Raw genomic sequence first — 57,671 nt, 5'->3', positions numbered from 1 at the left:
GAGAAACCCGTTCGGTTCGCACGACAGTACCGGTCGAACACCATCGCGACGGCGCGCACGAGGAACCACCCCTGCGGCGTCACCTCGATGTCGTGATCGCTCAGCCGCACGAGGCCCTGGGCCGCCAACGGACCGAGTGCGGCGAACTCGGCCGCGAAGTAGCGCCGGAAATCGACCCGGTGCGCGTCGCCCATGGCGTCGAAGTTCACGCGGCCCTGGCACATCAGCGCCATGATCACCGCGCGCCGCAGCAGATCGTCGCGCGTCAGCGCCAGTCCCCGCACCACCGGCAGACGCTTCTGATCGAGGTGGTCGCAATACTCCTCGATGGTCTTCGCGTTCTGGCTGTAGGTCGTGCCGATGCGGCCGATGGCGGAGACGCCCAGCGCCACGAGATCGCCGTCCGGCTGGGTGCTGTAACCCTGAAAGTCGCGATGCAGCCGCCCCTGCCTCTTGGCCACGGCAAGCGGATCGCCGGGCAGTGCGAAATGGTCCATGCCGATGTAGACGTAACCGGCCTCGGTCAGCTCGGCAATGGCACGCGCGAGCATCCGCACGCGGTCGGCGGCGTCGGGCAGCTCTTCGGTGGCGATGCGCCGCTGCGCCTTGAAGCGCTCGGGCAGGTGCGCATAGGCATAGAGCGCGATGCGGTCGGGGCGCAGTTCGCGGATCTGGGCCAGCGTGCGGTCGAAGGATGCGCCGTTCTGACGCGGCAGCCCGTAGATCAGGTCGACGTTGATCGAGCCGAAGCCGAGGTCGCGCGCCGCCGCCATCAGCTCGAACACCTGCCGTGCCGGCTGGATGCGGTGCACGGCCTTCTGCACGTCGGGATCGAAATCCTGCACGCCGAAGCTCAGGCGGTTGAAGCCCAGCGCGGCCAGGTGTGCGAGGCGCCCGGCATCGACGGTGCGGGGATCGATCTCGATGGATATCTCTGCGCCGGGAACGAAGGCGAACGAACGCTGCAGCAAGGCCATGAGCTCGCCCAGTTCGTCGTCGTCCAGGAAAGTGGGCGTTCCACCGCCCAGGTGCAATTGGCCGACGGTCGTGCCATGGCCGAGCTCGGCGGCCTGCAGCCCGACCTCGCGCGCCAGGTACGCCATGTACCGGCCGGCCCGGTCGCGATGCCGCGTCACGACCTTGTTGCAGGCACAGTAGTAGCACAGCGATTCGCAGAACGGAATGTGCACGTAGAGCGAAATCGGCGCGGCCCCGATGCCTTCGTCGCGCCTCATGCGCAGCGCCTGCACGTAGTCGTCAACGCCGAAGGCTTCTACGAAGCGATCGGCCGTGGGATAGGAGGTGTAGCGCGGCCCCGGGACGTCGAACTGCCGCAGCAGGTCGGTCGGCAGGGTGGCCGGGGTGTTGCCGAGGACGGGCGAGGAACAGGTCATGGGCGGTCGCCGGGGTTGCGGGCGGGAGGCATCGACAGCAGCGCGGTGAAGGCGCCCGCAGCCGCCGCCATCACCCAGAAGACGAAGAACGCCACCGTGTAGACGCCCTGGCGCGACATCTGCAGCGAATCGCCGCCCCAGTGCAGGCTGGCGGGGTCGACGAAGGCGAACACCACGATCTCCGTGCCGCAGGCCAGCAGGAACGCCGGCCACAGGACACCGATGAGCTGGCGCGTCCAGGTCATGGCGCGGCCTTGCGGCGCGGCGCCGGCACGTCGTCCGCCGGCGTGGCGGCGTGGTTTCTTCCCGCGAGTGCGGGCAACAGCTTCTTGTCGGCCAGGGTCTTGTTGATCTCGATGCCCTCGCGGTAGTAGTCCTCGGACACCAGCGCATCCGGACTGCGCCAGGCGAGCCAGAAGGTCGCGAAGCTCGCGACCACCACGACCGCCGGCCCGCCGATCACCATCCACAGCAGGGGATGTCGCCACCAGGCATCCACCGATCGTTCGTTCATCGCTGTTGTTGCATTCATCTCGACCTTTCAGCGCGGCACCAGGAAGGCCGCTTTTTCCGAAACCTGCGCCCCGCTGCCCTCTTCGCGGATGCCGAAGTGCACCGTGTGCGAGCCGGCGGGGATGACGCCGTAGGGCACCTGCAGCCGCACCGCGACCCAGCGCGACTGGGCCGCATCGACCGTCACGAGCCCGTCCGGCGAAATGCTCAGTCCATCCAGTCCCTGCGCATCGATGCGGTAGCGCTGCGGCTGCTCGGTGGCGTTCATGATCTGGAGCCGGTAGACGTTCTCCAGGCGCCCGCCCTCGGCGATGCGTGCCAGCGACGCGCGGTCGCGCACCACATCGACCTTGAACGGCGTGCGCGTGACCAGGCTTGCCAGCAGTCCCACCATCAGCGCGGCCAGGACCGCCGTGTAGACCAGCACGCGCGGCCGCAGCACGCGCAGCAGCAGCTGGCGGCGCGACCAGCCGGCCTCCATGCCGTTCTGCGTGTCGTAGCGGATCAGCCGCGGCGGATAGGCCATCTTCTGCATGACGGTGTCGCAGGCATCCACGCACAGGCCGCAGCCGATGCATTCGTACTGCAGGCCCTGGCGGATGTCGATGCCGGTCGGGCACACCTGCACGCACAGGCCGCAGTCGATGCAGTCGCCCAGGGCCAGTGTGCGCGGGTCGGGCCCCTTGCGGCGCGGCGCGCGCGGCTCGCCGCGCTGCGGGTCGTAGGTCACGATCAGCGTGTCGCGGTCGAACATGGCGCTCTGGAACCGCGCGTAGGGGCACATGTACTTGCAGACCTGCTCGCGCATGAAGCCGGCGTTGCCGTACGTGGCGAAGCCGTAGAAGAAGACCCAGAACACCTCCCACGAACCCATCTGCGTCTGCAGGAAGGCCATGCCCAGTTCGCGGATCGGCGTGAAGTAGCCCACGAAGGTGAAGCCGGTCCACAGCGCGATGCCGATCCAGACGATGTGCTTGAACCACTTCTTCACCAGCTTCTCGAGCGACATCGGCTCGGCGTCGAGCCGCATGCGCGCGGTGCGGTTGCCCTCGATCCTGTGCTCCACCCACATGAAGATCTCGGTGTAGACGGTCTGCGGGCAGGCATAGCCGCACCACAGCCGCCCGGCCACCGCGGTGAAGAGGAAGAGCGCCAGCGCGCTGACGACCAGCAGGCCCGAGAGATAGATCAGGTCCTGCGGGTACAGCACCAGGCCGAAGATGTAGAAGCGGCGCGCGGACAGGTCGAACAGCACCATCTGCCGGCCGCCCCACTCCACCCACGGCATGCCGTAGAACACCAGCTGGGTGAGAAAGACCATGGCCCAGCGCCAGCGGGCGAACATGCCGCGCACGGTGCGGGGGTAGATCTTCTTCGTGGCCTCGTAAAGGCCGACCTCCTCGCTGCCTGCGCTGACGATGGGAATGATCTTCCGGGTCATGGTGTTCCGATGTCAGGGCGCGGCCGCGGGCGTGTTGGAGAACCCCCACACGTACGACGCAAGCATCCTGATCTGCGCCTCGGTGAGGCGGCCCTCCTGCCCCGGCATCTCGCTGTGCTTGCCCGTGTTGATCATCTGGACGATGGCGGCCTCGCCATAGCCGTGGAGCCAGATCCTGTCGCTGAGATTCGGCGCGCCCATCGCCTGGTTGCCCACGCCGCCGATGCCATGGCAGGCCGTGCAGGTGGTGAACTTCGACTTTCCGAGGCCGGCGCGCACCGAATCGTGCGGCTCGCCCGAGAGGCTCAGCACGTAGTTGGCGACGTTCTTCACGTCGTCCGGCGTGCCGACGGCTGCCGCAATCGGCGGCATCACGCCAATGCGGCCCTTCGTGATGGTCTCGATGATCTTGTCGGGTGTGCYGCCGTGCAGCCAGTCCTTGTCGGTCAGATTGGGAAAGCCCTTGCTGCCGCGCGCATCGGACCCATGGCACTGCGCGCAGTTGTTCATGAAAAGCCGCTCGCCGATCGCCTTGGCCTGCGGGTCTCTCGCGATCTCCTCGACGGGCATGGCGACGTACTTCGCATACACGGGTGCGAGCTGCTGCGTGGCCTTGGCGACATCCGACTCGTACTCGCCCCGCGAGCTCCAGTCGGACTGGCCGCGGAAACTGCCCAGCCCGGGAAAAACGGCCAGGTAGCCCAGCGAGAAGACGATGGTCAGCACGAAGAGGCCGACCCACCACAGCGGCAGCGGGTTGTTGGCTTCGCGCAGATCCTCGTCCCAGACGTGGCCGGTGGTGTTGTCGGCGGTCGATGCCACGCGCTTGCGGGCCGTCAGCCATAGCAGCAGCATGCACGCGAGGATGCTCAGCAGCGAGACGATCGCCACGTAGTTCGACCAGAAATGGTGAATGAAATCGCTCATCGTCGTTCTCCCTTCAGTCCTGTTCGAACGGCAGGCGGGCCGCTTCCTGGAAGTCCTTCGCATTGCGGCGCGAACAGGCCCAGGCGACGATGCCGATGAAGACGATGAAGCAGGCGACGGTTGCGGCGACGCGCAGGGTGGTGATGTCGATCATGTGTGCGTCCTTCCTACTTGAGCGCCAGGCCCAGCGATTGCAGATAGGCCACCGTGGCCTCCATCTCGGTCTTGCCGCTCACCGCTTCGGCGGCCCCGGCGATCTCGGGGTCGCTGTAGGGCACGCCGACCCTGCGCAGTGCGCGCATGTGGGCCGGCAGCGCCTGCGCATCGACCAGGGTCTTCTCCAGCCACGAATAGGCCGGCATGTTCGACTCGGGCACCAGGTCGCGCGGGTTGTTCAGGTGGATGCGATGCCATTCGTCGCTGTACTTGCCGCCCACGCGGTGCAGGTCGGGCCCGGTGCGCTTGCTGCCCCACTGGAACGGGTGGTCGTAGACGAACTCGCCGGCCACCGAGTAGTGGCCGTAGCGCAGCGTCTCGGAGCGGAAGGGCCGGATCATCTGCGAGTGGCAGTTGTAGCAACCCTCGCGCAGGTAGACGTCGCGGCCCGCGAGCTGCAGCGGCGTGAGCGGCTTGACGCCCTGCACCGCCTCGGTGGTCGACTTCTGGAAGAACAGCGGCACGATCTCGACGAGGCCGCCGATGGCCACGACGACGAGGATCAGCACGATCATCAGCAGGTTGTTGGTCTCGACCTTCTCGTGGGTGAAGCCGGTGGACTGGTTCGGGTTCGGATTCATCGTGCGTCCTCAGGCGTGGGCCATGACAGGGAGTGGGATCTCGGCGCGCACCGAGCGGCCCGAGATGACGGTCATCCAGACGTTCCAGGCCATCACCAGCATCCCGGACAGGTAGAGCAGCCCGCCGATCAGGCGCACCACATAGAACGGGAAGGTGGCCTTCACGCTCTCCACGAAGGTGTAGGTGAGCGTGCCGTCGGGATTGATCGCGCGCCACATCAGGCCCTGCATCACGCCGGCGATCCACATGGCGGCGATGTACAGCACGATGCCGATGGTCGCAATCCAGAAGTGCGCCTCGATCGCCTTCACGCTGTACATCTCCTTGCGTCCGTACATGCGCGGGATCAGGTAGTACAGCGAGCCCATGGTGATGAAGCCCACCCACCCCAGTGCACCGGCATGCACGTGGCCGACGGTCCAGTCGGTGTAGTGGCTCAGGGCGTTGACGGTCTTGATGGACATCATCGGCCCTTCGAAGGTCGCCATGCCGTAGAACGACAGCGCGACGATCAGGAAGCGCAGGATCGGGTCGGTGCGCAGCTTGTGCCAGGCGCCCGAGAGCGTCATCACGCCGTTGATCATGCCGCCCCAGCTCGGCGCCAGCAGGATCAGCGAGAACACCATGCCCAGCGACTGCGTCCAGTCCGGCAGCGCCGTGTAGTGCAGGTGGTGCGGGCCGGCCCACATGTAGGTGAAGATCAGCGCCCAGAAGTGGACGATGGAAAGCCGGTACGAATACACCGGCCGGCCGGCCTGCTTGGGGATGTAGTAGTACATCATTCCCAGGAAGCCCGCGGTGAGGAAGAAGCCGACGGCGTTGTGGCCGTACCACCACTGCACCATCGCATCCTGCACGCCGGCATAGGCCGAGTAGCTCTTCATCCAGCCGGCCGGGATCTCGGCGCTGTTGACGATGTGCAGCAGCGCCACGGCGATGATGAAGGCGCCGAAGAACCAGTTCGCCACGTAGATGTGGCGCACACGGCGCATGCCGATGGTGCCGAAGAACACGATGGCGTAGGCCACCCAGACCGCCGCGATCAGGATGTCGATGGGCCATTCGAGTTCTGCGTATTCCTTGCCGCTGGTGTAGCCCAGCGGCAGGCTGATGGCCGCCGCCACGATCACGGCCTGCCAACCCCAGAAGACGAAGGATGCAAGCTTCGGCGCGAACAGCCGGACCTGGCAGGTGCGCTGCGCCACGTGGAAGCTCGTGGCCATCAGCGCGCAACCGCCGAACGCGAAGATCACCGCGTTGGTGTGCAGCGGCCGCAGCCGCCCGTAGCTGAGCCACGGAATGCCGAGGTTCAGTTCGGGCCATGCCAGCTGGGAGGCGATGATCACGCCCACCAGCATGCCGACCACGCCCCAGACCACGGACATGAGTGCGAACTGCCGCACGACGGTGTCGTCGTAGATGGCGGCGGGTGGGTTCGTTGCTTGCATCGTCGTGCCCTTGAATGAGTTGCGGGCAGTTTCCCTTCGGCCCTCCCCCGAGGGCTTGATGCAAATCAATCGCTGCGCAGGATGCGGTCGCCTTCGGTCTCGATGTCGTCGAACTGGCCACGCTCGATGGCCCACCAGAGCCCGCCGAGGATCGCGAGAACCAGCACCACGGACAACGGAATGAGCAGGAAGAGGATGTCCATCAGCGGCCTGCCTTGCCGGCGGCTGCGAGTCGCGCTGCATTGAGGACCACCACGAGAGAGCTCGTGGCCATGCCGAGGCCGGCAAGCCACGCCGGCAGCCAGCCCGCGATGGCGAGCGGCACGCACAGCGCGTTGTAGCCCGCGGCCCAGAAGAGGTTCTGGCGCACCACCCGCAGTGTCTTGCGTGCTTGCGCGATGGCCTCTGGAATGGTGGACAGCCTGTCGCCCAGCACGACGAAATCGGCACGCGCCTGCGACAGCGGAACGGCGCGGCCGAAGGCGAACGAGGCATTGGCGCGCGCCAGCGAGGGCCCGTCGTTGAGGCCGTCGCCCACCATCGCGATCCGTCTTCCTTCGGCCTGCAGCCGCCAGAGTACGTCGAGCTTGTCCTCCGGCGTGCAGCCGCCCTGCGCGAAGGCGATGCCGGCACGCGCACCGATCTCTTTCGCCGCGTTGTCCCGGTCGCCCGACAACAGCCGCACCGTCAGCCCCTGCGTCCGCAGCGCCGCCACCGCGGCAATCGCATCCGCGCGAAGTTCCTCGGCCAGCACGAAGCTGGCGACCCATCCCTGGTCATCGGCCAGATGGACCTGCGCCGCCTCCACCTGCAGCGGCGCCACGCCGCAGAAGGCCGATGACCCGAGGCGCATCCGGCGCCCTGCCCCTTTCCCTGCCCCTTCACCATCGCGATGGCGGCGCATCAGGCCTTCGAGGCCGAGCCCTGCGGTCTCGCCGGACTGCGCCACAGTCCAGTCGGGCGGCGAGCGGAACTGCGCATTCCATGCATTCACCAGCGCCTGCGCGACGGGGTGCAGCGATTGCGCCGCGAGCGCTGCCGCCATCTCCAGTGCATCGCCGGGCCGGAGGCCTTGCCGGCAGTAGACGCGCTCGAGGCGGGGAACGCCTCCGGTCAGTGTGCCGGTCTTGTCGAACACGACCGTGTCGACCGATGCCAGCGCCTCCAGCGCCTGCAGGTTGGATGTCAGCACACCGCCGCGCGCCAGGGCGCCGGCGCTGGCGAGCATGGCGGCCGGCGTCGCGAGCGAGAGCGCGCACGGACAGGTCACGATCAGCACCGCAACCGCCACCATCAACGCCCTGCCCGGATCCACCGGCCACCAGAATGCCGCTGCCGCCGCGCCCGATGCGAGCACCGCAACAAGGAACGGCCGCGCCACGCGGTCCGCCAGCAGCGCCAGGCGCGGCTTGCTCGAGGCGGCGCTTTCCATCAGCCGGACGATCTGGCCGAAGCGCGTGCCCTCGCCCACCGATTCGATGCGCACCCGGACCACGGCCGAGAGGTTGTGGCTGCCGGCCAGCACGCGGTCGCCGCAGGGGCGCGGCACGGGGCGGGACTCGCCGGTCAACAGCGCTTCATCGGCGCTGGTGTCGCCCTCGATCACCACGCCATCGGCCGGAAAGGCTTCGCCGGGACGCACCCGGACCACGTCACCGGCGGCGAGCCGCCGCACGGCCACCCGGCTCCAGCTGCCGTCGGGGGCGAGACGCTCGATGCTATCGGGCAGCCGGTGCATCAGGGCCTCGAGCGATCCCGCGGTGCGGTCGCGCAGGCGCGCCTCCAGCCAGCGGCCGGTCAGCAGGAAGAAGACGAACATCGTCAGCGAATCGAAGTAGACCTCGCGGCCCAGCGGTCCGCTGCCGTCGAAGGTTGCGGCGCTGCTGACGACGAAGGTCGTGAGCACGCCAAAGGCCACGGGCAGGTCCATGCCGACCCGGCCTGCGCGCAGGTCGCGCCAGGCGCTGCGGAAGAACGGACCGCAGGAGAACAGCACCACCGGCAGCGTGAGCACCCAGGAGGCCCAGCGCAGCAGTTGCGCCGCATCGGCCGTCATGTCGCCGGGCCTGGCGATGTAGGCCGGGTAGGCATACATCATCACCTGCATCATGCAGAAGCCGGAGACCAGCCAGCGCCAGAGCGCCATGCGCAAGTCGCGCGAACGCTGCGCGCTCGCGGGCTGGCTGCCGGCAGGAATCAACGGGTATCCGGCGGCCGCCGAAGCCTCGAACCAGCGCGAAGGCCGGGTGACCGCGGCCGACCACGCCACGCGTGCACGCCCGCTTGCAGCACTGACCTGTGCTTCGAGCACGCCGGGCACCTGCAGCAACGCGGCTTCGACCGTGAAGGCGCAGGCGGCGCAATGCATGCCCTCCACCGCGGCCTGCGACTCCCACCGGCCCGTGGCCGCATCGCCCTCCACGACATGGCCGAACGCCTGCCATTCGGCGGGATCGTCGAGCACCGACCAGGTCTCGCTGGAGGGCGGCACGCGCGATGAATGCGAAGAGAACGAGGCGAGAGCGGCTTGCATCGGGCGAGGCTAAAGGCGCTCTCCGCGCCGCTCCTTGATCTGCATCAACACCCGGGGCGACCGCCCACCTAAGCTCGCGGCACACATCTCCGGAGACCTCCCATGTTCAAACGCATCCTCGTCGCGACCGACGGTTCCACGCTCTCGAAGAAAGCCGTCGCGAGCGCGATCGCGCTTGCCGCGCAGAACGACGCCGATCTGGTGGCGCTCAATGTGATTCCGCGCTACCCCAGAAGCTACTTCGAGGGCTCCATGACTTTCTCCGCCGAGGACATCGGCCGCATCGAGAAGCAATGGGCCGACAAGGCGCAGGCGATGCTCGACACCGTGAGCGCGCGCGCCAAGCAAAGTGGCGTGCGGATCAGGACGGCGACGGCCAACTCCGACCTGGTGGCGGAATCGATCATCGCTGCGGCGAAGAAGCACAGGAGCGACCTGATCGTGATGGCGTCGCACGGCCGCAAGGGCATCAAGCGCCTGCTGCTGGGCAGCGAGACGCAGCATGTGCTGGCGCACTCGGCATTGCCCGTGCTCGTGCTTCGGTAGGCGCCGCCGCTTTGCACATCCCTTCCTCTGCGACGGAGCAGCGTCCGAAGGGGTGCGAAAGACCGTCCCTTCTGACACACTACACGCGCAGCGAAGCGCGTGACCCGTGCAGCCGGCGACGAATTTCTCATGAGTCATTTGGCATTAACTTCTCGGTCGCGACGCTCGCACCATGCCAATGAATTCATCAGGTCTCAGGAACATTCGCATCAGCTTGAACACGCGCCTCAGTGCCGGCGTCGCGGCAGTGGTACTGGCAGCGACGTTCGCCATCGCCACGCTCGCGCTGCAGCTCGTGAAAACCAGCATGCAGGCCTCGATTGCCAACGACGAGCTGGCGCGAGTCTCAGCCCTGGCGAATGCGGTCGACCAGAAGTTCGTCAGCCGGCGAATCCTGCTGAAAACGTTCGGAGACAGCGTGGAGTCGCAGGGATTCGCAGACGCTGCGCCGCTGCAGGCCTTCCTCGAAAAACACAAGTCCCTCTGGGAAGCCTTCGACAACGTCGCGTTCATCGGTCTCGACGGCGATCTGGTGGCCAACCTCAACGGGGCGCGCCAGATCGGAAAGGTCAACCTCAAGGATCGCGCGTACTTCCGGGATACGGTCACCTTCAAGACGGGCTTGATCTCGCAGCCCTACCGCAACCGGCTGAACGGCCTGGCGCAGGTCGCCATCACGGAGCCGGTGCTGGACAACGCCGGCAACGTCAAGTTCGTGATCTCGGGCTCCATCAACCTGAAGGAGCGGAACATTCTGGGCGAACTCGCTGACGTCAGGTTCGGACAAACGGGCTACCTGTTCATCACCACCACCGACGGCATCGTGGTGGACCATCCGCGCGAGGAACTCGTCCTCAAGCAGGCCAACCAGGAGCTCGTCGGCGACTCCGAGATCGATCGCGCGATCTCCGGCCTCGAAGGCACCACCGAAGGGGTCAGTCCCGACGGCGTCGCCGGCCTCTATGCCTTCAAGCGCATTCGGCAGACGAACTGGATCATGGGGTCCATGTATCCGCGGAACGAGGCTTTCGCGCGGGTCGAGGCCATCGAACGCGCAGCCTGGGCGGGGGCCCTGGTGCTCGCGTTGCTGGCGGGCGCCATGGCATTGGGGGTGGTGCGGCGGCAACTGAAGCCGCTCACGGTATTGCACCGTCACATGCTGGATGCACAGGCCTCGCCCGCCGAAGTAGCCGCTCCACGCACCTATGCGCCCGACGAGATCGGCGATCTTTCGCGAACTTTCGACCTCCTGATGCTGCAGAGGCAAGCGAGCGAGAAATTCCTGCGCGACATCACGGACAACCTCCCCGCCATGGTGTCGCATGCGGACGCGCAGGGCCGCTACACCTTCGTGAATGCCCGGCTGTGCGAAGCGCTGGGACGCAATGCATCCGAACTTGTCGGACACCCTGTGCGGAACATGACCGGCATCGGCAAGGACCCGGCCCTGGACGCCAACTTGCAACGCGTGCTGGCCGGCGAGGCGGTCAGCTTCGAGAGACACGGCGCCTCGGACCGCGGCGGCGAAGACCGCTATTTCCAGACCGACCTGATCCCCGATCGCGACCAGGCGGGGCAGGTCCGCGGCTACTACGCGATGACCTCCGACGTGACGGAGCGCAAGCGCATCGAGGTCAGCCTTGCGCACAGCGAAGCACAGATCCGCACCATCACGGACAACATCCCTGCCCTGGTCTCGCACGTGGATGCATCGCTGCACTACACCTTCGTCAATGCCCAGGTCAGCGCACTGCACGGCGACAACGCGATGGTCGGCAAATGGATGCCGGGGATTCGCGGCGCCTCGGATTTCGCGGTGGTCGAGCCTCACATCCGGCGCGCCCTCGCCGGCGAGACCGTGGTCATCGAGAAGACCGGCGATCCGGCGCGGGGCATCGGCGACCGGACCTACAAGGCCCACTACATCCCCGACAAGGACGCGAGCGGCGCAGTGCAAGGCGTCTTTGCGATGACCTTCGACGTCACGGACGATGTCAGGGTGCGCAAGGCGCTGACCGAGCAGGAGAAGCGGCTGCGCGACGTGACCGACAGCATTCCGGCCCTGGTGGGATATTTCGACCGCGAGGAAAATTGTCTCTACGGGAACAGCAGGGCGCGGCAAATGGCCGGGCTGGGCGACGGTCCGCTCGACGGCGTGACGTTGCGATCTGCCGTGGGCGAGGCGGTCTATGCGCAACACGAGCCGCACCTGCCAGTGGTATTCGCCGGAAGGCCGGTGCGCTTCCCCGTCCAGGCGCCGATCTATGGCCGGACCGGGTACTTCCAGGCGCACCTGATCCCCGACAAGGACCTGGAAGGCCGGGTCCTGGGGTTCTACCTCATGACCTTCAACATCACCGCGTTGAAGGAGGCAGAGCGCAAGCTGACCGAGCTGGCGCGGCTCGACACGCTCACGGGCTTGCCGAACCGCCTGGCCTTCAACGAGTTTCTGCCGGCGGCCATCGCGCGTGCACAGCGCGCGGGAAGTGCGATCGCGCTGATGTTCCTGGACATCGACCGCTTCAAGGCCATCAACGACACGCTCGGCCATGCGTGTGGCGACGGCGTGCTGACGGAATACGCAAGACGCCTGCTCGCCAGCGTGCGAAACACCGATACCGCAGCACGGCTCGCGGGGGATGAATTCGTCGTCGTGCTCGAGAACTTGCGTACTCAGGAAGCAGTGGCCACCGTGGCACAGAAGATCGTCGGGCAGATCAGTGCTCCGGCGTTTCAGGTGGACGGACGAACGCTGGAAGTCACGACCAGCATCGGTATCGCGTTTCTTCGGGCGACCGATATTTCCGTTTCGGCCGAGGAACTGCTGGCACGAGCAGACGCTGCGCTCTACGATGCAAAGTCGGCAGGCCGCAACAGATTTGCATTTGCACTTTAGTGTTAGCAGAACCTGGGCGCGCAGGGCCAAGGCAGTCCACACAGAGGAGATCGATCCCATGTCATCTATCGAAGTCGTCGTGCCCGAGCAACTGGTGAGAGCGCTCGACGCGCAGAGCCGCATGCCGATTGCGCGGATCGGCGAGGCTTTGGTGTCGCTGGGCATGATCGACGAGGCGAAGTTGCGTGCCGGGCTGGCACAGCAGAAGACGGAACCCCAGGTGCCGTTGGGCGAGACCCTGGTGCGCATGGGCGCCGTCAGCCGGGGCCAGCTCCAGACCGCACTGGTGCGAAAGATGGGCTACCCCCTGGTGAACCTGCACGTGTTCCCGGTGACGGCCGAAGCCCTGGCCAAGATCAGCCACGCCGTTGCGCGGCGCCTGCAGGTCATGCCGCTGATGCTGCACGAAGGGCGGCTCATCGTTGCGCTCGAGGACTTGTCCAACCAGCATGCTGCCATCGATGAAGTGGAGTTCATTGCCCAGATGAAAGTCATCCCGGTCCTCGGGCAATGCCTCGACCTGGACAGCATGCTGCAGAGGGCTTATGAAAAAGTCGGGGCGCAGGCCACCGGTTTCACCCTCGGCATCGATCCGGCGCGGCCCATCGAGTTCGACATGGCCGGCACCAGCGAACTGCTGCAGACCCTCGAGAAGGAAGGCCCCGCCGCCCCGAGCATCGAGGCACCGATCGAGCAATCGGACAACTCCCTGGTGCGGATGATCAACAGCATGATTCTGGAAGCGCACCGCGAGGGCGCATCAGACATCCACATCGAGAGCTATCCAGGGCAGGAGAAAACCCGCATCCGGTTTCGCCGCGACGGCCGGCTCTACACCTACCTGGAGCTCCCCCCCAGCTACCGCAATGCGATCGTCGCGCGCGTGAAGATCATGTGCGACCTGGACATCAGCGAAAAGCGCAAGCCGCAGGACGGCAAGATCAACTTCGCCAAGTTCTCGCCGCAGCACCGCATCGAATTGCGCGTTGCGACGATCCCGACCAACAGCGGCCTCGAAGACGTGGTGATGCGCATCCTGGCCTCGGCCAAGCCGATCCCCATGAGCGAACTGGGCCTGTCGGAGCGCAACCTCGCGCAACTGACACAGGCCGTCGAGCGCCCCTACGGCATGGTCCTGTGCGTCGGGCCCACGGGCTCGGGCAAGACCACGACGCTGCACTCGGCACTCATGCACATCAACACGCCGGAGCGCAAGATTTGGACCGCCGAGGACCCGATCGAGATCACGCAGGCCGGCTTGCGGCAGGTGCAGGTCAATCCCCGCATCGACTGGACCTTCGCCAAGGCGCTGCGCGCCTTCGTGCGCGCGGACCCGGATGTGATCATGGTCGGCGAAATCCGGGATGAGGAAACTGCGAAAACCGCGATCGAGGCATCGCTGACCGGCCACCTCGTGCTGTCGACCCTGCACACCAACAGCGCCCCGGAAACCGTGACTCGCCTCCTGGACATGGGCATGGACCCGTTCAATTTTGCGGACTCGCTGCTGGCGGTGCTGGCGCAACGGCTGGTGCGCCGGCTCTGTACCCATTGCGTCGGCAGCAGCCCCGCAAGCCCGGAGAAGGTCGAGGAACTGCTGGCCGACTACATGCATGCCTTCGGCTCGGGAGAGGCCTCGAAGGAGCAACAACGCGAGGCCGTGCGCGCGGACTGGCTGCGCCGCTACAGCCGCGACGGAGAACTGCAGGTCTACAGGAGCGCAGGCTGCAAGCACTGCGACGACACTGGCTTCAAGGGACGCGTCGGCATCCATGAACTCATGGTGATATCGAAGAACCTGCGCCGGCTGGTGCAGAGCGGCGCTCGCGCGGAGGAACTGCAGGAAGCCGCGCTGCACGAAGGCATGCGCACCCTGCGCCAGGACGGTATCGAGAAGGTGCTCGCCGGCAAGACGACCATCGAGGAAGTCCGCGCAACCAGCAATGTGTGAATGCGCCTAAGGCCGTGCGGTCGCGGCGGGCCACGCCACGGCCGGCAGGCTTGCGATGCCCGGCTTCGCAAACAGATAGCCCTGGAAGAAATTCACGCCCAAGGCGTGAAGCGCGTCGACCTCTTCCGAGGCTTCGACGCCTTCCGCAACCACCCGGATCCGAAGTTCGCTGCATGTCGCGACGAACCCCTTCACGATTGCGAGCCGAACCGGGTCGATGTGAATGTTCCTGACCAGGCTCATGTCGATCTTCACCACATCGGGCTGGAAGGCGGCGAGCAGCGCAAAGCTCGCATAGGCGGCGCCGAAGTCGTCGATGGCGGAAGCGAAGCCTTCACGCTTGAAGGCCCGGAAGACGGCGGCAAGACCCGGCAGATCGTTGACGCGTTCCCCCTCGGTGATTTCGAAGATCAACTGGTCCACCGGGAAGTTGCAGCGCTTTGCGGCGTCCATGGCCGTGCGAAAGCATTCGGTCTTCCCTGCGACGTCATTGGGCATGACGTTGAGGCTGAGCTTGGATTTCATGCCCAGGGTCGAAGCGATTTCGATCGCCTTCACGCGGCAGGCTTCATGGAACGCAAAGCGCTCCGACGCGTCCACGCGCGCCAGTATTTCGGAAGCGCTTTCGCCCGAAATACCGCGAACCAGCGCTTCGTGCGCATAAATCTCCCGGCGATCCAGATCGACGATCGGTTGGAAAGCCATGGTGAACCCCGAGTCGAAGCCACGAAGGCCGGCGACGTTCTGTGTTTCGGTTTTCACTGGCATCGACCTCTCGGGCAGGGGATCAGGGCTTCGAACTTCACGTCGGCACCGTTAAATGTAAGCGCTGGACGCAAAAGGGGACACATCCCTTGTGTGAGATCCAAGGTCTCGTGGAAGACCACATCGCGGGACAACGCAGGCTCGTTACATTTTGGAGCAACGGCCAGCAGCATCCTGCTAATGTAACTCGTTAGCACTCATTTTTCTTGACCCACCCCTCTTCCCTTCTGGACTACCCCTCGCAGGTGTGGCTTGGGCGCATCAAGGTGTTGGATGGCAAGGTCTCGTCCAGCAGCTTGCGCGCCGTTTCGATGCCCGCCACCGGCAGCAGCCCGGGGTCGAGCAGGCCGACCTGCACCAGCACGCTGGCCTGGTCCCAGTAGATGTGCTCGTGGTAGAGCTTGTCGCCGCGGAACTTGACCACCGCGAGCAGCGGCACCTCGACGCGCTTGCCGGTGGGGGCGACGCCCGGGAGCATCCACGGAATCTCCGTGGTGTGCGTGAAGCTGAAGAGCAACTCGTCCACCACCTGCGTGGCGCCGATGGTGCGCGAGATCGACGTGAGGGCGGTGTCGGGCGGATTGCTGTCGACGAAGTGGTTGCTGTAGAAGGCGTGCAGGTCCTTGTAGCCGACGCCCCCGGTCATCGTCGGGATGTGGTTGACGTAGGGCTCGGCCACCATGGTGCTCATCGTGTCGTCGACATTGCGGGTGCCGAACTCGTACTCGCAGTGCTTGTCCCAGAGCGCCGAGAGGTCGTAGTGCGGGCCGATGGCCCCCTTCAATGTCGCGATGCTGCGTTCGTGGGCCATCAGCGCCGAGGGCTTGTGGAAATGCTCCCCACCGGTGCGGGCGAAGGCGTGGTCCATGCCGGGATAGACGTACAGCGAGACGCCGGGGCGTCCCTTGAGCGTCTGCACGATGCGGTCGCGCGCCTCGGGCGGGCAGAACTTGTCGAGTTCGGCAATGTGCAGCGTGAGCGGGCACCGGATCCGGTCGGCCTCGCCGAGGGCGGCGTCGATGCCCACGCCGTAGTAGCCCACCACCGCATCGGCATCGGTGCGGCAGGCCGCCAGGTAGGCCAGCTTGCCGCCCAGGCAGAAGCCCAGCACGCCGACCTTGCCATCGGTCACTTCGGTGCGGCCGCGCAGCGCGTCGATGGCGCTCTGCATGTCTTCCATGCCCTTGGCCTCGTCGAAGCCCCCGTAGAGGGCGAAGGCGCGCTGCCAGTCGGCCTCGCTGTAGCCGAGTTCGATGCCGGGCTCCTGGCGCCAGAACAGGTCGGGCACGAGCACCACGTAGCCTTCCTCGGCGTAGTAGTCGGCCACCTCGCGCATGGTGTGGTTGATGCCGAAGATTTCCTGCGCGATCACGAGGCCCGGGCCGCTGCCCGAACGGGGCAACGCGAGGTAGCCCCGGAAAGTGCCGCTGCCGTCCGCAGCCTGAATGGCGATGTGCTGTGTGGAAGACGGTGTGTTCTCTGGCATGTGGTTTTCTCCGGATCGATGAAGGGGTGGACCGGCGGCGCGGTCACGGCGCGCACTCCGGGTGCCGTGTCGTCACCTGGTAGTAGCCCGAATGAAAGACCAGCGGCTCGCCGTCGAAGCGGTCGTAGCGCTCGACCTCGCCGATGAAGATGAGGTGATCGCCGCCATCGTACTGCTTCACGTTGCGGCAGACGAACCTGGCGATGACCCCATTCAGCAGCGGCACGCCGGCCGTTCCCTCGCAGCAGTCCACGCCGCCGAACTTGTCGGGTTGCGGCGTCGAGAACTGGCGCGACAGGTGGTGCTGGTGCGCCGCCAGCACATTGATCGCAAAATGGCTGGCGCCGGTGAAATCCGCCACGCTCGGCGCCTGCCGCGCAAGGCTCCACAGCACCAGCGGCGGGTCCAGCGACACCGACGAGAACGAGTTGGCCGTCATGCCCACGCGCCGGCCGTCGATGGCGCGTGTGGTGATGACCGTCACGCCGGTGGTGAACTGCCCGAGCGCCTTGCGGAAATCGCGGCGATCGAAGCGGTCGACTGCCGCTTCGCGCGCCTTGGCCTCCAGAAAGCGGTCTGCTTCGACCGCATCGAACCACCAGGGCGCGAAGACGCGCGGGTCGTCGAAGCCGTTGACGATGGTGCTTGCGACAGCGGGCATGGACGTGGCGCTTTGCAGGAGCTTGTGCAGATGCGGCTTCGGCGAGGCCAGCAGGCTGTGCGTCCAGTCGGTCGCCCAGCGGGCATAGCCTTCCCAGTAGCGGTCGAAGGTCTGCTGCATCCAGCCCGCGTCGAAAGCTGCGTCGCCGCGCTCGAGGATGCGCTTCAGGTAGATGTCGGCGCACTTCGCCGCGTTGTTGGAACCTTGCCCCGTGACGGGGTCGTTGAGCACCACGGCGTCGGCCATGCCCAGCACCTGGTGCCCGGAAGGCAGGGTCGCCACGGGCCTGCGAACCACCGGCGTGAAACGGCCGGCCAGGATGCCGTTGTCGTCGGTGAGCGCGATGTCCGTGCAGCGCTCGGCTTCCCACGGCAGGAAGCTGTCGAGGATCCACTTGCTGCGTGCGAGGTGTTCCTGCGGCGTCTTCACGTCGGCCCAGCAGTCCATCGGGCCGCCCGGCACGCCTTCGAACACCATGATCTCGCACGGCCCCGTGGTGGTCAGCGCAGGGAAGACGAAGTACTCCCCCACCCCGGGAATCAGGTTGAAGCACACCGCCGGGAACGGCTCGCGCGGCTTCATGCCCTTCACGTAGGTCAGCGCGAGCACCCTCGGCGGCCGATCGAGCGGCGAGCGCTGCGCATCGCGATCGAACAGCTGCGCGATATCGCCCTTGCCGCCGGCGACGATGACGAGGTCGTGCGTTGCCGCGCAGGCCTCGAGATCGTCGAGCCCTGCGTCCTTGACGACGAGCCGGCCGCCGCGCTGCGCGAAGGCGTTCATCCAGGCAGGGATCTTGAGCCGTTGATCGACCGAGCGCGCCGCGCCCTCGAGCCTGGCGCTCCATTCGATGGCTTTGCCGCCTTCGGGGCCGCGCACCGTCATGCCGATGCCTTCGACCTGAGGGCACGTGTGCGACCACCAGTCCAGCGCCAGTTCGCGCTCGGCCTGCAGTGCGGCCTCGAACATGCACTGGCTCGACATCACCGGTCCCTCGGCGATCTCCTGCGCCGTGCGGTTGGAGAAAACCGTCACGGCGAACCCGGCACGCTGCAGGCCCAAGGCCAGCTGCATGCCGGACTGTCCTGCGCCGACGATGGCCACGCGTCTGGTCATGCGGTGCCTCGTGCTACGCCGCGGCGGCGCAGGTGTCGATGTAGCGGTCCGCTTCGACCGCGTCCGCGAACCACGGGAAGAAGGTCCGGGGATCGTCGAAGCCGTTGGCGATCGCGCTGGCCAGCGGCGGCACGGCGCCGGCGCTGCCGAGCAGCTTCAGCACATGCGGTGGCGGCGGTGCGAGCAGCATGTTGGTCCAGCGCGTGACCCACTGCGAATAGCCGAACCAGTAGCGGTCGAAGGTCTGCTGCATCCATGCCGCATCGGCGGCGCCCTCGCCTCGCGCGAGGATGCTCTTCAGGTACGTGTCGGCACATTTCGCCGCGTTGTTCGATCCCTGCCCGGTGATCGGGTCGTTGAGCACCACCACGTCGGCCATGCCCAGCACCTTGCGCCCGGAGGGCAAGGTCGCCACGGGTTTGCGCACGGTCGGCGCAAAGCGGCCGGCCAGGATGCCGTTGTCGTCGGTCAGCTCGGCATCCCTGCTGCGCTCGGCCTCCCAGGGCGTGAAGGTGTCGATGATCCACTTGCTGCGCGCGAGGTGCTCCTGGGGTGTCTTCACGTCGGCCCAGCAGTCCATCGGGCCGCCCGGCACGCCTTCGAACACCATGATCTCGCATGGCCCCGTGGTGGTCAGCGCAGGGAAGACGAAGTACTCCCCCACCCCGGGAATCAGGTTGAAGCACACCGCCGAGAACGGCTCGCGCGGCTTCATGCCCTTCACATAGGTCAGCGCCAATGCGCGCTGCGGCTTGTCGAAGCTCGACTTGTGGGCATCGCGCTCGAACAGCTTCGAGATCTCGCCCTTGCCGCTCGCCACCAGCGTGAGGTCGTGGCTGCGGGCGCAGGTCTCCAGCTCGTCGATGCCCACGTCCTTGAAGACGAGTTCGCCGCCCTTCTTCTGGAACGCGTCCATCCAGGCCGGGATCTTCACCCGCTGGTCGACCGACTGCGCGCTCGCGTTCAGCCGCGCCGCCCAGTCGATGGCCTTGGCGCCTTTCTGCTCGGGATGCGGCACGGCCAACCCGATGCCATCCACCGTGGGACAGTCGCGCGCCCAGTGGTCCAGCCCCAGGCCGCGCTCGATCTGCAACGAGGTGTGGAACATGCACTGGCTCGACATCACCTTGCCGTGCCGGATGTCCTCGCCCGTGCGGTTGCTGAACATCGTCACCTCGTAGCCCGCGTCGAGCAGCCCAAGTCCCAGTTGCAGGCCGGACTGGCCCGCACCGACGATCGCGATTCGCTTCATTTCATGCTCCTTGATGCTCCGCGAGGAGCTAGTCCATCAACCTGGGAATGGCGGGCACGGCCTGCTCGGGGCCCATGGCGGCATAGCCGCCGTCCACCGCGTAGTCGGCGCCGGTCACGAAGCTCGCGTGGTCGGAGCACAGGAACAGGACCACCTGTGCCACCTCGTCCGGATCGCCGACACGCCCGAGCAGATGGAACGGCGCGGCCACGCGATCGGTCTTGGCGCGGTCGCCGCCGCTGAGCCGGTTCATCACGGCCGACCACGTCCAGCCCGGCGACACGCTGTTCACGCGGATGCGGTCGTGTGCGAGATCCATCGCCATGCTGCGCGTGAGCTGTGCCATCGCGGCCTTGCTCACCGGATAGAGCCAGCGCCCGGTCTGTGCCACGCGCGACGAGATGCTCGTGAAATTGACCACCGCCCCGCCACCGGCGGCAACCATGTGCGGATGCACGGCCTGCAGCATCGCCACCGCGCTCGCGACGTTCACATCGAACGACGCGAGCCAGTCGGCGCGCGGCGACTTGAAGCCGTCGTCGATGTAGGAGCACGCGAGGTTCACCAGAAAGTGCACGCCTCCGTGCAGCTGCACCGCCTGAGCGACGCAGGCCTTGACCTGCGCGTCGTCGGTGATGTCGGTGTGCACGAAGCGCGTGCCGTCGCCGAGCGCGTCGGCCAGCGCCTTTCCCCTCGCGTCGTCGATATCGGCAACGACGATCTTCACGCCGGCCGCGTGCAGTGCGCGCACCACGCCGGCGCCCAGCAATGTGGCGCCGCCGGTGACGATCGCGCTCTTGCCTTCGAGTCCCTTGAACATGATCCTGGCTCCTCGGTGAATCCACCAGGCCGGGCTGGCCTGTGGGGTCGAACGATAGGAGACGGCAGGCCGCGGGCGAATCCCGAAAGCGCAGCGCCTGTCCCCGGCGCGCAGTTTTTGTYGAGGGGCGATCCGAATTGCGGGTGGGGATGGTTTTTGCTAGGGTGACTTGGCCCCATGGAAACCGCCCCGACCTCCCGGCTGCCGCTGCAGCGCTATCGATTGTTCGAGAGCCACGACATGGACGAGGCGCGGGAGAGCGTGGCGCGCGTGTTCTGCCCGCATGGCCTGACCATGCTGCGCCCGCGCACCGAACTCGATGCCTGCCACCACAGCGCACGGCTGCACCGCGACGTGAGCCTCAACTATGTGCAGTACGGCCCTGGCGTCCAGATCGATCCCGGCTACCTGGGGGATTTCTTCCTGCTGCAGATTCCATTGCGCGGCGGCGCCGAGATCCGTTGCGGCGCCCAGCACATCGATGCCGGCCCGCGCCTGGCCTCGCTGCCTTCACCCACCGAACCGCTCTCGATGCGCTGGGCCGACGACAGCCCGCACCTCATCGTGCGGGTCGCCCGCGCGGCGCTGCTCTCCCGGCTCGAGTCGCTGCTGCAGGCCCCGGTCAGGCAACCCCTTGTATTCGATCTCGGCGTGCCGCTCGACAACCCCGCGCTCGCGCCCATGGTGCACTTCATCGACTACCTGCAGCGCACGCTCGATGCCGGCAATGCGCTCCAGGACAGCGGCCGGCTGGCGGAGCACGCCGAGGAATACCTGATGTCGACCCTGCTGATGTCGGTCGTGCACAACCACTCGCGCGCGCTGACCGGCGACACGCAGCGCGACCTGCTGCCGCGCGTGGTCCGCAGGGCGCAGGCGTTCATGGAAGCCCACGCCGAGCAGCCCCTGTCGCTGGCCGACGTGTGCAGGGAGGTCGGATGCAGCGCGCGCACGTTGCAAGTGGCATTTCGCCAGCATGCAGGCAGAGGGCCGATGGAGTTCCTGCGCGAACTCCGGCTCGACAAGGTCAGGGCCGAACTGGTGGCGCCGGACCGCGCCGGCGTGCGAGAGGCGGCGCAGAAGTACGGGTTCCTTCACCTGGGCCACTTCGCGAACCAGTACCGTGCGCGCTTTGGCGAACGGCCCTCGGAGACGCGTTCACCGCAAAGGCGTTGACGGCTTACCGGGTCGCTGCCGGTAGCGCATTGAGCGGAATCCGCAAGTACGCGATGCCGTTGTCGTCCGCCGGGGGCAGCCGTCCGGCACGCACATTGACCTGAATCGACGGCAGGATGAGCGTCGGTACGTCGAGCGTGGCATCGCGTGCGTTGCGCATGGCAACGAAAGCCTCCTCGCCGATGCCGTCGCGCACATGGATGTTCTGTGCGCGCTGCGCGCCCACGGTGGTCTGCCAGGCCGCGGCGCGCGAGGCCGGCGGATAGTCGTGGCAGACGTAGATGACGGTGTCCGGTGGAAGTGCCAGCAGCTTGCGCACGGAGCGGTACAGCGCGTGCGCGTCGCCGCCCGGGAAATCGGCGCGAGCGCTGCCGACGTCGGGCATGAACAGCGTGTCGCCCACGAACACCGCGCCGTCCACCAGGTAGGCCATGTCCGCCGGCGTGTGGCCGGGCACTCTCAGGGCGGTCGCCCTCGACTCTCCGATCATGAAGGTCTCTGCGTCCTCGAACAGATGGTCGAACTGGCTGCCGTCGGGCAGGAAGCCGCGCTCCAGGTTGTAGAGCTTCTTGAAGGTGGCCTGCACCTCGCGGATATGCGCGCCAATGGYGATGCGGCCACCCAGCTGCTCCTGCAGGTAGTGCGCGCTCGAGAGATGGTCGGCATGCGCGTGCGTCTCGAGAATCCAGTCGACCTGCAGCTGCTGCGTGCGCACGCAGCCGATGATCCGGTCGGCGGATCGCGTTCCCGTGCGTCCCGACCTGAAATCGAAATCGAGCACCGGATCGACGATCGCTGCGCGCCGCGTCGCATGGTCCCAGACCACGTACGACACGGTCCCGGTTGTCGGGTCGAAGAAGGCGTGCGTGGTGGTCTGTGCAGGCATCGGATGCCCTCCTGGCTTCTTTCAATCTATTGATAAATAATATATAAATTAGTATATTGATGTCAATCCCTTGGTCCTTGTCGCTCATGCCACCCAAAAAACCTGCGGTCATCGACCCCCAACGCCTGCGCGAAGGCGCCGCGCGCGCCGTGAGCGCGCTGAAGGTTCTCGCGAACGAAGAGCGGATGCTGCTGATGTGCCAGCTCTCGCAGCAGGAGCTGTGCGTGAGCGAACTCGAGGCCCAGCTCGAGATCCGTCAGCCCACGCTGTCCCAGCAACTCGGCGTGCTGCGCAACGAGGGCGTGGTGAGCACTCGGCGCGAGGGCAAGAACATCTACTACAGCGTGGCCGACCCCGCGCTGCTCGACATCCTGGCGGTGCTCTACCGCCTCTACTGCCCCAAGGAACCGTCATGATCTCCATCGACTGGCAGGCCTTCACACCCTGGTCGTCGCTGGCCGGTGGCGTGCTGATCGGCCTCGCGTCAGGCATGTTCGTGCTGCTCAACGGGCGCATCGCCGGCATCAGTGGCGTGCTCGGCGGTCTCCTGCGGCCGTCGTCCGGCGACGTGGCCTGGCGGCTGGCGTTCGTGGGCGGATTGGTTGCAGCGCCGATCGCCTGGCTCGTGCTCGGCCCTCGGCCGGTGCTGCAGATCGATGCAGGCTGGCCCGCATTGGTGGTGGCGGGCCTGCTCGTGGGCCTGGGCACGCGCTACGGTGCGGGGTGCACGAGCGGGCACGGCGTGTGCGGCCTGTCGCGCTTCTCGCCGCGTTCGCTGGCCGCCACCGTGGCGTTCATGGCGGCGGGATTCGCCACCGTGTTCGTGGTCCGGCACCTTGCGGGCGCCTGAAGGAGAAAAGCCATGCCCGCTTTCACGTCCTTTCTTTCCGGCCTGCTGTTCGGCCTCGGCCTCATCGTTTCCGGCATGGCCAACCCGGCCAAGATCCTCGGCTTCCTCGATCTCTCCGGGCGCTGGGACCCTTCGCTGGCACTGGTGATGGCAGGTGCCATTGCGGTGGGCGTCGGCGCCTTCTTCGTGGCCGGGCGGCGCACGCGTTCGCTGCTGGGTGCGCAGATGCAACTCCCCACGGCACGCCGCATCGACGCGCGGCTGGTCGGGGGCAGTCTCGTGTTCGGCGTCGGCTGGGGCATTGCCGGCTTCTGCCCGGGCCCCGGCCTCGTCGCCCTCGGCATGGGCGAACCCAAGGCCGCTGCATTCGTCGTGGCCATGCTCGTCGGGATGCTGGGGTTCGAATGGATCGAGCGCCGCCGGCAGACCGCCAGACCGCGATATCGCGGAGAGCCCAGGGGCTCCGCGTGAATCGGTGAACCTGGCTTACGCAGACACGGGTACAGGCACAAGCACTGACCCCGTTGCCGTGCAAACGCGGTTGCGGCCTCCCGTCTTGGCCGCATACAACGCCTTGTCGGCGGCCTGGATCAGTTCCTTCGGCTGCCCCTTGCCGGGCACGGGACTGAGCGCGTCCACGCCGGCACTCAATGTCACGAAGCCGTCCTCGGTGCCAGCGTGCACGATCTTCAGCGCCTGAACCGCGCTGCGGATTCGCTCCGCCAGGACGGCGGCGCCTGCCACATCGGTGTTCGGCAGCAGCACCGCCAGTTCCTCCCCGCCATACCTGGCCGCAAAGTCTCCCGGACGCCGGGACGCGAAACTGGCGACCGTGCGGCCGATCGATTGCAGGCACTCGTCGCCGGCCGCGTGGCCGTAGATATCGTTGTACTGCTTGAAGCAATCGACATCGATCATGATGAGCGCCAGGGTGCTTGCTTCGCGCGTGGCCCGGCTGAACTCGGTATCGAGCGTCGCGTCGAACTGCCGGCGGTTTGCGAGCCCGGTGAGGCCGTCCTCCATGGCCAGCGTATTGAGGGTCTTGTTCAGCGTCTCCAGCGCATCGCGCGCCCGCCGCAGTTCGGCCTCGGTCTTGGTCCGCAGTTCGATCTGCCTGACCAGGCGCCATCCCACGAAACCGACGAGCGACGTCAGGAGGAGAACGCCCCCGGTATGCCAGAGCGTTTCGTACCACCAGGCGGCCAGGATTTCGTCCTTGGACAAGGCCGCGGCAACGAGCACGGGATAGTTGGCGAGACGCCGGAAGCTGTTCAGGCGCGTCACACCGTCCTGCGACGACTTGATGTAGGCCATGCCGACCGAGCCCTGGGCAACGTAGGCGCGGAAGAGTCCGGTTTCCAGCATGTTCCTGCCCACCACCCCAGGGCTGTACGGCCGGCGCGTCACCATGGTCCCATTTTCGAGCACCAGCGCAACGGCACCGGCCTCGCCGATGTCGAGGCTGTCGTAGAACTTCATGAAGAAGTCGATCTCGATCGTCGCGAGCACCACCCCGGCGAAGCTGCCGTCCACATGGTTGATGCGCCGCGAGACGGGAACGAGCAGCTCACCGGTGGTCCGGCTCTTCACCGGAATGCCGATGTGCGGCCCGCGCTCCTCGTGTGCGCGATGAAAGACGAAGTACTCTCTGTCCGCATTGTTCAGGTTTTGCGGCGGTACCTGCCGGGAGTTGGCGACCCAGTTTCCGTTCTCGTCGTAGATGTGCATCCCGTCGAGTTGCGGAAGCTCGGCAACCCGCATGGCGAGCACCTTGCGAAGCCGCTCGACAGCCGCCGGACCGGTGCCGTCATGCTCGACGCGTTCGACTATGCCGACCACCGCCGTATCGGCCTTCTTGATCGCGTCGTCCGCCTGCTGCGCCATGGCACGCGCGAGGTTCGATGCCGCAACATTCATTTGCTCCAGGTGAATCTCGCGCGCACGCCAGCTGTTCCAGCAGTCGATGGCCACGAGAGTGAAGCAGACGACGGCCACGAAGGCCATCGTGCGGAAGGTGATGGATGGTCGACGAAACACGCGCACTTTCGGAGCAATGAGGTCGTCTGAAGGACTTCCTCACTTTGACACATCTCCGAACAGATTGGCCGCTGTTTCATGGGGCCGGCTGCCCCGGGTACACCCGTAGGCACAAAGTACTCCCGCCCTCTTGCCAATCCGGAATCATGGCCGTTTTCTCGCTGCGACAGCGAGCGCGGCCCTCGCGTCCCCGGGCCCTACGCACTGCCCCACCCGCCCCCAAGCGCCTTGTACAGATTGACCGTGTTGACGGCGGCCTTGAGCTGCAGTTCGATCAGCTGCTGTTGCTCCGTATAGAGTTCGCGCTGCGCGTCCTGGCTGGAGAAGTAGTCTTCCATGCCGCTGCGAAAGCGCGTGCGTGAAATGCTGGCCACCTTCTCGAGAGCCTGCACGCGCGCCTGCTGCGCCTCGAGCTGCGGGAGCAGGTGGTCGCCGGCAATCAGGGCGTTGGCCGCCTCGCGGAAAGCCACTTGCGCCGCATATTCGTAGGAGGCCATCGCCGCCGCAAGCCGCTCTTCGTTGCCCGTGATGTTGGCCGACCGGCGCCCCCAGTCGAACAGGGGCAGCGACACGCCCAGCACGCCGGCCCAGCTGCTGTTGCTGCCGCTCAGCAGCGTCGACAGCTCCCTGCTGATGCCGCCCGTCAGGGCCGTCAGGGAAATGGTCGGCAGCATGGCGGCCTTGGCCGCGCCCACGCCCGAATTGGCGGCTTCGACGCGCGCATAGGCCGCCAGCAGATCGGGGCGGCGCTGCAGCAGGCTGGACGGCATGCCTGCCGCCACCTGTGCGGTGGAGCGTTCGGGCCAGGGTCGGGCGGCGCCCGTCTCCGGCGGCACGGGTTGGCCCACCAGCACGTTCAGCCATTGCAGGTCCTGGGCGACCCGCATGCGGAATTCTTCCTGCCGCACGCGGGCGTTCTGCAACAGCGACTGCGCGCGGTAGACGTCGAGCTGCGCGGCACCGCCGGCCGTCTTGGCGCGGCCGATCATGTCGGCGTTGGAGGTCAGCCCGGCCTCGTTGGCATTGGCCAGGCCCAGCAGGGCCCGGTCTGCGCGCAGCGTGAGGTACGCGTTCGACAGCTCGCCCACCAGGTTCATGCGCGCTGCCGCGTAGTCCTTGTCGCCGGCCTCGGCCAGGGAGCCGCTTTGTTGCGTGCTGCTCTGCTGGCGGCCGAAGAAGTCCAGCTCGTACGACATCACGCCGGCCTGGATGTCGAAGCTGTTGGAAACGCGCCCGTCGGACGGCAGATTGCCGACCGGACTGAGCGAGCCTTGCGGCGTGGTTTGCGCCCTCTGGGCATGGCCCGACAGCCCCAGCGCCGGGAACAGCGAGGCGCGGCTCCCGGCATACGTAGCCCTCGCCTCGCGCGCCCGCGCGGCGTAGGCGCGCAGGTCGCGGTTCTGGGCCAGCGCGGTGGCAATCAGTCCGCGCAGTTCGTCGTCCTGCACGAAGCCGCGCCAGTCCACGGGCTCCGCGGCGGGCACCGTCGCGCCGGCCGGCCATTGCGAAGGCATCGACAGGTCGGGCTGCTTGAGCGGCGGCGTGAGATTGCATCCACTCACCACCAGCAGAACGCACGCCGCCAGCACCAGCAGGAACAGCCGCAGACACAGGCGCACGAACCCCGCCTGGGGCGAGCGGAATCCAGCGCTCGCGAGCAGCGCCGACGCGGCCCGCCATGGCCGCACCTGAACGGCCACATGGCTCGGCGGCACATTGAACACGTGGCCCACCAGACGCTCGCGCTGGGCCTCGGTGCCGGCAAACCGCAGCTCGGCACCGGTCGGCCCCCGCCCGGCAAGATGGGCCGGCAGCCAGCCGACCGGGTCGACGTAGACCTCCAGCGGCTGTCCGACGCGCAGGCGTTTGAACATCGCGCCGCCTTCCAGCAGCGCGCCGTCCGCCGCGATGTTGACGAAGCGCGATTCGCTCTCCCCTGCCGCGGTGCGGACCCTGGTGCGCGCGCGCCAGGGGAAGCGCTCTTCCTGCTCCGGCCGAGGCAGATCGATGCATGCGATGAGCGCGCCCAGGCAGAGGACCAGCGCAATGCCGGTCCACACGAGGTTGAGTTCGTCGCCGGGCGTGAGCGCCGCACCGCTCATCGCGGCCGTTGCGCCACCGCCCTGCAGCGCGACCAGCAGCCCGCCGAACACGGCGACCAGCTTCCAGTGCACGACGGTTTTCGAACGATCGAGTCCCTTGGCCGTCACCTTGAAAGGACGACCGAAGGGCCGCAGCATCGCGCTGGCCAGCGTGCCGGTGACGGCCATCGCCGCCACGAGCTGGCTCACCTCGCTGAACACCGGCAGGCAGCGCCGCTGGCTGATCCAGTAGCTGTAGGCCCAGAACATCACGAGCGGCGGCAGCCCGTAGGCGGCGAAGGCCTGCGGCGTGGCATGAAAGACCGAGACGCCGGCATACCAGTACAGCACGGGTGCCAGCATGATCAGTGCCATGAAGGGCTTGCCCAGCCAGTGCAGCAGCCCGTGCAGAAAATGCAGCCGGGCCGAAAGGGTGTAGCCGCTGCCGCGCAACGGCCCGTTGGGCAGCAGCGCGAGCTGCACCGTGCCCAGGCACCAGCGGCTGCGCTGGTTGATGTAGTCGACGATGCTTTCGGCCGACAACCCGTTCGACAGCCGCTCGCCCAGCCAGCGTGTGACGTGGCCGTGCCGCAGCAACAGGTAGGTGGTGTGGATGTCTTCGCACACGCTGCCGACGGGGAACCCGCCCGCGGCGGTGATCAGGTCCCGCCGCACGATGAAGGAGGTGCCCACGCAGAAGGCCGCGTCCACCGCATCCTTCGCCGGCTGCAGCACGTCGAAGAACACGCGCTGCTCGTCGACCCAGCTGTCGGTGGCGCGCAGGTTGTGCTGGATGGGGTCGGCGTTGTAATAGAACTGCGGCGTCTGCACCAGCCCGACGCGGCGGTCCTCGAACAGGCCGAGCATGCGGTAGACGATCTGGCGCTGCGGCGCAAAGTCCGCGTCGAGCACGAGAATGAAGGGCGCATTGGTCACGCCCGCCGACAGGCGCAGGCCGTTGTTCAGGTTGCCGGCCTTCGCGTGGCTGTTGTCGGGCCGCCGCGCGTAGTGCACGCCCCGGCGCTCGCAATAGTCGCGCAGCCAGTCGCGCCGGGTGTCGTCGAGCACCCAGATCTGCAGCCGGGGATAGTCGATGGCCTGGGCCGCGATGATGGTCTTTTCCAGCACGGCCAGTTCTTCGTTGTACGTGCAGATGAACACGTCCACGGCCGGCACCTGCGCGCCGCGGCTGCGCAGCGCGGCCTCGCCGCGGTCGGCCAGATGCCGGTTGTCTCGGCGGCGTACCAGCATGTGGATCGACATCAGCGTGTAGACGACGGCGGTCAGCTCGAAGAAGAGGAACACCCAGGCAAACAGGGTTCCGAAGCCCAGGTCCGAGGGCGGCATGGTGGCAACCACGCGCCAGACTGCGTAGCGCAGCAACAGCAATGCCGTCAGCGCGCCGAACAGCATGCGGTGGGTGATGCGATCGACCCTGGCCCAGGTCATCAGGAGGAGCGCGAGCCCTGCAACGAGTGCGTTGAGCTGGAACTCCGGCGTGGCGATCAGGCTGGACATGATGGTGTGGCTCCTGTTGCGGCGGTCTTGCCGGTGAAGGGGTTGAACCCCGTGGCGGCCAATGCGATCCAGGCGGTAGCGCCCAGGTGCGGCCAGCGGTAGTAGTAGAAATCGGCGTCGGGCGAGTCCGGGCCGATGGACAGCCCGGTGGAGATGCGGGAACTGGGGGTTGCGTAATACAGGCCGTTGTCGGCGCGTTGCGACGCCAGCAATTGCCACAGGGCCTCGGGCGCCGCGCCCTTGCGCGCCACCAGGGTCGCGGCAGCCTGCGCGCTGCCCTCGGTCCAGATGCCGTCGGGATTGCGCGAGAAGCCATAGCCCTCGCCGAAGCGGTGGTGCTTCTCCACCCAATCCAGCCCGCGCGTCCAGGCGCAGGAGCCATCGGGTGCCGCCAGCAATGGCCACAACTGCGCATCCAGGCCGGAACCCTCGGTGGCGATGGTCGCGCCGTCCTCCTTGGTGCCGATGTTGAAGCGCTGCTCCGACGGATTCCACATGCGGCCCACGAAGTCGAGCGCGGTGCGCGCCTGCTGGCGCTCCGGTCCGCTCTGTCCGCCGCCGGCACGTGCCGCCCAGGCGGCCGCCACGGCGATGTCGATGTTGTGTTCGGTGGACTTCCAGGTCTGGGCGCGCTGCGCGTTGTCCCAGCCGTAGCGGCCGCCGTTGTAGCCGTCCGGTGCATTCCTGGCACGCGTGTTCTGCTCGGTCCAGGCCAGCAGTTTCCGCGCGGTCGCCAGATAGGCCGGCGAGGGCTCGGCCTGGAACAGGTTCAGCAGGAGCAACGCGGCCCAGGCCACGTTGCCGGTGGCGGTGCTGACCTGGTAGGCGTCAGCGATCCATTGCTTCCGGCCCGCGTCCCAGCGGCCGGGCAGCGCGGGCTTTTCCTCGGTCACCGGCCCGGCGCGGTAGGCGTTGCGCACGCGCCCGTCGGCCACGTTCTGGTCGTGCTCGACGGCGCGCACCACGGCATCGCCGATGCGCCTGGCGGCGGCCTGGTCGCCACAGGCGAGCAGTGCGATGCCGGCCAGCGCGTTGTCGTAGGTGAAGGCGGCACCCGCCAGCGCAGGCTCGAAGGGCGGCTCGCCCTTGCCGCCATCCGCCGGCCTGTAGCTGTTGAGGAACAACGGCCCGGAAGCAACGCCCGCCTGGTCGTGGGCGACCGCGCGCCGCAGCCCGTCGCAGCTTTGCCGCGCGAGCGCCTGCTGCGTGGCGCCAGCCTGTGGCGCCGAGGCCACCGCCGCCGACCAGGCCAGCATCATCGATGCGACGGTGCCGTGCACCCACGCCCGGGAAAGTGAATGGCTGTGCATCCGCACTCAGGACCTGAGGCTGGCCGAGACCACCTTGCCCGGCACGCACAGGCTCTGCCTGCGGGATTCGGCCTCTTGCGACCCGCCGTCCTCGATGCGCGCCACGGCATAGATGGAGCCCTGCTCGGCATAGGGAAAGGGCACGCTGTAGGTGCTCTGCAGTGCGTCGGAAGCCACGGGCAGCAACTGCTCGACGCGCGCAGGCATCGCGGCGGTGTTCTCCCCGATCGTCACATCGAGCACGGAGCCGATGCCCAGCCGCTTCGCCACCCGCGCGGGAAACACCGCGACGACGCCGATCCGGCTGCAATCGGTGACGCGCACCAGCGAGGCGCCCGCCGTGACGTACGCCCCCTCGGGCATCAGCACGGTATGGACCAGGCCCGGCTGGGTCGCCTTGATCTCGTACGCGGCGAGCTTGTCGACGCGGCGACGCTCCTCGTCTTCGAGCTGCGTGATCTGCTTGAGCTGCTTGACGATGGCGGTGCCGTCCTGCTGGGCGCGATCGATGCTGTTGCGCAGCGCTTCGCGCCGGCTCGTGAGCGTCTGGAACAGGTTGCTGCCCCCGGTGCCCACGAAGGCGCCCTGCCCCGCGCTCGCCACGGTCTGCGCCTGCCCCGCGAAGGCCTGCTCGGCCACCGCCGCGTTGGCGCGCGCGGTGCTCAGCTGGGCCTCGGCCGCGTTCATCACCTGCTCGCTGATCGCGCCTTCTTTCAGCAGGGCCTCGTTGGTGCGGACCTTGTTCTCCTGCTCGGCCACGACGCTGTGCGCAACGTCGCGCTGGCGCTGGGCGATCTCCCATGAATCCCAGGTCTGCGCCAGGGAGGCCCGACGGTGGACCTGGGCATCTTGCCCGACGGCTTTCATCTCCTGGTTGTCGGCCTTGAACTGATTGCCCAACTGCGACAGCTGGCTTTGCAATGCGAGACGCTGCGTCGTCAGCGTGGTGAGGATTTCCTGGCTGACGGTGGGATTGCGCACCGTGGCCACCACAGAGCCCGGGGTCACCGTGTCACGCGAATGCACCGCCATCTGCGTCACCACGCCGCTGATCGGCGAGGTGATCAGCCCGACCGGCGCCTGCAGCACGGCCCGTGTCGCCTGCGAGGACAGCAGTGGCTGGATCAGCGTCGAGACCATGAGCCACAGCACGAAGGCCAGCAGCGCATAGGCTGCCAGCTTGGGAACGAAGGAGCCCTTCTGCCGACATCGGCCGTGCCGGGCCGGAGTGCGGCGGCCTATGGCGCTGGCAACGCGCATCTGGCCACGAAAAAGCAAAAACGAGTTCCGTTTGGACACACGCATAACCACCTCTTGGAATGTCGGCGGCGTGTACCGGCAACCGGCACACCGCCCATTGATGAAAAAGACGAAAGAGACTTGACCGAAGTCCCGCCGCCCATGGGCCTGGATTGCCTCGTCTTCATGCTGCAGTGCAATAAAGTACGTCCAAAACTGAATCCTTTCTGCTTCCGTGAGAAACAAGATGTGCAAACTTCACATCTAGCCGCCCCCTGCAGATCGGGGCGGACTCCTACATTGGTTCTAGAGCGCAGGGGATTGACAACGCGAGGCGCTGCCGGCAAGCCAAAGCAGCGCCTGATCCCGGTTGCCGGGGAGATTCGCGGGCGCGATCTTTCGAGCGCCCTGGCCCGCGCCGGCATCGCAGGCCGGCCTCGGAACCTGCGCCATCGGCGTCACGGCCAACAGCCGGTAACGATATGGTCGGCCGTCCAGGCCCCGACTTGGTGCAGCCATGCCAAAACTATCTCAACAGCGCGTGCGGGCCAGGCCCCGGGACCGGAGCCCGGTCAGCCGCGATCTACGCGTCCAGGTCGAAACAGCAGCCTGCGTAGTAGGCCTTGTCGCCGCCGTCGACGAACGGCACCTCGATCGGCTTGCCGTCGTTGCGCCAGACGTCGCGCCGCCTGTAGCCGGCCTGCTTCAGTTCGGCCAGCAGCACGTCGTGATGCTGGATGCGGTACGGGCAGACCGCAAAGCCGATGCTGTTGAGCGTGTAGAGCGTGCGATCCGGATGGACCGCCGTCGTGTTCAGCACGATGCGCTTCGGCTTCACCGCGAGCGTGGAGATGATTTCGACGATGCGGACCGGCAGGTACTGCAGGCTGCCCGAGGCATAGAGCACGTCGTAGCCGCTCGCGGCGCCGTAGTCGGTGGTGAAGCCCAGCTGCGCGGTTGCTTCGCGCTGCACGGCCAGTTCCTGCCCCGTCTTGACCACGCCGGGCACATCGCAGACGGTCCAGCGCAGGCCGCCCGGATAGTCCAGCAGCCGGCGAAAGGCGTAGTACTTGATCCCGACATGGCCCCCCAGGTCGAACACGCTCGCCATGCCCTCCGCGAGCGAGCGCCCCAGCCAGAACAGGGCCGGGTAGTCGTAGGAGTGGATCTGCGGGCTGTAGAACGTCCTGGCCTGCTCCGCGTTGTCGTAGCCGACGGCCTTGGAGGAAGGCGCGCCGGCCTGGGCCGCCGCGAAGCTCTCGAAGGACCCCATGAAGAGGTTTTCTTTCTGATTGTTCAGAAACTTGCGCCGGTAGGCGCTTGCACGGGGCAGAAATGTCGGCAGGGTTGAAAGCATTTCTTTCTCCAGAGTCCTGCCCCCATTCTGCATATAGATAGAAAGTATTCAATAGGCGAAGACGCACCCCCTGCGGCGTGCGTCCGGACGCGTGTGCGCCGAGTGCGCACGTGGGCAGTGCCGCCCTGGCGAAGCCACCCTCGAAGCGCCCGTCCTCATGACGCAGAAGCCGGCTTATTTCGCTTTGGAGAAATGAGCGATATCAGCCCTCGGGCGCCCGGATCATTTCGAGAAATCAATTTGGGATGGCTGCAGCCGATCCTTGTTACTGCACTGTCTAACAAGATGCATCCAGCACCAGAGAATATCGAATAATTAAAAAACAAAACACCAAACGCAGCGGTGATTTTTATTTCAATGCGACATTCAGCGCGATCGAATTAATCGGAATTCGATCTGCAGGGCTTCATTTCCCATGGCTTCTGCACGATGCCTATCTTCCCGTCGGCACCATTGCGCCCCCCGTCTGGGGGACTCGCCTCTGCGTTCTTCTACCCCGTTTCCCTCTGGCCCCATCCCCTTTCGAGGCCTCAGGCGGACGGAGACGAGCTTCGAAATCGCCCCCGCCTTCCAAAACCGTGAATTGGCTACCCCAAACATGACAATTCGGGTAGTACATTTTAGAAATATTTATATCCGATTGTAAGTTTAACCAAACGGCCAGTACAAGCGATGTACCAAACGATCTAGCATCGAGACACAAAAGCGAGTCAATGCGTCATCTTATTTAATATTGATTCGCCAAATATTATATTCATTTAATTAAATTAATCGTGATTTCTATTCGGACATTTACATGGAAATTCAAACTGTTTCGCCAGCGCGGGCCGCCGTCCCCTCTCTCCCGCTGGAAGACCTTTTCGCCCCGCCATCCGGAGCCGGGGCGCCAGGCAAGCGGCTGGCAGCGTCGCTGACGCTCGGCCCGCGATTCGAACAGCGCCGGGAAGCATCGGTCGGCGCCACCGGCCATCTGCCGGACACCCTCTTCGCCGCAGCCTGGCTGCTGCTGCAGTCGCGCTGGCTCGGCACGCACTCCCCTGTTTTGGACGAAGCCCTGGGCGCCGCGCCGGGAGCGCCCGCGCATCGGGTGTCCATCACCCTCGCATTCGATGCCGCGAAGTCTGCGAGCGCCTGGTTGGCCGAACTGGACCTYGGCCGGCGCCAGGCGGCCGAAGTGGCTTCGCACGCTCCTTCTTCTTCATCCCCTCTTTCCGCCCCTTCCTCGYTCTGGTTGCGAGACGGCATCGATCCGGCCGAAGCGGACGCTCCGATCCGGCTTTCGTGGCGTCTCGCGCCGGACGCTTCCACCAGCCTTCACATCGACGCGGCGGCGAACCTGATGGATGCCGCGTCGGGCGAACAACTGCTCGCGGCCCTTGCCGACACCGCCACGGATCTGCTGGATCGCCCCGATGCGGCGCTGGGCGAGATCCGCACCCTCCCGCTCGCTGACCGGGACCATCAACTCACCACGTGGAACACCACTCCTGCGCCCGTAGACCCCGGGCTCACCGTGCCCCTTTTGTTCAGCCGCCGGGCAAGTGCGGCCCCCGAAGCCGTCGCCCTGGTGGAAGGCGACAGGACGATGACCTACGGCGAACTCGATCGGCGGTCCGACCGGCTCGCGCGGCACCTTCAACGCCAGGGCATACAAGGCGGCGACAGCGTCGCGCTGATCCTCGAACGGTCGATCGAAGCCGTCGTGTCGCTGCTCGGCATCCTCAAGGCAGGCGCGGCCTATGTCCCGATCCCCACGGACTTCCCGCCCGAACGGATCGCGCACATGCTGGGCGAAGCGCGCGCGCACCACGTGGTGACGCAATCGGTACACCGGCACCTCGTGCCCGAGGGCCATGACGCGCTGCTTCTCGACGGCCCGGCCCTCGACGGCCCGGCCCTCGACGACCCTGGGCCCGGCACCTGGCACGCGCCGGTGGCCGATGGCGAGTCCGTGGCCTACGTCATGTACACCTCGGGTTCGACCGGCACGCCCAAGGGCATCGAGATCTGCCATCGCGCGATCCTCCGCCTCGTCGTGGACGTCGACTATGTCGAGTTCGCCCCCGGCCTCGCCATGCTGCATGCGGCGCCGCTCGGCTTCGACGCATCCACGCTGGAAATCTGGGGGCCCCTGCTCAACGGCGGCCGGTGCGTGGTCCACGACGAGCAGGTGCCTACCGGCGCCGGCCTCGCCCGCACCATCGCGCGCCACGACGTGCACACCGCCTGGCTGACGGCCGCGCTCTTCAATGCCGTGGTCGACGACGATCCGGCGCATCTCGCGGGCCTGCGGCATCTCATTACCGGCGGAGAAGCCCTCTCGGTGCCGCATGTGCGGCGTGCGTTGGCCGCGCTCCCTGGCCTGGCGCTGCGCAACGGCTACGGGCCGACCGAGTGCACGACCTTCGCGGCGACACACCGCATTCCGCCGGCGCTGCCGGCCGACCTGCGCTCGGTGCCGCTGGGCCGGCCGATCAAGGACACGGTGCTGCGCGTGCTGAGCCCCGCGCTGGCCCTGCTGCCGACGGGCTTCGTGGGCGAGCTCTGCATCGGCGGCCATGGCCTCGCCCGTGGCTATCTGCGGCAGCCCGATCTCACGGCGGACCGCTTCATGCCGGATCCCTTCGGCGGGCCGGACGACCGGCTCTACCGCACGGGCGACCTGGCGCGCTGGCTGCCCGACGGCACCGTCGAGTTCATCGGCCGCCGCGACGGGCAGGTCAAGATCCACGGCCACCGGGTCGAAACCGGCGAGGTCGAGTCGGCCATCCTGGCGCATCCCGCCATCCAGTCCTGCGCCGTGGTCGCGCGGCCCGACGGCGACGGGCAACTGCGCCTTGTCGCCTACCTGGTGGCGAAATCGCAGAAGATGTCGTGGGACGCGCTGCGGACGCACCTGTCGCTCAGCCTGCCTGCGGCGCTGCTGCCGTCGGCCCAGGTCTGGCTCCCGCAACTTCCCGTCACGCCCAACGGCAAGCTCGACCGCCAGGCCCTGCCCGATCCGGCCGGCGAGCGCCCCGACCTCGCCCAGCCCTTCGAGGAGCCGCGTGACGCCGCCGAACAGCAGGTGTGCGAGGCCTTCGCCCGCGCGCTGCGCATCGACAAGGTCGGGCGCCGCGACAACTTCTTCGATCTCGGCGGCGATTCGATGCGCGTGCTGCAGGTTCTTGCAGACCTCCAGCACGGCAGCGCGCTGCCCCTTTCGACCAACCTGTTCTTCCGGCACCCGACGCCGATGGCCATGGCGGCCCGGCTGCAAGAGCCGGCCGGCCCGGCGCCGCAGTCCGCCGTCGCCACGCCCGGCAGCACGGCCCGCCCGGGAGGCGACGCATCCGACGCGATCGCGCTGATCGCCACCGCGGGGCGCTTTCCCGGCGCCGCGGATGTCGAGCAGTTCTGGGACAACCTCGTTGCCGGGCGCGACTCGATCAGCTTCTTCGACGACGCCACGCTCGACGCCAGCATCGGCGAAGCGCTGCGCGCGGACCCGGCCTATGTGCGGGCACGCGGCGTGATCGAAGGCATCGAGGACTTCGATGCGGCCTTCTTCGGCATCGGCCCGAAGGAAGCCGCACTGATGGACCCGCAGCAGCGCGTGTTTCTCGAGATTTGCTGGGAATGCCTCGAACGCGCGGGCTATGTGCCCGACGAGGCGCCGGGTCCGGTGGGCGTGTATGCCGGCATGTACAACGCCAGCTACTTCCAGCACCACGTGGCGTCGAGGCCCGATCTCGTCGAGGCGGTCGGCGAATTCCAGGTGATGCTGGCCAACGAGAAGGACTACATCACCACGCGGGTCGCCAACCGGCTCAACCTCACGGGGCCGGCCGTCAGCGTCCACACCGCCTGCTCGACCTCGCTCGTCGCGGTGGCCCAGGCTTTCCATGCGCTGCGCGCCGGCCAGTGCTACATGGCGCTGGCCGGAGGCGCCTCCGTCAGATGCCCGCCACGCAGCGGCTACCTGTACCAGGAGGGCTCGATGCTGTCGCCCGACGGCCACACGCGCAGCTTCGATGCGCAGGCCCAGGGCACCGTCTTCAGCGACGGCGCGGCGGTGGTGCTGCTGAAGCGGCTGCCGGACGCCCTGGCCGACGGCGACACCATCTACGCGGTGCTGCGCAGCGCCTGCGTCAACAACGACGGCGGCGCCAAGGCCAGCTTCACCGCGCCCAGCGTGGACGGCCAGGCGGCGGTGATCCGGGCCGCCCTTGCCGCGGCCGCCGTGGACGCGCGCAGCATCTCCTTTGTCGAGGCGCACGGCACCGCAACGCCGATGGGCGACCCGATCGAGGTCGAGGCGCTGGCCGTCGCCTACGCCGAACACACCGACGCGCGGGGCTACTGCACGCTCGGCTCCCTCAAGAGCAATGTCGGCCACATGGTCACGGCTGCCGGCGCCGCGGGCCTCATCAAGACCGCGCTGTCGCTGCACCACGAGCTGATTCCGCCCACCGCGCATTTCAGCGTGCCGAATCCGGTGATCGATTTCGCGCGCACGCCGTTCCACGTGAGCAACCAGCTCCAGCCGTGGCCTCGCGGCGACCAGCCGCGCCGCGCGGGCGTCAGCTCCTTCGGCGTCGGCGGCACCAACGCGCATGTCGTGGTCGAGGAAGCGCCGCCGCGGCCGGCCCCGGTGGCCGATGCGGGGTGCCAGGTGCTGCAGCTGTCGGCACGGTCGGAAGCCGCGCTCGCGGTGGCCACCGAGCAGCTCGCCGCGCATCTCGAGGCGCATCCGGCGCAGTCGCTGTCCGATGTCGCCTACACCCTGTGCGTCGGCCGCAAGGCCCACGTCTTCCGCCGCGCCGTGGTGGCCGGCGACGCGGCAGAGGCGATCGCCGCACTGCGCAGCGAGAACGCCCCGTGGCGCGTCAGCGGCAGCGCGGCTTCGCATGCCTCGCAGCTCGTGCTGATGTTTCCGGGCCAGGGCGCCCAGTACGCGGGCATGGGCAAGGACCTGTATGCGAACGACCCGCTGTTCGCCGCCGCGCTCGACGACTGCCTGAACGCCTTCGCCGGCGTGCTGGACTTCGACCTGTGCGACCGGCTGTTTTCCGACGATGCGCTCGCACTGGCACCCACGGCGGTCACGCAGCCCGCGCTGTTCGCGATCGAGTACGCGCTGGCGCGGCGGCTCCTTTCGCTGGGCGCGCGCCCTCACGCGCTGATCGGCCACAGCGTCGGTGAGTTCGCCGCGGCCGTGCTGGCGGGCGTGATGCGGCTCGAAGACGCCGCCCGGCTCGTTGCCCGCCGCGGTGCGCTGATGCAGGCCCTGCCGGCCGGCGCGATGCTCTCGGTGCGCCTCGGTGCCGCCGAACTGACGGCGAAGCTCGGGCCCTCGGTCTCGCTCGCCGCCGAGAACGGGCCGAACGCCTGCGTTGCCGCAGGACCCTTCGATGCGATCGCCGCCCTTCAGGCATCGCTGGAAGAAGAAGGCAGCGCCACCCGGCTGCTGCAGACCTCGCACGCCTTCCATTCCGCCATGATGGACGACGCCGTGGCGCCCTTCGAGGCGCTGGTGAGCAAGGTCGTGCTGCATGCGCCGGCGATTCCGATCTTCTCGACGCTCACGGGCCGGCGGCTCGAAGACGCGGAAGCCACCAGCGCCGCCTACTGGGCCCGGCACCTGCGCGGCACCGTGCGCTTTTCGCCGGCGCTGCAGAGCGCCGCGGCGCAGGCGGCCCATCCGGTCTTCGTGGAGGTCGGCCCGCGCAACACGCTCGCCACGCTGGTGCGCCAGCACGGCGCAGACAAGCTCCTGCCGAAGTCGAAGTCCGGCGGCCCCACGGCAGTCTCCCTGCTGCACGGCGAGCCGGCCGACGAAACCCGCACGCTGCGCCTGGCGCTCGCCCGCCTGTGGACATGCGGCGCCGACATCGCGCTGTCGCGGCTCGCCCCCCGTGCCGGCGCGCAGCGCGTGCGCCTTCCCACCTATCCGTTCGAGCGTAAGCGTTTCTGGGTCGACATCGCGGACACCTCCGCCGTGCTGTCGCCCGCGGTGATGCCTGCCCTTTCCATCCCCCCCACAACCCTGGAGCCGACCGTGACGACAGTTGCAGCGCCTTCGCCTCTTCCTCCACCCATCGCGCAAACACCGTCCATGAACGCGCGCCTGCGCGCCCTGTTCGAGGACATCTCCGGCATCGACATGGCGAATGCCGAGGGGCAAGCGCCCTTCGGCGAACTCGGACTGGATTCGCTCACGCTGACCCAGGCCGCCACGCAGATCAAGAAGCGTTTCAAGGTCAACCTCAGCTTCAGGCAGCTGATGGAAAGCTATCGAAACTTCGACACGCTGTCCGCATTCCTCCAGCAGAGCCTGCCGCCCGAGCCGGTGTCGGCGCCAGTGGCCGCCGAGGCCGCGACCGCTGCGGTGCCCGTGGCAGAGGCTGCAGTCCGGCCGCTGCCCGTGCCTGCGGCGCTGCCGTCCGCGGCGCCCCAGGGCAACGAGCTCGCGGCCGACCCGCTGTCGCGGGTGATCGCACAGCAGATGGAGCTCATGCGCCAGCAACTCGCCCTGCTGTCGGGCTCCGCAGCGGCCGTTCCCGTCATGCCCATGCCGGTGCAGGCTGCGCCCGCCGCACCCGCAAGTGCCCAGCCGCCCGAGGAAAAACGCGAGCCGGTGCGCTACGACGTGTCGAAGGCCTTCGGCGCCATCGCCAGGATCCACACCCAGCGCACCACCGAGCCGAGCGCCCGGCAGAAGGCCCGGCTGGCGACCTTCATGCGGCGCTATGTGGAGCGCACGCAGAAGAGCAAGCAGTTCACCGAGGCGAATCGGCCTCACATGGCTGACCCCCGCGTGGTCAACGGCTTCCGGCCGCTGACCAAGGAGATCACCTACCAGATCGTCATCGAGCGCTCGAAGGGCTCGAAGCTCTGGGACATCGACGGCAACGAATACGTCGATGCGCTCAACGGCTTCGGCGTGAACATGTTCGGCTGGCAGCCGGACTTCGTGCTGGACGCCGTGCGGCGGCAGCTCGACGCCGGCTACGAGATCGGGCCGCAGCATCCGCTGGCGGCCGAGGTCACCGGCCTGGTCTGCGAACTGACGGGCTGCGATCGCGCAGGCCTTTGCAACACCGGCTCCGAGGCCGTGATGGCGGCGCTGCGCATCGCGCGCACGGTCACGGGCCGCAGCACCGCGGTGGTGTTCACCGGCTCCTACCACGGCACCTTCGACGAGGTGCTGGTGCGCGCCGGCCGCGGGGGCAAGGGACTCTCGGCCGCACCGGGCGTGATGAGCGGCATGTTCGGCGACATCCGCGTGCTCGACTACGGCACGCCGGAAGCGCTGGCATTCATCCGCGAGAACGCCGACGACCTCGCCGCCGTGCTGGTCGAGCCGGTGCAGAGCCGCCGCCCCGACTTCCAGCCGCGCGAGTTCCTGCAGGAGGTGCGCGCCATCACCGCGCAGAACGGCGTCTGCCTCATCTTCGACGAGGTCATCACCGGCTTCCGCACGGCCCTGGGCGGTGCCCAGGAACTCTTCGGCGTGCGCGCCGACTTGGCCACCTACGGCAAGGTGATCGGCGGCGGCTTCCCGGTCGGCGTGATCGCCGGGAAGCGCGAGTTCATGGATGCACTCGACGGCGGCGGCTGGCAGTACGGGGACGACTCGATCCCGGGCGTCGGCGTGACCTACTTCGCCGGCACCTTCGTGCGGCATCCGCTGGCGCTGGCGGCGGCCAAGGCATCGCTCGAGCACCTGAAGCAGGCCGGGCCGGCGCTGCAGACCGGGCTCACGGCGACCACCACCGCGATGGCCGACGAACTCACGGTCTGGTGCGTCGAAGTCGGTGCACCGATCGCGATCCGGCACTTCGCCTCGCTCTGGCGCGTGAACTGGCTCGAAGACCACCCGCTGCAGGACCTCCTGTTCGCCATGATGCGCAGCCGCGGCGTGCACATCCTCGACAACTTCCCGTGCTTCCTGACGAGCGCGCACAGCGCCCAGGACATCGAGGTCATCCAGCGCGCATTCAAGGAGTCGGTCGCCGAGATGCAGGAATCCGGCTTCCTGCCGCGCCGCGCGGCGGCCGTCGCGGGCTTCGACGTCCGCAAGCCCTGCGAAGACGGCTCGATCCTCGCCCGCGATGTCGACGGCCAGCCCTTCTGGTACGTGCCGGACACCCCGGCCCCCAGCCACCTCAACGAAAAGGCCGCAGCATGAACGCCGTTCTTCGCCCCTCCGCCGTCGGCAGCTTCATCGAGTGCGTCATCCCGACGACGGAATCGCAACGCGAGATCTGGCTCGGCGCGACGATGAGCACCGAGGCTTCGCTGGCCTACAACGACTCGGTGGTGCTGCGCCTGCGCGGGCCGCTCGACCGGCACGCGCTGGCGCGGGCCGTCGCCCGCCTGATCGAGCGCCACCAGTCGCTGCGCGCCACGATTTCGCCGGACGGCAGCTGCATGCTGGTCGGCCACGCCGGCGCGGATGCGCTGGCGCAGCAGGACCTGAGCGGCCTCGCGCCCGAAGCCCGTGCGCAGGCGCTGAAGACCGCACACGACGCGGCGGTGTGCACGCCTTTCGCGCTGGAGCACGGCCCGCTGTTCCGCGCGGTGCTGTGCCGGCTGGGCGATACCGAACACGAACTCGTCATGTCGGCCCACCACGTGGTCTGCGACGGCTGGTCCTGGATGGTCATCACCGAGCAGCTCGGCCATCTCTATGCGGAGCAGACCGGCGACGGGCTGCCGCTCAAGGCGCCGCCCCTGTTTGCGGACTTCGGCGCGGACGAGGCCGAGGACGCCGCGCATCCCGACATGCAGGCGCATGTGGACTACTGGCTGGAGCGCTTCTCCGGCGGCACCTTGCCCGTGCTGGAGCTCCCGCTGGACCATCCGCGCCCGGCCGTGCGCACCTTCGGCTCGCGGCGCACCGAACGCCTGCTCGACCGCCGCCTCGTGAGCACCTTGCGCTCGACGAGCGCGAAGACCGGCGTCAGCCTGTTCGCGGGCCTGCTCAGCGGCTTCGTCGCGACGCTGCACCGCCTCACCGGCCAGGACGACATCGTGGTCGGCGTCCCCGCGTCGGGCCAGCTCGCGCGCGACATGCCCGGCCTTGTGGGTCACTGCGTGAACCTGCTGCCGCTGCGTTTCGCCGCACGTTCCCAGTTGCGCTTCGACGCCCTGATGGGCGAATGCAGCACCACCGTGCTCGACGCCTTCGAGCACCAGGCGCTCACCTACGGCACGCTGCTGGGCAAGCTGTCGCTCCAGCGGGACCCGAGCCGGCTGCCGCTCGTGAGCGTGATGTTCAACGTCGACCCCGACGTCGCCAGCAGCGCGCAGACCTTCTCGGGCCTCGACGTCGCGCAGGACACGATCCCGCGCCAGTACGAGAACTCCGAACTCTTCCTGAACCTCCGGCCCCTCGACGGCGGGCTGCAGGTCGAGGCCCAGTACAACACCGACCTGTTCGACGAGGCCAGCGTGCAGCGCTGGCTGGACATGTTCGAGTGCGTGCTTCGCTCGGCCGTGGGCAACCCGGGCGAGGCGATCGGCCGGCTCGAAGTGCTGTCGTCCGAAGCCACGCAGGCGCTGCTCGCGCTGCAGCCGCCGCCCACCGCGCTGAAAGGCGCCCCCCATGCGCTCACCGGCTTCCTGGCGCGCGTGCCGCTGCAGCCCGACAGCCCCGCGGTGCGCGACGGTGCGCGATGCTGCAGCTACGCCGAGCTCGATGCACTGTCCAACCGCCTGGCGCATGCGCTGCGCGCGCGCGGTGTCCGCCGCGGCCAGCGCGTGGGTCTGTGCCTGGAGCGCAGCCTCGAGATGATCGTCTCGCTGCTGGCCGTGCTGAAGACGGGGGCCGGCTACGTGCCGCTCGATCCCGCATTTCCGCAGGCGCGGCTCGACCACTACGCCAGGGACGCCGGCCTCGGCCTGCTGCTGACCTCGTCGGACGTCGTGGCGGCGCCGCGCAGCTGGCGCGCCGACGCGGCCGAGCATGTGTTCGAGATCGACCGCGACATCGCCTGGCAGCAGGCGCCCGCCGAGGCCCTGCCGCCGGGCGACGGCGACGCGGGTCCCGACGACATCGCCTATGTGATCTACACCTCGGGGTCGACCGGCCTGCCCAAGGGCGTGGGCGCCGTGCACCGGTCGGTGGCGAACCTGCTCCAGTGGATGGAGAAGAAATCCGGCATGAACGCCAGCGACCGGATCGCCGCGGTGACGACCCTGTCGTTCGACATGGCGGTCCCCGACCTGCTGCTGCCGCTGGCGACGGGTGCAGAGATCCTGATGGTGCAGCGCGAAACGGCCATGGACGGCAACCGCCTGCGCAAGCTGCTCGAAGAGGAGCGGATCACCTTCCTGCAGGCCACGCCCGGCATGTGGCAGCTGCTGCTCGATGCCGAGTGGCAAGGCGCCCCGGGCTTTCGCGGCTGGATCGGCGGCGAGGCGCTGCGGCCCAGCCTTGCCTACGCGCTGTGCGATCGCTGCGCACTCTGGAACGGGTACGGCCCGACCGAGACCACGGTGTATTCCACCGCCTGGCAAGTGGTCCCCGAGGTGGTCGCGTCGCGCGGCGTGTCGATCGGCCAGCCCGTCGACAACACCGAGATCTGGATCCTGGACGCCGACCTGCAGCCCTGCCCGATCGGCGTGCCGGGCGAAATCTGCATCGCGGGCGCGGGCCTCGCGCCGGGCTACCTCGACCGCCCCGAACTCACCGCCGAGCGCTTCGTCCCGGTTCGCATCCTGGGCGCCGCGAAAACGGTCTACCGCACCGGCGACCGCGGCCGCTGGCGCAACGACGGGCTGATCGAACATCTGGGCCGGCTCGACTTCCAGCTCAAGGTCCGCGGCTACCGCATCGAACCCGGCGAGATCGAGGCCCGCTGCTGCGAGGTCGCCGGCGTCTCGCGCAGCGTGGTCGTGGCGCGCGAGGACGTTCCCGGCGATGTCCGGCTGGTGGCCTACCTCGCGATGACCCCCGGCGTCGATTTCAACCTCGATGCGCTGATGCTGCACCTGCGCGAGCACCTGCCGGCCTTCATGCTGCCGCAGCATGTGGTGGCGCTCAAGACGCTGCCCACCTTGCCGAACGGCAAGGTCGACCGGGTCTCGCTGCCGGCGCCGCAGGCGGTCTCGCGCGAAGAGGCGCGGCGCGGCGCCGGGCCGCGCAACGAATGCGAACGCAAGGTGCTCGCGGCCATGGAACAGGTGCTGAGCCTGCCGGGCCTGGACATGCGGGACGACTTCTTCACGGTGGGCGGCCATTCGCTGCTCGCCGCGCGCCTGAGCACGCTGCTGAGCCGCGAGTTCCAGATCACGCTGCCGCTGCGTTCGCTGTTCGAGGCGCCCACGGCCGAGCGGCTGGCCGTCGTCGTCGAAGGCCTGCTGGGTGCGGGCGCCGGCGCGCAGGCGCCGCTGCCCTGCCGCATCGACCGCAGGACGGCCCCGCTGACGCCGTCGCAGGAACGCATCCGCTTCATGGAGGACCTGCATCCGGGCCGCTCCGTCTACAACGCACCCTCCGCGCATCGGCTGCTCGGCAGTTTCGATGCGAAGCGCTTCGAGGCGGCGTTCAAGGAAATCATCCGCCGCCAGCCCGCGATGCGCACCCGCATGGGCACCGACCCGCACACGGGCAAGCCGGCCCAGTTGATCTCGGAGTCGGTGGAGTTCTCGCTGCCCTTCGTCGACCTGCGCCACCTGCCGGCCGACCAGCGCGAAGCCGAGCTGGCCGATCGCATGCAGGAGCTCGCCGACCGGCAGATCGACATTCACCGTGCGCCGATGTTCCACGCCGCGGTGTTCCGGCTCGACGAACACGACCATGTCTTCGTGTTCGTGCCGCATCACCTGATCTGGGACGGCTGGTCCTTCGACCTGCTCCAGCGCGAACTCTCGGCCATCTACGACGCGTCGGAGCGCGGACGGCCGCACACGCTGCCCGCGCTCGCCACCACGCACGGCGACTACGCCGAGTGGCTGGCGAAATGGATGCAGGAGCCGGCTTTCGAGGAACAGCTCGAATTCTGGCGGCAGCGCTTCGCCAGCGCACCCCTGCCCCGCCTGCCGAACACGGACATGCCGCGGCGCGCAGGCAAGAGCGGCCAGGGCGGCGCCCAGTGGATCCGCATCGACCTGGCGACCACGCAGCAACTGCGCAAGGCCGCCCGCGACATGGACGTGACGCTGAGCATGCTGACCTTCGGCGTCTATGCGCTCACCATGAGCCGGGTCATCGGCTCCGATGCCATCGTCATCGCGAACCCGGTGCGGGGCCGGCAGCAGCCCGAGACCGAAGACGTGATGGGCATCTTCAACAACGTTCTGCCGGTCTCGCTGCAGGTCGACCTCCACCAGTCGCTCCCGGACTTCATGCGCTACGTGAAGCAGGAGTTGCTGGCGCTGATGAACTATCAGCAGGTGCCGTTCGAGGCCCTGATGGCGGAGCCCTGCTTCGGCGGCCAGATCAGGACGGTCGGCCCCTACCAATCGATGTTCTCGTTCCAGGACGCACGCGACCGCGCGCGCCGGATCGGCAGCCTGCAGACCCGCCAGATGCACCTGATGCAGCACGGCGCCACCGACGATATCGGCGTCTGGCTGATGGACAAGGTGCAGGGCCTGGAAGGCGCCCTGATCTACAACGCGGACGTGTACCTGCGCGAGACCGGGGCCCACCTGCGCGACCGCTATCTCGAACTGCTGCACAGGGTCGTCGATCGTCCCGAGGCGACGCTGGCCTACCTCGCTGCCGAGGAGGGCTCCCCCAGCGCCCTCTACCTGCGCAAGCTCGCCGCCGTCGATCCGCTCAAGGCTACGGCGGACGCGAATGGGGCCGCCGGTGCGAAGGATGGGAAGGACGTCCTGCTGAATCCGGAGCACGCCCAGCTCGCGCAGATCTGGGCCTCCGTGATCGGGATCGACGTCAACGAGATCCGCGCGAGCGACAACTTCTTCGACCTCGGCGGAGATTCGCTGCTCGTGCTGCGGGCGATCCAGCAGACCGAGCAGGCACTGGGCTACCGCGTGGATCCGCGCCGCTACCTGTTCGAGAACCTCGGCCAGATCGCGCTGTCCGGGCACGCCGCGCCGGACCACGCCGACCTCCCGGATCTCGGCAATCTCAAGGACACAGCGCATGGCGAAGGCCTGCTGAGCCGCGCCTTCGGCGGCTGGCTGCGCAAGGGGTGATCGATCATGGGACACGTGGTATTTGCCCATTCTTCTGTCGAGGCGCCGGTCTGCCGGTATCTCGAGCTGGATGACTGCAGCGGCCCCGTGGCCGGGCAGATCCTGTCCGACGAGGAACGCGCGCGTGCCGCGCAACTCCGTTTCGCCATCGACCGCCAGCGCTTCGTGGCTGCGCACGTTGCGCTGCGGTACGCGCTGGCCGAGCAGACAGGCGAGCGCGCCGAGACGCTGCGCTTTGCCCGCACCGCGTTCGGCAAGCCTTCGCTGTCCGGCTGGCCGTACGTCCGTTTTTCGTTGAGCCACAGCCAGGGACTCGGCCTGATCGCCATCGGAGGGCGCGGCCCGTTGGGCGCCGACGTCGAGCAGCTGCGCCCGGTGCCCGATGCACTCGCGCTGGCCGCGCGGCATTTCACGCGCAGCGAGAACGAAGCACTCGCCGCCTTGCCCGCCGGCGACCGCGACTGCGCCTTCCTGACCTGCTGGACACGCAAGGAAGCCTGCCTCAAGGCCATCGGCCTCGGACTGATCGTGCCGACGGGGCTTTTCGAGGTGGGCCTGGCGCCGGACTGCCGCGGCGTCGAGGTGCCGATCGCCGGCCGCACGCTGTGGATCGCGCTGCGGCCCGCGCCCTTGCGCATGGACAGCGTCGGCTCGCTCGCGGAATGGCGGCAGACGCACGCCCGTGCCGGTGCACCGCGCCCGGCGGTGGAGGCCTGCGCATGAACGCCCATCCATTCATGTTCGGACCGGCCTCGCGCCAGGTCTTCGGCGTGTTCCATGCCGCTGCCGAGGCACAGCCCGGGGACACCGCGGTGCTGGTCTGCCCGCCCTTCGGACAGGAGGGCCTGCGCACCCATCGCTTCTTCAAGGTGCTGGCCGAGCGCCTCGCGCGGGCGCACATCGCCACGCTGCGCTTCGACTTCCACGGCTCGGGCGACTCGCCGGGCGACGAAGGCGACGGAGAGCTCGAAGGCTGGCGGCGCGACCTGTGCTCGGCGCACGAAGAACTGCGCCGGCGGGCGCCGGGAAGCCACATCGTCTGGATCGGCGCGCGGCTCGGTGCGACCCTGGCCGTGCTGGCGGCGCGCAACGGGCGCTGCGACCCGGTGCGGCTGGTGCTGTGGGAGCCGGTGATCGACGGCCGGCGCTATGCGCGCCTGCTGCGCGAACAGCATGTCGCCGCGATCGACACGACCTTCTGCATTCCCGACCTCGCCTGGCGCCGCAGCCTTGTGCGCGAGCCCGACGCGCTGCCCGAGGAGGCCCTCGGCACGTCGCTCTCGCCCGCGTTGCGCGCACAGCTCGGCGCGCTCGTGCCCGAGTCGCTCCCGCTCACGGCCCTGCACGACACCCTGGTCCTGACGGCGCCCGACGACGAGCAGACGGCGCAATGGGCAGCCGAACAGCAGTCGCGCCACATGCCGGTGCGGCTCGCCTATTTCCAGCACCGGCTCGACTGGACCTCCGACCCCTATCCCAACAGCGCCATGGTTCCGGCCGACGCGCTCAACCGCTTGCAGGGTGCTCTCCATGAATGACATGACGCAAAGCCCGGTCCGCTTCGGCCCCGGGGACGCACTGATGGGCATGGTCACCATTCCCATGCACCAGGTGCCGGCCAACGTCGCCTGCCTGATGTTCAACATGGGCGCCAACCACCGGGTCGGGCCGCGCCGCATCAACGTCAAGCTGGCGCATGTGCTCGCCGAGCGCGGCGTGAGCAGCCTGCGCTTCGACCTGGGCGGCGTCGGGGACAGCGACGCATCCGACATGGCGCACGACCTGCAGACCCGTGCGATGCACGACCTGCAGGCCAGCATGGACCTGGTCGAAAGCATGCTGGGCATCCGGCAGTTCGTGATCGTCGGCATGTGTTCGGGTGTGCAGCACGCCATCTCGGCAGCCGTGGCGGACACGCGCGTGGTGGCGCTCTCGCTGTTCGACGGCTATGCCTTTCCGGAGCGGCGCGCACGCTGGGAGCGCACGGTGCGGCGTGCCCTGGCCGCGCCCGCGCACCCGTCCTTCCCGGGCAAGGCCAAGCGCTGGCTCCAGCGTCACCTGCTGCGCAGCCATTCGACGAAACCGCTGCCCGGCTTCCTGGCGGAAAGAAGGCCGCCCGAAGTCAACGCTGCCTGGTTCGGCGCGGCCATGAAGCGCCTGGTCGAGCGGAAGGTGGCGGTGCAGCTGCTGTATTCGGGCTCGCTGCACGTCTGCGACCACGACCGCGACCAGCTCGGCGCCTTCCGGCGCGAGCCGTTCGCGCAAGCCCTGCATTACGAATTCATGCGGGACGTCGACCACACCGTCTGCACGCTGAAGGGACAGCAGCTGTTCCTCGCGTCGGTCGGCGACTGGGTCGTCGACCGCTGCTTCGGCGCCGGCGCCGAGCAGCGCAGCCCGAACCGTCCGCTCGCCGGCACCGGACGCGCCCTGCCCGCCACATGGGCCGCGCCCTGATCCGAACCCCGAACCCGATTCCCGGCCGTCAAGGAGACTCTCATGCAACATCCCGATCCAGCCCCCCTGCCACGCGGAACGCGCGTCCTGTCTGCCCTCATTCGTGCCGACCAGCGATTCCGATACATGGCCATGGCCCTGCTGCTGTCGCTCGGGCTGTTCGGCTGCGGCGGGATACCAGGCTACGGATCGCCCGGGCCCTTGTCGAGTAACGGGGCGTCGTCCGGCGCCGACGGGAAAGTGATCCCCATCACGCCCGAGCTGATCCGTGCCCAGGCAGGCAAGCGCACGACCGGCATCCCCGCGGATGTGCAGGCGCTCTTCAACAAGGCGCCGGTCTACACCATCGGGCCGGGAGATGTGGTCGGCATCATCGTCTACGACCACCCCGAGCTGCTGCCCAATGCGGGCGCGGTGATCGCCCAGCAGACGGACCCGACGGGCGTGACCGTGGCGCCCGGCTTCATCGTCGACGCCGCGGGCGAGATCAGCTTTCCCTACATCGGGCGAACGAAGGTGCAGGGCCTGACCGAGACCGGCGCGTCCGAACTGATCTCGCGGCGCATCGGTGCCTACATCAAGAGCCCGCAGGTCACCGTCCGGATCCAGTCGTTCCGCAGCCAGCGGGCCTACGTCGAAGGCGAGGTTCGCACGCCGGGCATCCAGATCTTCACGGACCTGCCGATGACGCTGTCCGAGGCCATCAACAGGGCGGGCAGCATCACCCCCATCGGCGACCGCTCGCGGGTGACGCTGACGCGGCGCGACCGCACGGTATTGATCGACCTCCCGATGCTGCAGCGCCTGGGCGTCGACGGCAACCGCATCCCGCTGCAGAACGGCGACATCGTGAATGTCGGCACCCGCGACGACAGCCGGGTCTATGTGATGGGCGAGATCCAGCGGCCCGCCGGCCTGCTCATGCGCAACGGCCGCCTGAGCCTCAACGAGGCACTGGGCGATGCGGGCGGCCTCGACCACGCGACCTCCAGCCCCGGCCAGATCTACGTGGTCCGCAATTCGTCCGAGGACCCCGATCGGCAGGAAATCTACAACCTCGACGCACGCAACCCGGTCGCTCTCGCACTGGCGGATCGCTTCGAGCTGAAGCCGCGCGACGTCATCTACGTCGATCACGTGCCGCTGGTCTCGTGGAGCCGGGTCTTCAGCCTGATCCTGCCTGCGGCCCAGGTCGTCAATCTCGTTCGCGACACCGCCCGCCGGTGAACGCCCGCCCGGCAACACGAAAAAAGGTGAATCCCATGACTGCGCGTTGGCAACCTCCGCTTCTCGCACCTCCGGGTGCCGACTTCGACCCGCCGCAAGCCGCCAGGTTGAAGGAAAACATCGACCTGTTCCTCGACAACCGGTGGCTGATCGCCGCGATCACCGCTGCGGCGCTCTCGCTGGGCCTGGGCTATGCGCTGCTGGGGCCCCGGGTGTACGAGGCGAATGTGCTGATCCAGGTCGAGGATGCGGAGCGCGGAGGCGGCAATTTTCCCGGCGACGCCAACGGCAACACCCTGGCCGCGAAGACGCCGACCTCCGGCGAGGCCGAGATCCTGAAGTCGCGCGCGGTGCTCGGGCAGGCCATCGAGAACACCCGCCTGTTCATCACCGCGCAACCCCACTACATCCCGCTCCTCGGCGCGTTCATGGCGCGCTATGCGAACGAGCTCTCCACGCCGGGCATCGCGGGTTTCGGCAACCATGTCTCGGGCATCGAACGGATCTCGGTGCCGCAGATGGACGTACCGGCGACGCTCGAGGGCACGCGCTTCCTGCTGATTGCGGGCAGCGACGGCGCCTACACCCTGACCCATCCGAAGCTCGCGACGCCGCTGCGGGGCACGGTCGGCGTGCCGCTCGATGCCGACACCCATGCCGGCAGGCTGCACCTGCTGGTGGCCTCCTTCGACGCGCAGCCCGGCGGCGCCTTCGAGCTGGTGCGCAAGTCGAAGCAGCTCACCCTGCTCGGCCTGCAGAACGACCTGCGCGTGGTCGAGAGGGGCAAGCAGTCCGGCGTGATCGATGTGAGCTGGCAGGCCGGCGACCGCGCGCAGCTGACCGACCTGCTCAACGAGGTCGCGCGCCTCTACGTACGGCAGAACATCGACCAGAAGACGGCGCAGGCCGAACGCGCCGTGAGCTTTCTCGGCTCCGAACTGCCCAAGCTCAGGGAGCAGCTCGAGCAGTCCGAGGACACCTACAACCAGTACCGCAACCAGAACGGAACGATYAGCCTCGACGACGAGGCCCGCAACGCCCTGTCCCAGAACGTCGACCTGCAGGCAAAGCTGCTGGACGCCCGGCAGAAACGGCTCGAGTTGTCGGGACGCCTCACCAACCTGCACCCCAGCGTGGTGACGGTGGATGCGCAGATCGCCTCCCTCAGGAAGGAACTCGGCGCCGTGGACGGGCGCATCCGCCGCATGCCCATGCTGCAGCAGAACACGCTGCGCATGCAAAGGGACATCAAGGTCAACACCGACCTCTATGCATCGCTGCTGAACAGCTCGCTGCAGATGCGCCTTGCCAGGGAAGGAAGGATCGGCAACGTCCACGTGCTCGACCCGGCCATGCTGCCGGAGAAGCCGATCCGTCCGAAGGGCGTGATCGTCATGGCGCTCGCACTGGCGGCAGGGCTGTTCCTTTCGGGGGTGGCGGCGCTTCTGCGCAAATCGCTGAAGAGCACCATCGCGAGCCCGACCGAGATCGAGCTCCGTACCGGGCTCGATGTCTACAGCTCGATCGCACTGAGCCGCCGGCAACGCCTGCTCGAGCGCGCCGTCGCGAAGGGCAAGCCGGGCATCAAGGTGCTGGCGGCGCTTCACCTCGACGATCCTGCCCTCGAGGGATTGCGCCGCCTGCGCACGGCGCTCAAGTTCACGATGCTCGGGGCGCCGAACAACAGGATCCTGATCACGAGCGCCACGCCCGGCGCCGGCAAGAGCTTCGTTTCGTCGAACTTCGCGACCCTGCTCGCAACGTCGGGCAAGCGCGTGCTCCTGATCGATGCCGACCTGCGCCGGGGCAACCTGGCCGGGCATTTCGGGTTGCCCCGCAAGAACGGGCTCGCGGACGTCATTGCGGACGGCATGCCGTTCGAGCGGGCGATCCACCACCAGGTGCTGCCCCATCTCGACGTGATGACCGCCGGCCGGCCGACCTCCGATCCGGCCAGCCTGATGACCTGCGACGCCTTCGCCCAGGTGCTCGCCCTGCTGTCCGCACGCTACGACGCGGTGGTCATCGACGCACCGCCCGCGCTGCTCGCTTCCGAGACGACCGCGATGGCGCCCTGCATGGGCACGGTACTGCTGGTGGCCCGCGCCGGCGACAGCGAAATGGGCGAGCTGCTGGAAAGCGCCAGGCGGCTGGCGCACGTGGGAGCGGCATTCCACGGCGTGGTCTTCAACGCGGTGGACATCACGCAGCGCCGCTACGGCAACTACGACTACGGCTACGGCAGCTACCGTTTCCGCGAGCCTGCCTATGCCATCGAAGGCCCCGAGACGGTCGTTCCGAAGCGCATCGAGCCGGAGCACGCCCCATCATGAACACCCTGCACTCGTCGACGCCGCCCGTGCGGGCGGCGGCCGCCACCACCACAACAACCACCGCATGGGTCGGCGACTCGCGGCTGCTCCAGTTCGAGAAGCGCGCCGCCGACATCCTGATGGCGGGTTCCTTCTTCGTGTTCCTCGGCTGGGCCTATGCGCTGATATGGCTCGGCGTGCGGCTGACATCCGGCTCGCCGGCGATCTACATGCAGCCGCGCTATGGCAAGGACGGCAAGGTCTTCCGGTTCTACAAGTTCCGCACCATGGTGCCCGATGCGGACATGGTGCTGGCCCGGCACCTGCGCGAGAACGAGGCCGCGCGCCGGGAATGGCAGAAGTTCCAGAAGCTCGAACACGACCCGCGCATCACCCGCTTCGGCGCTTTCCTGCGCAAGTACAGCATCGACGAGTTCCCGCAGTTCTGGAACGTGCTCCGGGGCGACATGAGCATGGTCGGTCCACGGCCCTGCATGTTCGCCCAGAAGGAGCTCTACGGCGTCTATTGGGACCACTACTGCGCCGTGCGGCCGGGCATCACCGGGCTCTGGCAAATCAGCGGGCGCAACGAGGTGAGCTACCGGCGCCGTGCCGCCATGGATGCGGAGTACGTCGTCACGCTGTCCCTGCACGGCGACCTGCTGATCCTGCTGAAGACCTTCGCCGTCGTGGCCCGCGCACGCGGCTCCCGCTAGGCAGCGCCCCGTTCCGGTTTCCCCTCCCTGAAACATCAACCCTTCACCGAAAGAACATATGCGTATCTTTGTTGCAGGTCATCGCGGATTGGTGGGGCAGACGCTCACGAGGTGTCTGCGCGAGTCGGGCCAGGAAGTCGTCACCCGCAGCCATGCGGAGCTCGACCTGCTCGACCAGGCGGCCGTGGCTCGTTTCTTCGCGGCAGAGCCCGTCGACCAGGTCTACCTGGCGGCGGCCAGGGTCGGAGGCATTCACGCCAACATGACCTATCCCGCGCAGTTCATCTACGAGAACCTCCTGATCGCGGCGAACGTCACGCACCAGGCCTTTCTTGCCGGCGTCAAGCGGCTGCTGTTCCTCGGCTCGAGCTGCATTTATCCGCGGCTCGCCGACCAGCCGATCCGCGAAGAGGCCCTGCTCGGCGGCAAACTGGAGCCGACGAACGAGCCCTACGCGATCGCCAAGATCGCGGGCATCAAGCTCTGCGAGAGCTACAACCGGCAGTACGGCGCGACCCACGGCGTCGACTACCGCAGCGTGATGCCGAGCAACCTGTATGGGCCCGGCGATAACTACCACCTCGAGAACAGCCACGTCGTTCCCGCGTTGATCCAGCGCTTTCACCTGGCCAAGATCAGCAAGACGCCCAGCGTGCTGATCTGGGGCAGCGGCCGGGCGAGGCGCGAGTTTCTCTATGTCGACGACATGGTCCGGGGTTGCCTCGAGGTCATGAGCCTGTCGCGCAGCGCCTACGAGCAGAACACCGACCCGATGCGCGGACACATCAACCTCGGCACCGGGGAGGATATCTCGATCGCCGAGCTGGTCGAGCTCGTCCGCGAGGTCGTCGGCTACGAGGGCAGCATCCGCTACGACCTGGCCCAGCCGGACGGCGCACCCCGAAAGCTGCTGGATGTGTCGCGCGCCGCCGCCTTCGGATGGCATCCCACGGTGCCACTGGCCGAAGGGCTTCGCCGCACCTATGCGGACTATCAGACGGCCGCCCGGTTCTCGGAAGAGATCGAGCACGCATAAGCCATGAGAGCCCTCGCCTTCTGGTTCGGCATCGCCTGCGCATTCCTGTGCGGGCTGGTCGATCCCGTGTGGGGCTACGCCGCCTTGAGCGTGCTGACCGTGGTCCAGCTCGCGATGCTCGGCGCCCCGGGAGGCAGCGTGTTCCTGTTGATCCACTACGTGACGATCCTGACCTATTTTTCGCTGGCTCCGGCGATGCAGATCGCCGCCGATGTCGACTTCTGGGAGGTCGGCGTCCTGGGCGCGGCAGCGCACACGCAGGCATTGGTGCTCCTGCTGCTGTACATGGCGGGCGTGGAAGCCGCACGTTTCGGGGTGCCCGATGCGCCTTCGGGGATGGCCAGGCGGACAGGTCCGCGCGCCGTCGGCGTGGCCCACCCCCTTCTCGTTCTGCTGGGTTGCGCTCTCGCGGCTTTCGCGTCGCTGTTCGTTCGCCCCGACCTCAACTTCGTGGCGCGCGGCATCGCGGGCCTGGGGGCCGAGATCAACTTTCCCGTCGACTTCATCGTCTACTCCACGCTGCCGAAGCTCATCGTGCTGGTGTGTTTCGTGGCGCTGGCGATCCACGCATTTCGCCAGCGGACGCTGTGGGCATGGTGCGCCGCGGGCCTGGCGTTCGCGCTGGCCGCCATCGCGGCGAACCCGGTCAACACGGCGCGGCAGATCCTGCTGATCGGCCTGCTGCCGCTCTTCATCCATGGCTTCGGGCGCAGCAGGCGCTGGTTGCTGGCCGGGGTGATCTTCGCCGCCATCGCAGGCCTCGGCCCGGTGCTGAACCTGGTGTCGCGCGGGAGCTTCTGGGGGGAATCGCTCTCGACCTTTCCCTACAGCCAGGATTTCGACGCCATGTTCATCGTTGCCGGCATCCTGGAGCGGGTGCCTGAGCCCGACCTCGGGCTCGGGCGCTACCTGCTGTCGGCCTTCTCCTTCTTCCTGCCGCGCGACCTGAAGATGTTCCCGGATTTCGATCCGCTCGGATGGCCGGGCATCCTGGGCAATTTCTCGCAGAGCAATCTTTCCCTGCCGCCGTTCACGACGGCGTATTTCGATTTCGGGCTGCTGGGTCCCCTGATGCTGGGCTTCGTGATCTCGGCCTGCTTCCGCGTGGTGGACAAGGCGATCGACCCGCGCCGCGCGGTGTCCGGCGCCTACCTCTGCGCCCTGGTGCTGCTGGCCGCCTATGTGCCGTTCATGCGCGGTCCCATCCTCGGGTGGGGGGCCTTCGCGGCTTCGGGCCTGATCGCGGCGCTCGTCGCCGGCATCTTGAGCGCGCGGGCTCGCCGGTTGAATCGCAGTGCCGCGCGGCGCGGCATCGAGACAGCGTGAGCACCCTCATGTCCACCTACCTCTTCTACGACACCATCCGGCTCAACAAGGCGGCGGGCGGCGTGCTGAACGTCTCCGAAGTCCTGCTCAGGAGCATGCGCCTGTCCTCGCGCGACCAGGTCCGCTCGATCAGCGAACGGCACCCTCGCCTCTACGACGCCGCGCGGCGGCTGGGGATCAGCCGCTTCCTGCTGGACACGCTGCTCTACAACTTCTACCGGATCCGGTCGGTGGTGTCCGGCGAGCGGGTCTTCTCGCTGTTCCCCAACTATTTCCTGCCCTTCACGCTGTTCGGACGGCACCGGGATTCGATCGTCGTCATCCACGATCTTCAGTACAAGGCCTATCCGCAGTACTTCAGCCGCACCAAGCGCCTGTGGCTCGACTGGAACCTGCGGCGCGCTGCGCGCAGCGCTGCGGACGTCGTCTTCATCAGCAAGAGCAGCCAGCAGGACTTCGAGAAGCACTTCATGCGCTGCGAGCGTGCAACGGTCATCTTCAATCCGGTGGACGCAGCCCGCGACGCGGCCCGTGGCGGCACCGCGGAGGACGGCTCGAGGTACCTGATCGCGGCCTATCACTACTACCCGCACAAGAACTTCGGCGGCATCCTGAAGCTGTTCGAACGCATGAAGCGCGAAGGCCTCGTCGACTGTCTCTACATCACCGGCAACGGCGCGGCCGATGTCGAAAGGATGATCGCGGCCATGGCACCCGAGCTTCGCGGCGCCATCCGGCACCGGGGACTGGTCTCGCACGAGGAGCTGATCCGCCTCTACATCGGCGCGACCGCCTTCATCTCGCTGTCCACCTTCGAAGGCTTCAATCTCTCCGCCGCCGAGGCGGCCACCCTGGGCGTGCCGCTGCTGCTCTCCGACATTCCGGTGCACAAGGAGCTCTTTGCCGGCTACGGCTTCTTCATCGGCAGCGCGCCCTGCGATCTCGGCGGGCTCTCGCAGTACCTCGCCATGCACCGGCACGTGCACCCCGTCTGGCCGCATGCCGATTCCTGCACGCCCGGCGCGGTCGCGGCGAGTTATCTCACGCTCAAGCGCAGGGCTGTTCCGTTCACCCGGGCCATGCAATGAACAAACGCACGAACCTTCTGCGGCGCCTTCTCGCGGCACTGGTTCTGGGTGCAGGGGCGGCGGCCGGGCAGATGCAGCCCCCGGGAACGACGACACCGGGCTTCGGCGTGATGGTGCATTACCTGCCCGACAAGCAATCCATCGCCGACATCGGGCGCTTCGATGTGGAGGCCTTCGTGGCGTCGCTGGTGGAAATGCGGGCGTCCCACCTGATCCTGACGCTCGGACAGAACAACGGTCAGTTCATCGCGCCGAATTCCGCGCTGGAGGTGCTGTGCCCCGACAGCGCCAGGAACCGGCCGCCGCGGGACCTGCCGCTCGAGATCGGCCGGTCGCTGCAGCGCCACGGCATCGCCCTGATCCTCTACCTGCCGTTTCGCGCACCCCAGGGCGACCGCTACCTCATGGAGTGCCTGGGCGACGTCTCCGAGCAGTCGCCGCCGCCCGCGCGCTTCATCGCCGCCTGGTCGGTCGTCATCAGGAGCTGGTCCGAACACTACGCCACGCTCGCCAAGGGCTGGTGGTTCGACGGCGTCTACAACACGGTGGGCATGACGGCGAGCGATTGGGGAGCGTTCTGCAACGCCGCGCGCAGCGGCGCGGCGCAGCGGTGGCTCGCCTTCAATGCCGGCGAAGGCGCGGAGCGCTTCAGCATCAGGTCGGCGCCTTGTCAGAACCTCATGGCCGGCGAGTTCATGCAACCGCCCCCGCACCCCGCGGGCGCTCCGTCCGAACTCACGTTCCACGTGCTGACGCCGCTCAGCGCGTCCTGGGCCCGGCCGGCGCCGGCGCGATTCACGGCCGCGCAGGTGCGCGGCTGGATCGCCGATGCGAACGCCCGGGGCGGACTGTTCACGCTCGAGATGCCCCTGGACGCCAATTTCCGCTTTCTTCCCGCACACGTCGCGCTGGTCCGGAGCGCCACCGCGTCCAAGTCCTGATCCTTCATCGCCCCATCATGAACTCACCCCTCGCCTTCATCGTCGTGGAAGACCGCTGGAACAAGGCCCTCCTGCTGTGCCGCGAGTCCGCGGCGCTGGCCGGAGAACAACTGGTCGTGCTCTCGGGCACGGACGCGGGACCCGACTACGCGCGCTTCCGCGACGCCTACGTGCACCTGTCGAGCAATGCACCCGAGTTCGAGAAGGTCTGCTTCCGGCGCTACTTCCTTCTGGCGAAGTACCTCGGCGCCCATCCCGAGTGCCGCAGGTTCGTGCTGATCGACAGCGATGTCCTGCTGTTCCGGGGCATCGGCGAGCACATCGGGCGCCTGGTCGGAGCGGCGGACTTCTCCGGCTCCTGCCTTCGCCTCCAGGACGGATGGGACCCCTGCCAGATATCGCCGCACGTCAG

41 protein-coding genes and 1 pseudogene (2 of these 42 cut by a window edge) are annotated in these 57,671 nt (G+C 67.7%); 20 read left to right on the top strand and 22 right to left on the bottom strand.

Annotated elements, in window-relative coordinates; all coding sequences use genetic code 11:
• The 10 genes from hemN to AC1DXX_RS03920 form a co-directional block, all read right to left on the bottom strand.
• Positions 1 to 1,394 carry the 5' portion of an oxygen-independent coproporphyrinogen III oxidase gene (gene hemN, locus AC1DXX_RS03965; protein WP_478132857.1) on the bottom strand. 13 nt of this gene lie to the left of the window's left edge, so the window shows 1,394 of its 1,407 coding nt (coding positions 1-1,394); the start codon lies at positions 1,392 to 1,394; its stop codon lies off the left edge, out of view.
• Positions 1,391 to 1,639: a hypothetical protein gene (locus AC1DXX_RS03960; protein ID WP_478132856.1), complete on the bottom strand. Its 249-nt coding sequence runs from the start codon at positions 1,637 to 1,639 to the stop codon at positions 1,391 to 1,393. Before AC1DXX_RS03960 ends, hemN begins: the two co-directional genes overlap by 4 nt.
• Positions 1,636 to 1,926: a FixH family protein gene (locus AC1DXX_RS03955; protein ID WP_478132855.1), complete on the bottom strand. Its 291-nt coding sequence runs from the start codon at positions 1,924 to 1,926 to the stop codon at positions 1,636 to 1,638. Before AC1DXX_RS03955 ends, AC1DXX_RS03960 begins: the two co-directional genes overlap by 4 nt.
• A 9-nt stretch (positions 1,927 to 1,935) precedes the next feature.
• Entirely contained in the window at positions 1,936 to 3,348 is a 1,413-nt protein-coding gene (gene ccoG / locus AC1DXX_RS03950) for a cytochrome c oxidase accessory protein CcoG (RefSeq protein WP_478132854.1), read from the bottom strand.
• Between the two features lie 12 nt (positions 3,349 to 3,360).
• Positions 3,361 to 4,275 carry a cytochrome-c oxidase, cbb3-type subunit III gene (gene ccoP, locus AC1DXX_RS03945; RefSeq protein WP_478132853.1) on the bottom strand — a complete coding sequence of 305 codons (915 nt, stop codon included), beginning with the start codon at positions 4,273 to 4,275 and terminating at the stop codon, positions 3,361 to 3,363.
• A gap of 13 nt (positions 4,276 to 4,288) precedes the next feature.
• The gene (locus AC1DXX_RS03940; RefSeq protein WP_478132852.1) at positions 4,289 to 4,429 is read right to left on the bottom strand and encodes a cbb3-type cytochrome oxidase subunit 3; all 141 of its coding nucleotides are present in this window, start codon (positions 4,427 to 4,429) and stop codon (positions 4,289 to 4,291) included.
• 13 nt (positions 4,430 to 4,442) lie between these two features.
• On the bottom strand, positions 4,443 to 5,072 hold the full coding sequence (gene ccoO, locus AC1DXX_RS03935) for a cytochrome-c oxidase, cbb3-type subunit II (protein ID WP_478132851.1): 630 nt from the start codon (positions 5,070 to 5,072) through the stop codon (positions 4,443 to 4,445).
• Positions 5,073 to 5,081: 9 nt separating this feature from the next.
• Positions 5,082 to 6,521 (bottom strand): cytochrome-c oxidase, cbb3-type subunit I, encoded by a 1,440-nt coding sequence (gene ccoN / locus AC1DXX_RS03930; RefSeq protein WP_478132850.1) that lies wholly within the window; start codon positions 6,519 to 6,521, stop codon positions 5,082 to 5,084.
• A 65-nt stretch (positions 6,522 to 6,586) separates the two neighbouring features.
• Positions 6,587 to 6,724, bottom strand: a complete 138-nt coding sequence (gene ccoS, locus AC1DXX_RS03925; RefSeq protein ID WP_478132849.1) for a cbb3-type cytochrome oxidase assembly protein CcoS — start codon at positions 6,722 to 6,724, stop codon at positions 6,587 to 6,589.
• Positions 6,724 to 9,054 (bottom strand): heavy metal translocating P-type ATPase, encoded by a 2,331-nt coding sequence (locus AC1DXX_RS03920; protein ID WP_478132848.1) that lies wholly within the window; start codon positions 9,052 to 9,054, stop codon positions 6,724 to 6,726. Before AC1DXX_RS03920 ends, ccoS begins: the two co-directional genes overlap by 1 nt.
• A gap of 102 nt (positions 9,055 to 9,156) precedes the next feature.
• Here AC1DXX_RS03920 and AC1DXX_RS03915 point away from each other — a divergent pair, with 102 nt between their 5' ends.
• The 3 genes from AC1DXX_RS03915 (at position 9,157) to AC1DXX_RS03905 (ending at position 14,447) form a co-directional block, all read left to right on the top strand.
• Positions 9,157 to 9,600: a universal stress protein gene (locus tag AC1DXX_RS03915; protein ID WP_478132847.1), complete on the top strand. Its 444-nt coding sequence runs from the start codon at positions 9,157 to 9,159 to the stop codon at positions 9,598 to 9,600.
• A 214-nt stretch (positions 9,601 to 9,814) separates the two neighbouring features.
• Entirely contained in the window at positions 9,815 to 12,496 is a 2,682-nt protein-coding gene (locus AC1DXX_RS03910; protein WP_478132846.1) for a sensor domain-containing diguanylate cyclase, read from the top strand.
• Positions 12,497 to 12,554: 58 nt separating this feature from the next.
• Positions 12,555 to 14,447, top strand: coding sequence for a GspE/PulE family protein (locus AC1DXX_RS03905; protein WP_478132845.1), 1,893 nt, complete (start codon positions 12,555 to 12,557; stop codon positions 14,445 to 14,447).
• A 6-nt stretch (positions 14,448 to 14,453) separates the two neighbouring features.
• Here AC1DXX_RS03905 and AC1DXX_RS03900 read toward each other — a convergent pair whose 3' ends face one another.
• The 6 genes and pseudogenes from AC1DXX_RS03900 to AC1DXX_RS03875 form a co-directional block, all read right to left on the bottom strand.
• Entirely contained in the window at positions 14,454 to 15,215 is a 762-nt protein-coding gene (locus AC1DXX_RS03900; RefSeq protein WP_478132844.1) for an EAL domain-containing protein, read from the bottom strand.
• Between the two features lie 229 nt (positions 15,216 to 15,444).
• Positions 15,445 to 16,698, bottom strand: a complete 1,254-nt coding sequence (locus AC1DXX_RS03895; RefSeq protein WP_478132843.1) for a dienelactone hydrolase family protein — start codon at positions 16,696 to 16,698, stop codon at positions 15,445 to 15,447.
• A 43-nt stretch (positions 16,699 to 16,741) separates the two neighbouring features.
• Entirely contained in the window at positions 16,742 to 17,266 is a 525-nt protein-coding gene (locus tag AC1DXX_RS03890; protein ID WP_478132863.1) for a flavin reductase family protein, read from the bottom strand.
• A 459-nt stretch (positions 17,267 to 17,725) separates the two neighbouring features.
• A pseudogene (locus tag AC1DXX_RS03885) lies at positions 17,726 to 18,142 on the bottom strand (styrene monooxygenase/indole monooxygenase family protein); the annotation flags it as partial.
• Positions 18,143 to 18,488: 346 nt separating this feature from the next.
• Positions 18,489 to 19,727: a styrene monooxygenase/indole monooxygenase family protein gene (locus AC1DXX_RS03880; RefSeq protein ID WP_478132842.1), complete on the bottom strand. Its 1,239-nt coding sequence runs from the start codon at positions 19,725 to 19,727 to the stop codon at positions 18,489 to 18,491.
• 28 nt (positions 19,728 to 19,755) lie between these two features.
• Positions 19,756 to 20,547: an SDR family oxidoreductase gene (locus tag AC1DXX_RS03875; protein WP_478132841.1), complete on the bottom strand. Its 792-nt coding sequence runs from the start codon at positions 20,545 to 20,547 to the stop codon at positions 19,756 to 19,758.
• A 177-nt stretch (positions 20,548 to 20,724) separates the two neighbouring features.
• Here AC1DXX_RS03875 and AC1DXX_RS03870 point away from each other — a divergent pair, with 177 nt between their 5' ends.
• Entirely contained in the window at positions 20,725 to 21,723 is a 999-nt protein-coding gene (locus AC1DXX_RS03870; protein ID WP_478132840.1) for an AraC family transcriptional regulator, read from the top strand.
• 4 nt (positions 21,724 to 21,727) lie between these two features.
• On the opposite strand, the gene AC1DXX_RS03865 is transcribed toward AC1DXX_RS03870, so the two are convergent.
• A complete protein-coding gene (locus AC1DXX_RS03865; protein WP_478132839.1) occupies positions 21,728 to 22,609 on the bottom strand; it encodes an MBL fold metallo-hydrolase in 882 nt (293 codons plus the stop codon).
• A gap of 86 nt (positions 22,610 to 22,695) precedes the next feature.
• Here AC1DXX_RS03865 and AC1DXX_RS03860 point away from each other — a divergent pair, with 86 nt between their 5' ends.
• From AC1DXX_RS03860 to AC1DXX_RS03850, 3 genes are read left to right on the top strand one after another with little or no spacing between them, the layout of a single operon-like run.
• Positions 22,696 to 23,025, top strand: a complete 330-nt coding sequence (locus tag AC1DXX_RS03860; RefSeq protein WP_478132838.1) for an ArsR/SmtB family transcription factor — start codon at positions 22,696 to 22,698, stop codon at positions 23,023 to 23,025.
• On the top strand, positions 23,025 to 23,459 hold the full coding sequence (locus AC1DXX_RS03855) for a YeeE/YedE family protein (protein ID WP_478132862.1): 435 nt from the start codon (positions 23,025 to 23,027) through the stop codon (positions 23,457 to 23,459). Before AC1DXX_RS03860 ends, AC1DXX_RS03855 begins: the two co-directional genes overlap by 1 nt.
• A 12-nt stretch (positions 23,460 to 23,471) precedes the next feature.
• On the top strand, positions 23,472 to 23,930 hold the full coding sequence (locus AC1DXX_RS03850; RefSeq protein ID WP_478132837.1) for a DUF6691 family protein: 459 nt from the start codon (positions 23,472 to 23,474) through the stop codon (positions 23,928 to 23,930).
• Positions 23,931 to 23,945: 15 nt separating this feature from the next.
• On the opposite strand, the gene AC1DXX_RS03845 is transcribed toward AC1DXX_RS03850, so the two are convergent.
• The 5 genes from AC1DXX_RS03845 to AC1DXX_RS03825 all read right to left on the bottom strand — a co-directional run bounded on the left by AC1DXX_RS03845 (position 23,946) and on the right by AC1DXX_RS03825 (position 32,917).
• A complete protein-coding gene (locus AC1DXX_RS03845; protein WP_478132836.1) occupies positions 23,946 to 25,463 on the bottom strand; it encodes a GGDEF domain-containing protein in 1,518 nt (505 codons plus the stop codon).
• Between the two features lie 230 nt (positions 25,464 to 25,693).
• Complete coding sequence (locus AC1DXX_RS03840; RefSeq protein WP_478132835.1) at positions 25,694 to 29,095, bottom strand: efflux transporter outer membrane subunit; 3,402 nt, start codon at positions 29,093 to 29,095, stop codon at positions 25,694 to 25,696.
• Complete coding sequence (locus AC1DXX_RS03835; protein WP_478132834.1) at positions 29,083 to 30,405, bottom strand: hypothetical protein; 1,323 nt, start codon at positions 30,403 to 30,405, stop codon at positions 29,083 to 29,085. The genes AC1DXX_RS03840 and AC1DXX_RS03835 overlap by 13 nt, the downstream gene beginning before the upstream one ends.
• A 6-nt stretch (positions 30,406 to 30,411) precedes the next feature.
• Positions 30,412 to 31,665: an HlyD family secretion protein gene (locus tag AC1DXX_RS03830; RefSeq protein ID WP_478132833.1), complete on the bottom strand. Its 1,254-nt coding sequence runs from the start codon at positions 31,663 to 31,665 to the stop codon at positions 30,412 to 30,414.
• A 562-nt stretch (positions 31,666 to 32,227) separates the two neighbouring features.
• Positions 32,228 to 32,917 carry a TIGR04325 family methyltransferase gene (locus tag AC1DXX_RS03825; protein ID WP_478132832.1) on the bottom strand — a complete coding sequence of 230 codons (690 nt, stop codon included), beginning with the start codon at positions 32,915 to 32,917 and terminating at the stop codon, positions 32,228 to 32,230.
• Between the two features lie 880 nt (positions 32,918 to 33,797).
• Here AC1DXX_RS03825 and AC1DXX_RS03820 point away from each other — a divergent pair.
• The 13 genes in view from AC1DXX_RS03820 to AC1DXX_RS03760 are tightly spaced (at most 58 nt apart) and all read left to right on the top strand, a layout consistent with a single transcriptional unit that may run on beyond the window.
• Positions 33,798 to 41,174, top strand: coding sequence for a hybrid non-ribosomal peptide synthetase/type I polyketide synthase (locus AC1DXX_RS03820; protein WP_478132831.1), 7,377 nt, complete (start codon positions 33,798 to 33,800; stop codon positions 41,172 to 41,174).
• Positions 41,171 to 46,156, top strand: a complete 4,986-nt coding sequence (locus AC1DXX_RS03815) for an amino acid adenylation domain-containing protein (RefSeq protein WP_478132830.1) — start codon at positions 41,171 to 41,173, stop codon at positions 46,154 to 46,156. The genes AC1DXX_RS03820 and AC1DXX_RS03815 overlap by 4 nt, the downstream gene beginning before the upstream one ends.
• Positions 46,157 to 46,162: 6 nt before the next feature.
• Complete coding sequence (locus AC1DXX_RS03810) at positions 46,163 to 46,879, top strand: 4'-phosphopantetheinyl transferase family protein (RefSeq protein ID WP_478132829.1); 717 nt, start codon at positions 46,163 to 46,165, stop codon at positions 46,877 to 46,879.
• On the top strand, positions 46,876 to 47,694 hold the full coding sequence (locus AC1DXX_RS03805; protein WP_478132828.1) for a serine aminopeptidase domain-containing protein: 819 nt from the start codon (positions 46,876 to 46,878) through the stop codon (positions 47,692 to 47,694). Before AC1DXX_RS03810 ends, AC1DXX_RS03805 begins: the two co-directional genes overlap by 4 nt.
• Positions 47,687 to 48,613 carry an alpha/beta hydrolase family protein gene (locus AC1DXX_RS03800; RefSeq protein WP_478132827.1) on the top strand — a complete coding sequence of 309 codons (927 nt, stop codon included), beginning with the start codon at positions 47,687 to 47,689 and terminating at the stop codon, positions 48,611 to 48,613. Before AC1DXX_RS03805 ends, AC1DXX_RS03800 begins: the two co-directional genes overlap by 8 nt.
• Before the next feature lie 42 nt (positions 48,614 to 48,655).
• Positions 48,656 to 49,840, top strand: coding sequence for a polysaccharide biosynthesis/export family protein (locus AC1DXX_RS03795; protein ID WP_478132826.1), 1,185 nt, complete (start codon positions 48,656 to 48,658; stop codon positions 49,838 to 49,840).
• A gap of 35 nt (positions 49,841 to 49,875) precedes the next feature.
• Positions 49,876 to 52,173, top strand: a complete 2,298-nt coding sequence (locus tag AC1DXX_RS03790; RefSeq protein ID WP_478132825.1) for a polysaccharide biosynthesis tyrosine autokinase — start codon at positions 49,876 to 49,878, stop codon at positions 52,171 to 52,173.
• Entirely contained in the window at positions 52,170 to 52,868 is a 699-nt protein-coding gene (locus AC1DXX_RS03785) for a sugar transferase (RefSeq protein WP_478132824.1), read from the top strand. The genes AC1DXX_RS03790 and AC1DXX_RS03785 overlap by 4 nt, the downstream gene beginning before the upstream one ends.
• 58 nt (positions 52,869 to 52,926) lie before the next feature.
• A complete protein-coding gene (locus AC1DXX_RS03780) occupies positions 52,927 to 53,904 on the top strand; it encodes a GDP-L-fucose synthase family protein (protein WP_478132823.1) in 978 nt (325 codons plus the stop codon).
• A 3-nt stretch (positions 53,905 to 53,907) separates the two neighbouring features.
• Complete coding sequence (locus AC1DXX_RS03775; protein WP_478132822.1) at positions 53,908 to 55,230, top strand: hypothetical protein; 1,323 nt, start codon at positions 53,908 to 53,910, stop codon at positions 55,228 to 55,230.
• On the top strand, positions 55,227 to 56,318 hold the full coding sequence (locus AC1DXX_RS03770) for a glycosyltransferase (RefSeq protein ID WP_478132821.1): 1,092 nt from the start codon (positions 55,227 to 55,229) through the stop codon (positions 56,316 to 56,318). Before AC1DXX_RS03775 ends, AC1DXX_RS03770 begins: the two co-directional genes overlap by 4 nt.
• On the top strand, positions 56,315 to 57,259 hold the full coding sequence (locus AC1DXX_RS03765; protein WP_478132820.1) for a hypothetical protein: 945 nt from the start codon (positions 56,315 to 56,317) through the stop codon (positions 57,257 to 57,259). Before AC1DXX_RS03770 ends, AC1DXX_RS03765 begins: the two co-directional genes overlap by 4 nt.
• A 17-nt stretch (positions 57,260 to 57,276) precedes the next feature.
• Positions 57,277 to 57,671, top strand: partial view of a hypothetical protein gene (locus AC1DXX_RS03760; protein WP_478132819.1) — the beginning only. Its footprint extends 541 nt past the window's final position; 395 of the gene's 936 nt are visible here — the first part of the coding sequence; it begins with the start codon at positions 57,277 to 57,279; its stop codon lies off the right edge, out of view.

The sequence above is a fragment of the Variovorax sp. P4_B10 genome (assembly GCF_056402375.1).
Note: the sequence above shows the minus strand (reverse complement) of the source record. Positions and strands in the feature narration are given on the sequence as shown.

Excerpts from the sequence above, each read along its gene's own strand:
- AC1DXX_RS03905 (WP_478132845.1), top strand. The coding sequence starts at position 12,555 with ATGTCATCTATCGAAGTCGTCGTGCCCGAGCAACTGGTGAGAGCGCTC.
- AC1DXX_RS03955 (WP_478132855.1), bottom strand. The coding sequence starts at position 1,926 with ATGAATGCAACAACAGCGATGAACGAACGATCGGTGGATGCCTGGTGG.
- AC1DXX_RS03940 (WP_478132852.1), bottom strand. The coding sequence starts at position 4,429 with ATGATCGACATCACCACCCTGCGCGTCGCCGCAACCGTCGCCTGCTTC.
- AC1DXX_RS03900 (WP_478132844.1), bottom strand. The coding sequence starts at position 15,215 with ATGCCAGTGAAAACCGAAACACAGAACGTCGCCGGCCTTCGTGGCTTC.
- ccoG (WP_478132854.1), bottom strand. The coding sequence starts at position 3,348 with ATGACCCGGAAGATCATTCCCATCGTCAGCGCAGGCAGCGAGGAGGTC.
- AC1DXX_RS03765 (WP_478132820.1), top strand. The coding sequence starts at position 56,315 with ATGAACAAACGCACGAACCTTCTGCGGCGCCTTCTCGCGGCACTGGTT.
- AC1DXX_RS03875 (WP_478132841.1), bottom strand. The coding sequence starts at position 20,547 with ATGTTCAAGGGACTCGAAGGCAAGAGCGCGATCGTCACCGGCGGCGCC.
- AC1DXX_RS03810 (WP_478132829.1), top strand. The coding sequence starts at position 46,163 with ATGGGACACGTGGTATTTGCCCATTCTTCTGTCGAGGCGCCGGTCTGC.
- ccoS (WP_478132849.1), bottom strand. The coding sequence starts at position 6,724 with ATGGACATCCTCTTCCTGCTCATTCCGTTGTCCGTGGTGCTGGTTCTC.
- AC1DXX_RS03915 (WP_478132847.1), top strand. The coding sequence starts at position 9,157 with ATGTTCAAACGCATCCTCGTCGCGACCGACGGTTCCACGCTCTCGAAG.
- AC1DXX_RS03880 (WP_478132842.1), bottom strand. The coding sequence starts at position 19,727 with ATGAAGCGAATCGCGATCGTCGGTGCGGGCCAGTCCGGCCTGCAACTG.
- AC1DXX_RS03815 (WP_478132830.1), top strand. The coding sequence starts at position 41,171 with ATGAACGCCGTTCTTCGCCCCTCCGCCGTCGGCAGCTTCATCGAGTGC.
- AC1DXX_RS03825 (WP_478132832.1), bottom strand. The coding sequence starts at position 32,917 with ATGGGGTCCTTCGAGAGCTTCGCGGCGGCCCAGGCCGGCGCGCCTTCC.
- ccoN (WP_478132850.1), bottom strand. The coding sequence starts at position 6,521 with ATGCAAGCAACGAACCCACCCGCCGCCATCTACGACGACACCGTCGTG.
- AC1DXX_RS03780 (WP_478132823.1), top strand. The coding sequence starts at position 52,927 with ATGCGTATCTTTGTTGCAGGTCATCGCGGATTGGTGGGGCAGACGCTC.
- AC1DXX_RS03805 (WP_478132828.1), top strand. The coding sequence starts at position 46,876 with ATGAACGCCCATCCATTCATGTTCGGACCGGCCTCGCGCCAGGTCTTC.
- ccoO (WP_478132851.1), bottom strand. The coding sequence starts at position 5,072 with ATGAATCCGAACCCGAACCAGTCCACCGGCTTCACCCACGAGAAGGTC.
- AC1DXX_RS03870 (WP_478132840.1), top strand. The coding sequence starts at position 20,725 with ATGGAAACCGCCCCGACCTCCCGGCTGCCGCTGCAGCGCTATCGATTG.
- AC1DXX_RS03860 (WP_478132838.1), top strand. The coding sequence starts at position 22,696 with ATGCCACCCAAAAAACCTGCGGTCATCGACCCCCAACGCCTGCGCGAA.
- AC1DXX_RS03895 (WP_478132843.1), bottom strand. The coding sequence starts at position 16,698 with ATGCCAGAGAACACACCGTCTTCCACACAGCACATCGCCATTCAGGCT.
- AC1DXX_RS03960 (WP_478132856.1), bottom strand. The coding sequence starts at position 1,639 with ATGACCTGGACGCGCCAGCTCATCGGTGTCCTGTGGCCGGCGTTCCTG.
- AC1DXX_RS03785 (WP_478132824.1), top strand. The coding sequence starts at position 52,170 with ATGAACACCCTGCACTCGTCGACGCCGCCCGTGCGGGCGGCGGCCGCC.
- AC1DXX_RS03775 (WP_478132822.1), top strand. The coding sequence starts at position 53,908 with ATGAGAGCCCTCGCCTTCTGGTTCGGCATCGCCTGCGCATTCCTGTGC.
- AC1DXX_RS03845 (WP_478132836.1), bottom strand. The coding sequence starts at position 25,463 with ATGGCCTTCGTGGCCGTCGTCTGCTTCACTCTCGTGGCCATCGACTGC.
- AC1DXX_RS03830 (WP_478132833.1), bottom strand. The coding sequence starts at position 31,665 with ATGCGCGTTGCCAGCGCCATAGGCCGCCGCACTCCGGCCCGGCACGGC.
- AC1DXX_RS03850 (WP_478132837.1), top strand. The coding sequence starts at position 23,472 with ATGCCCGCTTTCACGTCCTTTCTTTCCGGCCTGCTGTTCGGCCTCGGC.
- AC1DXX_RS03800 (WP_478132827.1), top strand. The coding sequence starts at position 47,687 with ATGAATGACATGACGCAAAGCCCGGTCCGCTTCGGCCCCGGGGACGCA.
- AC1DXX_RS03920 (WP_478132848.1), bottom strand. The coding sequence starts at position 9,054 with ATGCAAGCCGCTCTCGCCTCGTTCTCTTCGCATTCATCGCGCGTGCCG.
- AC1DXX_RS03795 (WP_478132826.1), top strand. The coding sequence starts at position 48,656 with ATGCAACATCCCGATCCAGCCCCCCTGCCACGCGGAACGCGCGTCCTG.
- AC1DXX_RS03840 (WP_478132835.1), bottom strand. The coding sequence starts at position 29,095 with ATGTCCAGCCTGATCGCCACGCCGGAGTTCCAGCTCAACGCACTCGTT.
- AC1DXX_RS03835 (WP_478132834.1), bottom strand. The coding sequence starts at position 30,405 with ATGCACAGCCATTCACTTTCCCGGGCGTGGGTGCACGGCACCGTCGCA.